General features: G+C 64.1%; 48 protein-coding genes and 1 pseudogene. 32 read left to right on the forward strand and 17 right to left on the reverse strand.

Annotated features, from left to right (window positions below):
- The 4 genes and pseudogenes from CBW50_RS23775 to CBW50_RS23790 all read right to left on the reverse strand — a co-directional run.
- Positions 1-227: pseudogene (locus CBW50_RS23775) on the reverse strand (tetratricopeptide repeat protein); the annotation flags it as partial.
- Positions 224-2,191: a type II secretion system protein GspD gene (locus tag CBW50_RS23780; protein WP_086147811.1), complete on the reverse strand. Its 1,968-nt coding sequence runs from the start codon at positions 2,189-2,191 to the stop codon at positions 224-226. The pseudogene CBW50_RS23775 and the gene CBW50_RS23780, both read right to left, overlap by 4 nt.
- 122 nt (positions 2,192-2,313) lie before the next feature.
- Complete coding sequence (locus CBW50_RS30075; protein WP_226935923.1) at positions 2,314-3,906, reverse strand: AAA family ATPase; 1,593 nt, start codon at positions 3,904-3,906, stop codon at positions 2,314-2,316.
- The gene (locus CBW50_RS23790) at positions 3,903-4,670 is read right to left on the reverse strand and encodes an ABC transporter ATP-binding protein (protein WP_226935925.1); all 768 of its coding nucleotides are present in this window, start codon (positions 4,668-4,670) and stop codon (positions 3,903-3,905) included. The genes CBW50_RS30075 and CBW50_RS23790 overlap by 4 nt, the downstream gene beginning before the upstream one ends.
- 171 nt (positions 4,671-4,841) lie before the next feature.
- Between CBW50_RS23790 and CBW50_RS23795 the strand changes: the two genes are divergently transcribed.
- The 22 genes from CBW50_RS23795 to CBW50_RS23900 all read left to right on the forward strand — a co-directional run bounded on the left by CBW50_RS23795 (position 4,842) and on the right by CBW50_RS23900 (position 26,919).
- Positions 4,842-6,545, forward strand: coding sequence for a GspE/PulE family protein (locus CBW50_RS23795; protein ID WP_086147813.1), 1,704 nt, complete (start codon positions 4,842-4,844; stop codon positions 6,543-6,545).
- A 1-nt stretch (position 6,546) separates the two neighbouring features.
- The gene (locus tag CBW50_RS23800; RefSeq protein WP_086147814.1) at positions 6,547-7,779 is read left to right on the forward strand and encodes a type II secretion system F family protein; all 1,233 of its coding nucleotides are present in this window, start codon (positions 6,547-6,549) and stop codon (positions 7,777-7,779) included.
- A 29-nt stretch (positions 7,780-7,808) separates the two neighbouring features.
- Positions 7,809-8,327: a type IV pilin protein gene (locus CBW50_RS23805; RefSeq protein WP_157792273.1), complete on the forward strand. Its 519-nt coding sequence runs from the start codon at positions 7,809-7,811 to the stop codon at positions 8,325-8,327.
- A 59-nt stretch (positions 8,328-8,386) separates the two neighbouring features.
- The gene (locus tag CBW50_RS30240) at positions 8,387-8,854 is read left to right on the forward strand and encodes a type II secretion system protein (protein WP_086147851.1); all 468 of its coding nucleotides are present in this window, start codon (positions 8,387-8,389) and stop codon (positions 8,852-8,854) included.
- A 126-nt stretch (positions 8,855-8,980) separates the two neighbouring features.
- Positions 8,981-9,559: a Tfp pilus assembly protein FimT/FimU gene (locus CBW50_RS23815; RefSeq protein WP_086147816.1), complete on the forward strand. Its 579-nt coding sequence runs from the start codon at positions 8,981-8,983 to the stop codon at positions 9,557-9,559.
- Positions 9,546-10,166, forward strand: a complete 621-nt coding sequence (locus tag CBW50_RS23820) for a prepilin-type N-terminal cleavage/methylation domain-containing protein (RefSeq protein WP_086147817.1) — start codon at positions 9,546-9,548, stop codon at positions 10,164-10,166. Before CBW50_RS23815 ends, CBW50_RS23820 begins: the two co-directional genes overlap by 14 nt.
- Positions 10,163-11,062 (forward strand): prepilin-type N-terminal cleavage/methylation domain-containing protein, encoded by a 900-nt coding sequence (locus CBW50_RS23825; RefSeq protein ID WP_086147818.1) that lies wholly within the window; start codon positions 10,163-10,165, stop codon positions 11,060-11,062. Before CBW50_RS23820 ends, CBW50_RS23825 begins: the two co-directional genes overlap by 4 nt.
- Positions 11,059-11,514, forward strand: coding sequence for an agglutinin biogenesis protein MshP (locus CBW50_RS23830; RefSeq protein WP_226935927.1), 456 nt, complete (start codon positions 11,059-11,061; stop codon positions 11,512-11,514). The genes CBW50_RS23825 and CBW50_RS23830 overlap by 4 nt, the downstream gene beginning before the upstream one ends.
- Before the next feature lie 23 nt (positions 11,515-11,537).
- The gene (locus CBW50_RS23835) at positions 11,538-15,275 is read left to right on the forward strand and encodes a LamG domain-containing protein (protein ID WP_086147819.1); all 3,738 of its coding nucleotides are present in this window, start codon (positions 11,538-11,540) and stop codon (positions 15,273-15,275) included.
- 168 nt (positions 15,276-15,443) lie between these two features.
- Positions 15,444-16,388: a type IV pilus biogenesis protein PilM gene (gene pilM, locus CBW50_RS23840; protein ID WP_086147820.1), complete on the forward strand. Its 945-nt coding sequence runs from the start codon at positions 15,444-15,446 to the stop codon at positions 16,386-16,388.
- Positions 16,385-17,101, forward strand: coding sequence for an MSHA biogenesis protein MshA (locus tag CBW50_RS23845; protein ID WP_086147821.1), 717 nt, complete (start codon positions 16,385-16,387; stop codon positions 17,099-17,101). Before pilM ends, CBW50_RS23845 begins: the two co-directional genes overlap by 4 nt.
- Positions 17,098-17,832, forward strand: a complete 735-nt coding sequence (locus tag CBW50_RS23850; protein WP_086147822.1) for a hypothetical protein — start codon at positions 17,098-17,100, stop codon at positions 17,830-17,832. The genes CBW50_RS23845 and CBW50_RS23850 overlap by 4 nt, the downstream gene beginning before the upstream one ends.
- On the forward strand, positions 17,817-18,215 hold the full coding sequence (locus tag CBW50_RS23855) for an MSHA biogenesis protein MshK (protein ID WP_226935929.1): 399 nt from the start codon (positions 17,817-17,819) through the stop codon (positions 18,213-18,215). Before CBW50_RS23850 ends, CBW50_RS23855 begins: the two co-directional genes overlap by 16 nt.
- Before the next feature lie 13 nt (positions 18,216-18,228).
- Positions 18,229-20,016, forward strand: a complete 1,788-nt coding sequence (gene mshL / locus CBW50_RS23860) for a pilus (MSHA type) biogenesis protein MshL (protein WP_086147824.1) — start codon at positions 18,229-18,231, stop codon at positions 20,014-20,016.
- Positions 20,017-20,931 carry an AAA family ATPase gene (locus CBW50_RS23865; RefSeq protein ID WP_086147825.1) on the forward strand — a complete coding sequence of 305 codons (915 nt, stop codon included), beginning with the start codon at positions 20,017-20,019 and terminating at the stop codon, positions 20,929-20,931.
- 17 nt (positions 20,932-20,948) lie between these two features.
- Positions 20,949-22,061 carry a tetratricopeptide repeat protein gene (locus CBW50_RS23870; protein WP_086147826.1) on the forward strand — a complete coding sequence of 371 codons (1,113 nt, stop codon included), beginning with the start codon at positions 20,949-20,951 and terminating at the stop codon, positions 22,059-22,061.
- A 134-nt stretch (positions 22,062-22,195) separates the two neighbouring features.
- The gene (locus CBW50_RS23875) at positions 22,196-22,837 is read left to right on the forward strand and encodes a hypothetical protein (RefSeq protein ID WP_086147827.1); all 642 of its coding nucleotides are present in this window, start codon (positions 22,196-22,198) and stop codon (positions 22,835-22,837) included.
- A complete protein-coding gene (locus CBW50_RS23880; RefSeq protein WP_086147828.1) occupies positions 22,827-23,243 on the forward strand; it encodes a hypothetical protein in 417 nt (138 codons plus the stop codon). The genes CBW50_RS23875 and CBW50_RS23880 overlap by 11 nt, the downstream gene beginning before the upstream one ends.
- Positions 23,244-23,346: 103 nt before the next feature.
- The gene (locus CBW50_RS23885) at positions 23,347-24,249 is read left to right on the forward strand and encodes an alpha/beta hydrolase-fold protein (RefSeq protein WP_086147829.1); all 903 of its coding nucleotides are present in this window, start codon (positions 23,347-23,349) and stop codon (positions 24,247-24,249) included.
- A gap of 43 nt (positions 24,250-24,292) precedes the next feature.
- The gene (locus CBW50_RS23890; RefSeq protein WP_216356404.1) at positions 24,293-25,390 is read left to right on the forward strand and encodes a serine hydrolase; all 1,098 of its coding nucleotides are present in this window, start codon (positions 24,293-24,295) and stop codon (positions 25,388-25,390) included.
- Between the two features lie 171 nt (positions 25,391-25,561).
- Positions 25,562-26,233, forward strand: a complete 672-nt coding sequence (locus CBW50_RS23895; RefSeq protein ID WP_086147830.1) for a DUF2625 family protein — start codon at positions 25,562-25,564, stop codon at positions 26,231-26,233.
- Between the two features lie 227 nt (positions 26,234-26,460).
- Positions 26,461-26,919 (forward strand): nuclear transport factor 2 family protein, encoded by a 459-nt coding sequence (locus tag CBW50_RS23900; protein ID WP_086147831.1) that lies wholly within the window; start codon positions 26,461-26,463, stop codon positions 26,917-26,919.
- A 42-nt stretch (positions 26,920-26,961) separates the two neighbouring features.
- Here CBW50_RS23900 and CBW50_RS23905 read toward each other — a convergent pair whose 3' ends face one another.
- From CBW50_RS23905 to CBW50_RS23915, 3 genes are all read right to left on the reverse strand, one after another.
- The gene (locus tag CBW50_RS23905; protein WP_086147832.1) at positions 26,962-28,065 is read right to left on the reverse strand and encodes an HD-GYP domain-containing protein; all 1,104 of its coding nucleotides are present in this window, start codon (positions 28,063-28,065) and stop codon (positions 26,962-26,964) included.
- A 41-nt stretch (positions 28,066-28,106) separates the two neighbouring features.
- Complete coding sequence (locus tag CBW50_RS23910; RefSeq protein ID WP_086147833.1) at positions 28,107-29,285, reverse strand: pyridoxal phosphate-dependent aminotransferase; 1,179 nt, start codon at positions 29,283-29,285, stop codon at positions 28,107-28,109.
- Positions 29,286-29,368: 83 nt separating this feature from the next.
- On the reverse strand, positions 29,369-29,803 hold the full coding sequence (locus CBW50_RS23915; RefSeq protein ID WP_086147834.1) for a putative toxin-antitoxin system toxin component, PIN family: 435 nt from the start codon (positions 29,801-29,803) through the stop codon (positions 29,369-29,371).
- Positions 29,804-29,833: 30 nt separating this feature from the next.
- Between CBW50_RS23915 and yaaA the strand changes: the two genes are divergently transcribed.
- Entirely contained in the window at positions 29,834-30,604 is a 771-nt protein-coding gene (yaaA, locus tag CBW50_RS23920) for a peroxide stress protein YaaA (protein WP_086147835.1), read from the forward strand.
- A gap of 142 nt (positions 30,605-30,746) precedes the next feature.
- Here yaaA and CBW50_RS23925 read toward each other — a convergent pair whose 3' ends face one another.
- A complete protein-coding gene (locus tag CBW50_RS23925) occupies positions 30,747-31,550 on the reverse strand; it encodes an outer membrane protein assembly factor BamD (protein WP_086147836.1) in 804 nt (267 codons plus the stop codon).
- An 89-nt stretch (positions 31,551-31,639) separates the two neighbouring features.
- Between CBW50_RS23925 and CBW50_RS23930 the strand changes: the two genes are divergently transcribed.
- Together CBW50_RS23930 and pgeF are read left to right on the forward strand one after the other, a co-directional pair.
- The gene (locus tag CBW50_RS23930) at positions 31,640-32,665 is read left to right on the forward strand and encodes an RluA family pseudouridine synthase (RefSeq protein WP_034781141.1); all 1,026 of its coding nucleotides are present in this window, start codon (positions 31,640-31,642) and stop codon (positions 32,663-32,665) included.
- The gene (gene pgeF / locus CBW50_RS23935; protein WP_086147837.1) at positions 32,665-33,450 is read left to right on the forward strand and encodes a peptidoglycan editing factor PgeF; all 786 of its coding nucleotides are present in this window, start codon (positions 32,665-32,667) and stop codon (positions 33,448-33,450) included. The genes CBW50_RS23930 and pgeF overlap by 1 nt, the downstream gene beginning before the upstream one ends.
- 16 nt (positions 33,451-33,466) lie before the next feature.
- Here pgeF and CBW50_RS23940 read toward each other — a convergent pair whose 3' ends face one another.
- Complete coding sequence (locus CBW50_RS23940) at positions 33,467-33,700, reverse strand: hypothetical protein (protein WP_319017179.1); 234 nt, start codon at positions 33,698-33,700, stop codon at positions 33,467-33,469.
- A 164-nt stretch (positions 33,701-33,864) separates the two neighbouring features.
- On the opposite strand from CBW50_RS23940, the gene phaC reads away from it, so the two are divergent.
- From phaC to CBW50_RS23960, 4 genes are all read left to right on the forward strand, one after another.
- On the forward strand, positions 33,865-35,589 hold the full coding sequence (phaC, locus tag CBW50_RS23945) for a class I poly(R)-hydroxyalkanoic acid synthase (protein WP_086147838.1): 1,725 nt from the start codon (positions 33,865-33,867) through the stop codon (positions 35,587-35,589).
- 224 nt (positions 35,590-35,813) lie between these two features.
- Complete coding sequence (gene phaR / locus CBW50_RS23950) at positions 35,814-36,377, forward strand: polyhydroxyalkanoate synthesis repressor PhaR (RefSeq protein ID WP_071323205.1); 564 nt, start codon at positions 35,814-35,816, stop codon at positions 36,375-36,377.
- A gap of 212 nt (positions 36,378-36,589) precedes the next feature.
- Entirely contained in the window at positions 36,590-37,945 is a 1,356-nt protein-coding gene (rimO, locus tag CBW50_RS23955) for a 30S ribosomal protein S12 methylthiotransferase RimO (protein ID WP_172404871.1), read from the forward strand.
- A 115-nt stretch (positions 37,946-38,060) separates the two neighbouring features.
- On the forward strand, positions 38,061-39,227 hold the full coding sequence (locus CBW50_RS23960) for a cystathionine beta-lyase (RefSeq protein WP_086147840.1): 1,167 nt from the start codon (positions 38,061-38,063) through the stop codon (positions 39,225-39,227).
- Between the two features lie 33 nt (positions 39,228-39,260).
- On the opposite strand, the gene CBW50_RS23965 is transcribed toward CBW50_RS23960, so the two are convergent.
- A complete protein-coding gene (locus CBW50_RS23965) occupies positions 39,261-39,623 on the reverse strand; it encodes a hypothetical protein (protein ID WP_086147841.1) in 363 nt (120 codons plus the stop codon).
- An 84-nt stretch (positions 39,624-39,707) separates the two neighbouring features.
- Between CBW50_RS23965 and CBW50_RS23970 the strand changes: the two genes are divergently transcribed.
- On the forward strand, positions 39,708-41,579 hold the full coding sequence (locus CBW50_RS23970) for a serine hydrolase (RefSeq protein WP_172404870.1): 1,872 nt from the start codon (positions 39,708-39,710) through the stop codon (positions 41,577-41,579).
- A gap of 10 nt (positions 41,580-41,589) precedes the next feature.
- On the opposite strand, the gene CBW50_RS23975 is transcribed toward CBW50_RS23970, so the two are convergent.
- The 7 genes from CBW50_RS23975 to CBW50_RS24005 form a co-directional block, all read right to left on the reverse strand.
- Positions 41,590-41,847, reverse strand: coding sequence for a hypothetical protein (locus tag CBW50_RS23975; protein WP_086147843.1), 258 nt, complete (start codon positions 41,845-41,847; stop codon positions 41,590-41,592).
- The gene (locus CBW50_RS23980) at positions 41,844-42,686 is read right to left on the reverse strand and encodes a DUF692 family multinuclear iron-containing protein (protein ID WP_157792271.1); all 843 of its coding nucleotides are present in this window, start codon (positions 42,684-42,686) and stop codon (positions 41,844-41,846) included. Before CBW50_RS23980 ends, CBW50_RS23975 begins: the two co-directional genes overlap by 4 nt.
- A gap of 1 nt (position 42,687) precedes the next feature.
- Entirely contained in the window at positions 42,688-43,611 is a 924-nt protein-coding gene (locus tag CBW50_RS29815; protein WP_086147845.1) for a TIGR04222 domain-containing membrane protein, read from the reverse strand.
- Positions 43,608-44,336 carry a nucleotidyltransferase domain-containing protein gene (locus CBW50_RS23990; RefSeq protein WP_139842615.1) on the reverse strand — a complete coding sequence of 243 codons (729 nt, stop codon included), beginning with the start codon at positions 44,334-44,336 and terminating at the stop codon, positions 43,608-43,610. The genes CBW50_RS29815 and CBW50_RS23990 overlap by 4 nt, the downstream gene beginning before the upstream one ends.
- Positions 44,337-44,457: 121 nt before the next feature.
- The gene (gene serB / locus CBW50_RS23995) at positions 44,458-45,300 is read right to left on the reverse strand and encodes a phosphoserine phosphatase SerB (protein ID WP_086147855.1); all 843 of its coding nucleotides are present in this window, start codon (positions 45,298-45,300) and stop codon (positions 44,458-44,460) included.
- A gap of 55 nt (positions 45,301-45,355) precedes the next feature.
- Positions 45,356-48,799 carry a transcription-repair coupling factor gene (gene mfd, locus CBW50_RS24000; RefSeq protein ID WP_086147847.1) on the reverse strand — a complete coding sequence of 1,148 codons (3,444 nt, stop codon included), beginning with the start codon at positions 48,797-48,799 and terminating at the stop codon, positions 45,356-45,358.
- 218 nt (positions 48,800-49,017) lie between these two features.
- Positions 49,018-49,953, reverse strand: coding sequence for a 5'-nucleotidase (locus tag CBW50_RS24005; protein ID WP_086147848.1), 936 nt, complete (start codon positions 49,951-49,953; stop codon positions 49,018-49,020).
- Positions 49,954-50,293: 340 nt separating this feature from the next.
- On the opposite strand from CBW50_RS24005, the gene CBW50_RS24010 reads away from it, so the two are divergent.
- Positions 50,294-52,057 carry a methyl-accepting chemotaxis protein gene (locus tag CBW50_RS24010; protein WP_086147849.1) on the forward strand — a complete coding sequence of 588 codons (1,764 nt, stop codon included), beginning with the start codon at positions 50,294-50,296 and terminating at the stop codon, positions 52,055-52,057.
- 344 nt (positions 52,058-52,401) lie between these two features.
- Positions 52,402-52,623, forward strand: coding sequence for a hypothetical protein (locus CBW50_RS24015; RefSeq protein ID WP_099420110.1), 222 nt, complete (start codon positions 52,402-52,404; stop codon positions 52,621-52,623).
- Positions 52,624-52,654 lie beyond the last annotated feature (31 nt).

Here is a 52,654-nt window from a genome sequence, read left to right on the forward strand (position 1 = left end):
GGCGCTGGCGCTGGCGGCGGTGACGGGGCATCGCCCAGCGGTTCCAGGCTCAGGCCGCTTGCCGGCGGCGCTGGCGCCACCGGTGCGGGGCGCAGCGGCACGGCATCGGCCGGCGCCAGTTCCAGCACCTGGTCGTAGGCCTCGGACGGTTTTTCCAGCTCCTCGTCCGGCAGGCTGTTCTGCTTGGCGCGCTCGGCCTTCTTCAGCGCCTGCATGAGCAAGCTCATGGCAAATCTCCCTGCAGGCGGGCCTGCGGCGCGGCGGCGGGCGCCGGTCCGTCGGCGTAGGGCTGCTTGTTGAGCGGAGCCTGGTCGGGCAGCAGGTAGCGGTAGTCGCGGTAATCGCCGTCGATGCTGGCGTCCTTGACCACTACGGGGCGCATGAAGATCACCAGCTCCGTCTTGCTGCTCGCTTCGTTGCGATAAGTAAATAGATTGCCAACCAGGGGCAGGCTGGACAGGCCGGGCACGCCGTCCTTGGCGTTATCGACGGAATCCTGCATCAGGCCGCCCATCACGGCGATCTGGCCGTTGCCGACCTTCATGATCGACTCCAGTTCGCGCGCCTGGATCACGGGCACGCGGCTCTGCACGCTGGCCGAGGTCAGGGCGGGATTCGGGTCCTGCACGTAGCCGACGATGCGCGTGATGGTGGGGCGCACATTGAGCGTGACCTCGTCGCTGTCGGAAATCTGCGGCGTGACGCTCATGACGAAGCCGACGGGCACGGTTTCCAGTTTCGACTCATAGGTGGCCGGCGTGGTGACGGTGCCTGTCGAACTGATCACGGCGGGCGTCACCTTGATGGTAAAGAAGACATTGTTGTCGACCACTTTCAGCATGGCCGTCTGGTTGTTCAGCACGCTGATCTTGGGACTGGACAGCACTTTTACCTTGCCGAACGATTCGAGCAGCTGGATGGTCGTGCTGAAACTGTCCTTCATGTAGTTGAGCACGAAGATGCCGGGCGAGGTACCCGGCAGGACGCCGCTGGGCAGGGGTTGGGTGCCGACGCGGCTCTGGTTCAGGCTCAGGTTGCCCGTCAGGCGCGACCAGTTGATGCCTTGCTGGTACTCGTTGCTCAGGCGCACCTCGATGATGGTGGCCTCGATCAGCACCTGCCGCTTGGCGCTGTGCAGCACGACGTCGAGGAAAGCGGCGATCTTCTCGTGCTGGCGGCCCGTGGCCCGCACGGCGATCAGCCCCCCTTCGGCATTCACCACCACCGACGAGGGACTGCCCTTGTTGGCCAGTTTTAACAGCGGCATGCCGTTCGCGTCGGTGGGCTGGGCCGGCGACGCATTGCCCTGCTGCTGGCCCGGCGCATACTGGCCGCCCGACGGCATGGGGGGCTGGGCGCCGGGCTGGCCAGCGTATTGGCCGCCATACTGGCCCGCGCCGCCGGCCGCCGGCGCATTGCCGCCCTGGGCCTGTCCTGGCTGGCCCGGCTGGCCCTGGGCACTGCCCTGGGCGTTCGCCAGTTGCTGGTTCAGTTGCGCCAGCGGGTCGACCTGCACATCGTTGAGCGTGGTTTCGCGCAGCAGGTCGCGGATATTCCTTTCCAGGCTGTACCAGAAATTATTTTCTGAACGATTCACCACCAGGGTAGTCGAATTGTTATTGCCGTTGCCGCCGCTGCCTTGCGTGCCGCCGACCGGATTGCTGGCGTTGTTCGAGCCGCCGCCCGCCGTGGAAATCTGCGTGGCGATGTTTACGCTGCTGTTGGTGCTGCGCGCCATGTTGACGTAATCGACCTTGTAGTTGCGCCACACGGGCGCATCCGGCAGCACGAGCAGGTTCTTGCCGTCGATTTCGTAGCGCATATCGACTTGCTTGCTGATACGCGTGAGCAGCTGCGGCAAGGTCTGGTTGAGCGCGTTGAGCGTCACGCTGCCTTCGATCTGCGGGTGGATGTCGACATTCATGCCGGCGTCGCGCGCGAGTGCGAACAGCAGCGACTGCACGGGCACCTTGTGCACGGTGACGCTGTAGGTTTCGGCCTTGGCCGCAGGCAATGGCGCGGCCAGCACGCTGCTTTGCTGCACGGGCTCGGGAATGGCGCCCGCAGGGGGCGGCGGCGCATTCAGATGCCCGGGCGACAGGGGCATCTGATGCGAGGCGCAAGCTGCCAGCATGACGCAGCAGGCAACGGTGACGCAAGAGGCCAGCACAGGAATAGGGTGTTGAGTCATGAAAAGTTCGCCCTTGAAGTCGTGTTGTGCTTTTGTAATTTTAACCACCATGATCCTCTAAAAGCAATCGTATGTGCAGGCCAGGGAGGGAATATGCAGAAATAAAGTTGACCCCCGCCACGTCAAGGTTTTCGCTGGGAAACGGGTTTCATTTCCGTGCGGATACTGTCTATGTTGCTCAGCAATAGTTTCTGCGGCGACGCCGTCGCCAGCCGCGCCCAAACGGCTTCGGCGCTGGCGCGGTCGGCGAAGCTGCCATAGACGATGGTCAGGCGCGGCGCCATCGCTCCGGGCCTGGTTTGCTGAACGCGGAACACGTGGATGTCGCCCAGGCCGATGGCCAGCCGCGCCTGTTGCAGGAACGCTTCCGCCGCCGCCGTGTCCGTGGCAGGGATGCTGGCAATCTGCAGCACCAGTTGCTGCGGCGCCTGGCGCGCCAGCCATGCCTGCGATGCGGCCAGACTGCTGTCGAGCAGCGGCGTGGGCGCCGGCCGTCGCGCGAGTGCCGCTGCCTGGACGTCTGCCCTGGCGTCTATCGGCGCGTCTGCCGGTGCGTCTGCCGGCGCGCGGCTTGCCTCGGGCGCCAGTTCGCCGGCCGCATCGCCCGGCACACCGGCCTGGACGCTTGTCGGGCTGTCCGCCGGCGCCCTGGCTGGCGCTGACGCAGCCAGGGGCGCGGCGGCCGCTGTCATGGCTTGGGCTGGCACATGCGTGGGCGCGGCAGGCCGTGCTGGCGCTGCGGCCGGCGCGGCGCTGCGGGGCGCCAGCCATTGCCACAGCAGTGCGCCGGCCAGCAGCAGCATGACGGCGATCAAGGCGCGCGCCAGCGGCATGCCCGCATGCCAGGGTACGGGGCGAAACGGGCTGTCGGCGATCGCCAGGCGCAGGTGGCGCGCGTCGATGCGTCCGGCGTCGTCGGCATAGGCGGCCAGCAGAGCTTTGTCGGCGAGGATATTGATCCGCCGCACGATGCCCTGCGAGGCGCGGGCCAGCTGGCGCAGCGCCGCCGCTTCAAAGACGAGCGGCGCGGCGCGGCCCGCTGCCGCCAGCCGGCATGCCAGGTAGTCGTCCAGCAGGGCGGGCGGCAGGCGCGGCACCGTGAAACTGTGGGTGATGCGTTCCTTCAATTGCCGCAGCTGCGGCAAATCCAGCGTGCGCTCGAGTTCCGGCTGGCCGAACAGCACGATCTGCAGCAGCTTGTGGCTGGCCGTTTCCAGATTCGTCAGCAGGCGCAGCGCTTCCAGCGTGTCCACCGGCATGGCTTGCGCCTCTTCGGCCAGCAGCAGCACCTGGCGGCCCGCCGCATGCCGGCTGATGAGTTCCTCGTGCAGGGAACGCAGCACTTCGTCGGCGCGGCATGGCGGCAGCTCCAGGCCCAGTTCGGCGGCGATGGCGTGCGCGACTTCATCGGGCGCCAGGCCGGGGTTGGGCAGGTACAGCACGTCGACGTGGGCTGGCAGCCGTTCGGCCAGCATGCGGCACAGCATGGTCTTGCCGCTGCCCACTTCTCCCGTCAGCTTGATGATGCCTTCGCCTTGCGTGACGGCGTACAGCAGCGCGTCGAGCAGGGCGCCGCGCGTATTGCCGGTATAAAAGAAGGCGGGGTCCGGCGTGATGCCGAACGGCGCCGTGCGCAAGCCGAAGTGGCGCAGATACATGCCGTGCGGCGATGGCGCGTAGCGGCTGTCCGCAGCGGTGCGCGCGTCCGCATTCATGCCGCGATGCAATTCAAGAACGCCTGCTCCAGGCTGGCGTCGGCCGTGCCGCCGTGGCGCGCGCGGCATTCGGCCGGCGTGCCCGTAAACAGCATGCGCCCTGCGTGCAGGATGGCCATGCGGTCGCACAGCTCTTCCACGTCGGCCAGCGCATGCGAGGTGAGCAGGGCGCCGCGGCCCTGCGTCCGCGCCTCGCGCAGCACCTGCTTGAACCTGGCCCTGGCTTTCGGGTCGAGTCCGCTCATCGGTTCATCGAGCACCAGTTGTTGCTTGCCCGATAGCAAGCAGGCAGCCAGCCCCAGTTTCTGCATCATGCCCTTCGAATAATCGCGCGCGGGGCGCCGCAAGGCGTCGGGCGCCAGATCCAGCACCGCGATAAGCTGCTGTACCGCCGCTTCGTCATGGCGTACATTGTGCAGGCGCGACAGGTAGCGCAGGAAATCGCCGCCCGTCAGGTAATACGGCGCCTGGAAACGTTCCGGCAGGAAAGACAGCGGCTGGCGCGCCGCACTGTGTCCGTGCGCCTGGCCGAAGATGGCGATGGCGCCCTGGTCCGGCGTGCAGAAATCGAACAGGCATTTGAGCAGGGTGGTCTTGCCCGCGCCGTTCACGCCTACCAGGCCGAACAGCTCGCCCGCGCGCACCTGCAGGTCGACGCCGCGCAGGACGGGGCTGCCGGCCAGCTGTTTGTGCACGTTATGAAACTCGATGGCGCAGGCATTCATGGGGCGTAGGGGGCAGGGCGGACGGTGAATGAATGCCATTATTGCCATGCGTGCCGGCGCCCGGCAAGTGTTTCCTTGCTGAGTGGCGAAATGCGTGAAAATCAAGCCGTGAAATGTATTTTCTTTAAGAAACAACAGGTTCTGGAATAAAATACCAGCGCGCGCCGCGGGCGTGCATCGTCTGTCGAATTTGTTTGTCGAGGAGTAAACATGGCAAGGCCAGAGAAAGTCCGGCTCGGGGAAATCCTGGTGCAGCAGAAATTGCTGACCGAACAACAGTTGGGCGAGGCCTTGACGGAACAGAAGCGCTCGGGGCGCAAGCTGGGCCGCGTTTTTGTCGAGCACGGCTTTGTCACGGAAGAGCAGATTTCCGGCGCGCTGGCGCGTCAGCTCGACATTCCCTACATCAACCTGAAGTTTTTCAACATCAATCCCGAGCTGGTGCGCCTGCTGCCGGAAACCCAGGCGCGCCGCTTCCGCGCGCTGGTGCTGGAAGACCGGCGCGATGGCTTGCTGGTCGGCATGTCGGACCCCACCGACCTGTTTGCCTATGACGAGATTTCGCGCCTGGTCAAGCGCCATATCGAGCTGGCCGTGGTCAATGAAACGGAAGTGCTGGCGGCCATCGACCGCATCTACCGCCGCACGGAAGACATTTCCACGCTGACGCGCGAGCTGGAGCAGGACCTGGGCGACGTCTCCGTCGACTTCGGCGCGCTGGCCGTCAATCCTGGCCTGGAAGAGGCGCCCATCGTCAAGCTGCTGCAATCGGTGTTCGAGGACGCCACGCAGGTGCGCGCCTCCGACATCCACATCGAGCCGCAGGAAGGCCGGCTGCAGATCCGCTTCCGCATCGACGGCGTGCTGCACCTGCAGACGGAAGCGGACAGCAAGATCGCCAGTTCGCTGGCGCTGCGGCTGAAACTGATGTCGGACCTCGATATTTCCGAGAAACGCTTGCCGCAGGATGGCCGCTTCGCCATCCGCGTGAAAAACCAGCGCATCGACGTGCGTATTTCCACCATGCCGACGCAGTACGGCGAATCGGTGGTGATGCGCCTGCTGAACCAGGGCGGCACGACCTTGCGCCTGGACGCCATCGGCATGCCGCCCGCGCTGGTGGAACAGTTCCGCGCCATCGTCAGCCGTCCGAACGGCCTCGTGCTGGTGACGGGGCCGACGGGCAGCGGCAAGACGACGACCCTGTATTGCGCCTTGTCCGAACTCAATTCCGTGGAGAAAAAGCTGATCACGGTGGAAGACCCCGTCGAGTACCGCTTGTCCGGCATCAACCAGGTGCAGGTCAACGACAAGATCGAGCTCAATTTTGCCCGCGTGCTGCGCTCGGCCCTGCGGCAGGATCCCGATATCGTGCTGGTGGGCGAGATGCGCGACCAGGAAACGGCGCAGATCGGCTTGCGCGCCGCCATGACGGGTCACCTGGTGCTGTCGACCCTGCATACGAACGACGCCATCAGCACGCCGCTGCGCCTGATGGACATGGGCGTGCCCCGCTACATGGTGGGCAGCTCGCTGCAAGCCGTGCTGGCGCAGCGCCTGGTGCGCGTGATCTGCGAAAGCTGCAGCACGCCGTACGCGCCCACGCCCAACGAGTACGAATGGCTGCGCCTGGAACTGGGCGAGCTGGTCGAGCGCAACCAGTATTTCCACGGCAAGGGCTGCTCGCATTGCAATGGCATGGGTTACCGGGGCCGCACGGGCGTGTACGAATTGCTGGAAATCACGCGCGCCGTGGCCGACGCGGCCAACCATGCCGACCCTTCCCACTTCATGAAGGTGGCGACGGCGCAGATGGCGGGCGCCACCTTGCGCCGCCATGCCGTGCAGCTGGTGGTTGCCGGCCGTACGACGGTGATGGAAGCGATGCGCATCAGCAACCAGAGCGAGGATTGAGGTGCCATTTTTCTCCTACAAGGCGCGCAACGCCAGCGGCGACCTGCTGACCGGCGTGATGGAAGGCGCCGACAGCGGCGCCGTGGCCGATCAATTGTTTTCCACGGGCGCGACGCCGGTGGAAATCCTGGCGACCCGAAAGGCCGCCACCACCGGCGCCGATATCGGCTGGTGGCAACGACTGACGGAGAAAAAAGTCAGCTCGATGGACGTGCAATTGTTCAGCCGCCAGCTGTACACCCTGCTCAAGGCGGGCGTGCCCATCATGCGCGGCCTGGCCGGCCTGCAGGAGTCCGCCATCAGCCCCGCATTCGGCCGCGTCATCAAGGACGTGCGCGAATCGCTGGACGCGGGCCGCGAACTGTCGGCCGCCATGGCGCGCCACCCCAGCGTATTTACGCCGTTTTACCTGTCGATGGTGCGCGTGGGCGAGATGACGGGGCGCCTCGATGAAGTCTTCCTGCGCCTGTTCGACCACCTGGAATTCGACCGCGACATGCGCGCGCGCGTCAAGTCGGCCACGCGCTACCCCAGTTTCGTGATCGTGGCCATGATCATCGCCATGGTCATTGTGAATATGTTCGTGATTCCGCAGTTCGTGCAAGTGTTCGCCACCTTTAACGCCGAATTGCCCTTGATGACGCGCATCCTGATCGCCACCTCGGCCTTCATGGTGGCGTATTGGCCTTTGCTGCTGCTGCTGACTATCGGCGCGATAGCCGCTTTCCGGGCCTGGCTGCGCACGGTCAGGGGCCGTTATGCGTGGGACCGCTACAAGTTGCGTTTTCCCATTGCAGGGAAGATCATCCTGAAAGGCACCATGGCGCGTTTTGCGCGCAGCTTCGCCTTGTCGAGCACCAGCGGCGTGCCCATCGTGCAGGCGCTGACGGTGGTGTCGCAAACGGTGGACAACGCCTATCTGTGCGCCCGCGTGGAACAGATGCGCGACGGCGTCGAGCGCGGCGACAGCATCCTGCGCACCTCGGTGGCGGCGGGCGTCTTCACGCCGGTGGTGCTGCAGATGATCGCCGTCGGCGAAGAGTCCGGTTCACTCGATGATTTGATGAATGAAATCGCCCAGATGTACGAACGGGAAGTGGATTACGAATTGAAGACCTTGTCCGCGCAGATCGAACCCATCCTGATCGCCTTTCTTGGCGCCATGGTGCTGGTGCTGGCGCTGGGCATCTTCTTGCCGGTGTGGGATCTGGGCAAGGTTGCGCTGCATAAATGAGGTCATGCCTTTCGCCAAAAAACAACAGCGTGGCCGGCAAGGCGGGGCAGGCGGGCTTTACCCTGTTTGAACTGGCCGTTGCCGTGTCTGTCATTGCCGTGCTGGCGACCATGCTGCTGAGCCGGCTGGTGGCATACCAGCACGAAGCGGAGCGGGTCGCCGTGCAGCAAACGGTGCTGGCGCTGCGCGCGGGGCTGCGCATGAAAGTGCTGGAATTGTATGCGGCTGACCGGCAAAATGCGTTGCCTGCGCTGGCCGGACAAAATCCCTTCGATTGGCTGGCCGAGAAGCCGCCCAACTATTTGGGGGAATATGCGGCGCCGGAGCTGGAAAAACTTCCCCAAAGACATTGGTTTTTTGATAGAAGTAATGCAGAATTGATATATGTATTAAATCGAGGCAACACTTTCGGCCTTGGCCGTTCCGAGTTGCTTCAATTCAAGGTAAGCTTGCGGCAAGCCTCCGCTACCCGGGCCCAGCCCTCAACCCCGGTGGATGCGCCCGAAGTGGCGCTGATACAGCTTGGTGATGCGGGCGGGCTGAAATAGTTCTTTTATTCTGCCGGCAAATTTTGCCAGCATTGTTTTTTGATTTTTTGGAGATCAGCATGAAACTGCAGTCAATTCGTCGTTTTCAACAAGGTGGCCAAGCGGGCTTTACGCTGATCGAGTTAGTCGTCGTCATCGTCATCCTGGGCATTCTGGCGGCCACCGCGATTCCCCGCTTTGTCAATCTGTCGGCCGATGCGCGCCTGGCGAAAATCAACGGCGCTCGCGCCACGGTGCAGGCCGCCGCTTCCCTGGCCCATGCGCAATGGCTGGTCAACAATGCTGCCGTCGGAGTAATTCCTCCTGTGGTAATGGAAGGTACGACCATCACCATGGTGAACGGTTATCCTGATGCGGCCGGCATCGTGCTAGCTGCCGGTGGCTTGGGCGACTACAATGTCTCGGGCACGGCGCCGGTATCGATCGCCGCCGATCCCAACCACCTTACCTGCGCGTTTACTTACACTGTCGCTACGGCGACTGCGGCGGCGGCGGTGGGCGTCGCGCCTGTTCTTGCCAGTTGTTAATGACGTGAATCTGCATGCAGCGGCAGGTCGCGCCGCATGCAATCCGCCTGGTTCGCCAGGCGTTTTTCATTCTTCCAGGCATGTTTCAGCCGGCATGCCGCTCATTGCCATAGGTGCGAGTACACGATGCTGTCTCCAGCAGGTTTGATATTTGCCGGGCCTGCCAACCGTGGGCGCCTGCAGCGCGGCTTCACCCTGGTCGAACTGATCGCCGTGCTGGTGGTGGGCGGGCTGCTGGCTGCCGTCGTCGCTCCCCGTTTCTTCCAGCAAGACAGTTTTGATGCGCGCAGCTTTGCCGATCAGAACGTGAGCATGCTGCGCTATGGGCAAAAACTGGCGATCGCGCAAAACCGGCCCGTCTTCGTGCAGCTCGACGGCGCGCGCATCGCCCTGTGTTTCAATACAGCCTGCGACGCGCCCAACCGCGTCTTGCCGCCCGCTGGCGGCAACAGCGGCCGCAAAGCCACCTTGGCCGCCTGCGCCAATAGCGCGGCGTGGCTGTGCGAAGCGGCGCCCGGCAATATCAGCTACAGCGTGCCGGCGGAGGCCGCCTCTTTTTATTTCAACGCCCTGGGGCGTCCTTTCAAGGCGGGCGACGCCGAGCCCGTCTCGACCTTTCCCGCGCGCGTCAGTATCGGCGTCGTCGGCGGCGGCATGACGCGCAACATCATCGTCGAAGGGGAGACGGGCTATGTCCATTACTAGGATAGCCGTCTTGCGCAGGGCAGGGCAGCGCGGCGTGACCCTGATCGAACTGGTCATCTTCATTGTCATCGTCTCCATCGCCGTGCTGGGGTTGCTGCAGATTTTTACCCGCACCACGGCGAGCAGCGCCGACCCGCAATTGCGCAAGCAGGCGCTGGCGCTGGCCGAGGGCATGCTGGAAGAGGTGGCCATGGCGCGCTTCACGTTTTGCAATCCGGCCGCCGATCCGGCCGCAGATGCGGCGACGAATGCCGCGCCGCTCAGTGCCGCCAATCCCACCGGCTGCAACACGCCGCAGAATGTCAGCGCGACGGCGCCCGCCACGGGGCGGCCCTATTACAATGTCAGCGACTACGTGCGCGCGTTCGATACGCCCGTAAACTACACGAGCGATGCGGCCGGCAGCAGCTTTCCTGCGGGCTATGCGGTAAGCGTGACCGTCAGCCCTGATGCGGGATTGGGGCCGGCAGGCGCCACCTTGCCTTCGGACGCCACGCCCGTCAATATGAATGTGCTGCGCATCACGGTCACCGTGACTTACGGCGCGAATCAGCAACTGGTGCTGGCAGGCTACCGCGCGCGCTACGCAGGCAATGCCGTCCCATGATGACTTTTGCACGCCCCCGGCAGCGCGGTTTCACCCTGATCGAACTGATCGTGGTCATCATCATCACGGCCGTCGTGGCCGGCATGGTGACGGTATTCATCCGCGCGCCCGTGCAAGGCTACCTGGACGTGGCCGCCCGGGCCGAACTGGCCGATGCCGCCGATATGGCGTCGCGCCGCATCGCGCGCGACGTGCGCCTGGCGCTGCCCAACAGCGTGCGCGTGACGAGCAACGGGAGCGGCAGCTATCTGGAGCTGCTGCTGACCAAGACGGGCGGCCGCTATCTGTCGGAAGACGACAACCTCAGCTTGACACCGGGCAATGTGCTGGCCTTCGATCCCAGCACGCCGGGCGCCACCGCCAATGTGTTTAGCATCGTCGGCGCCGTGCCTGCCGGCTTGCAGACCATCGTGGCCGGCGACTTTATCGTCGTCAATAATCTGGGCGACCAGCCTCCCGTGGATGCCTATAACTGCAGCGGGCAATGCAACCGCGCCCAGGTCGCCTCCATCAGCGGCAACAATGTCACGCTGGCCAATAACCCCTTTGTCGCGCAAACGCCATCCATGCCTTCCCTCAGCTATCGTTTTCAGGTGGTCAGTACGGTAGTGACCTATCACTGCGCGCCGAATGCGAACGGCACGGGCACGCTGACCCGCTATGCGGGCTATGCGATCCAGCCCGTCCAGCCGGTGAGCGCCACCGCCGCGCCCCTCAATAGCGCGCCGTCGGCGGCGCTGATGGCGATGCAGGTCGCCGGCTGCGGTTTTTCCTTCACGACGCTGCCCAATGTGCAGCGCGGCCTGGTCAGCATCGGCCTGACCCTGGGCGCGCCCGGCGGCAATGCCGGCCAGATCACGCTGGTGCAGCAGGCACAGGTCAATAATTCGCCATGACGAAACCCGCTACCGCCATCCCCATGCCGCGCCGCCGCCCCGCATGCCGCCCGGCGCGCGGCTTCAGCATCATCACCGCCATCTTTCTGCTGCTGGTGCTGTCCGCGCTGGGCGCGGCGCTGGTTTCCATTTCGACCATGCAGCATGCCGAATCGGCGCTCGACGTGCAGGGTGCGCGCGCCTACCAGGCGGCCCGGGCCGGCATGGAGTGGGGGGTGTATCAGCAGCGCGTCAATAACAGTTGCGCCGCCAGCCGCGATTTTGCCTTGCCCGCGGCTGGCGCCTTGAACGGTTTTTCCGTCACCGTGCGCTGTACGCAGACGGCGGGCGCGGTGCCGCGCTACCAGGTGATCGCCACGGGCTGCAATCAGCCCGTTGGCGGCGTTTGCGCCACCGCCAACGCCACCAACCATCCCGATTACGTGCAGCGCGTCGTGCAGGCGGAGTTTTAGGCGAGGCAAACCAAAGGAGCGACATGCAGGCAGTCACGGCAGTATGGATACATGCACTGGGGCGCCTGGCCTTGCTGGCCATGCTGTGCTGCACGCCGGCACACGCGGTGACGTACGCCAATACCAGTTTTGCCTACAACTGGGTCGACGCCAGCAATCATGCCAGGCTCGGCTACAACACCTCGCCATACAAATTCAATGGCGCCACCGGCTGCGGCACCACGCCGCCCATCCTTGACGACACCCTCAGCGACGCCTTGCCCATCGGATTCAGCTTCATGTATTCAGGCGTGGCCTTCAGCAGCTTGCGCGTGATGACGAATGGCCGGGTGCAGTTCAACAACAACGTCACGTGCGGCTACGGCAGCCCCGTCCAGACGCTGCCGTACCCGGACAGCAGCCTGAATTACACCATGCGCATCTATGGCAATGATCTCGACCCCACCTCGAAGCTGGAATTGCCCTCCTACAATACCGCCTGCGCCAGCCGCGCCACCTGCTATGTCAGCTACGCCACCATCGGCACGGCGCCGTACCGCAGTTTTGTCGTGACGTGGAATAATGTGCCGGAGTGGACCACGGGCGCCAATCCGACCGGCTCCTACAGCCTGCAATTGATCCTGCAGGAAAACGGCGAATTCATCTACCAGTACGGCGCGGCAGTGGCGGGGCCTTCCGCCAAGCTGGGACAGATCGGCTGGCAAGCCGACAGCAACGATTACGACACGCCGCAGACAGGCTTTCCCGTCAGTAATTCTGCCATCAAGTTCTATATTCCCCGCCCCGTGATCGAATACCGCATGGAGCAGCCCAGCTGGAACAATACGCCGGGGCAAGTTAGCGATTCCAGCGGCAACGGCCGCGACGGCACGGTGCTGGGCGGCGCGCAGACCATCGCCGCCGGCCGCGTCTGCCGTGCCGCCAGCTTTCCCCTCAATACCAGCGCCGCGGCCATCGACGCCATCGACAGCGCCCTGTCCGTGCCCGGCACCATGGGCGGCGCCGGCACCATCACGTTCTGGTACAAGGCCAATACGGCCTGGTCCGGCAGCGGCGCGCGCGATGCGCAGCTGCTCGACGCGACACAGATGAACAATGAATGGTTTTTCCTTGTGCGGCGCAGCACGGGCGCCTTGCGCTTCGTCGTCACGGATAGCCTGGGCAACCAGCGTGCGGTGGAAACGGCCGCCAACACGGTGGCCGCCGGCACCTGGAAGCATATCGCCGTGAGCTGGAGCTTCAATGCGCTGGCCGCCGCCAACAGCGACCACTTGCGCATATACATCGACGGCGTGCTGCAAAAGGAGACGGCGTTTACCACGGCGGCAGTGGTGTCGCCGCGCATCGGGACGCTGTTTATCGGCGACAACCGCAGCGCATTCACGGGGCAGAACGGCAGCGGCAACTCCAGCGACGGCGCCATCGACGAATTGCGCGCCTATAACTACGAGGGCGGACTGGCGCTGGTGCAGCGCGACCAGAATCTCAGCCAGGCGGGCTGCCTGAACCATTATGCGGTGACGAATACGGGCACCGGCCTGACCTGCCAGCAAAGCACGGTGACGGTCACGGCGCATGACGTCAATCACAATAATATCGTGATGCCGAACAACACCACGCAAATCCAGCTGAGTACCTCGAACGGCATCGGCGACTGGGCCCTGATTTCGGGCTATGGCGTGCTTGCCAACGGCACGCTGAACGACGGCGTGGCGACCTATCTGTTCAACGGCGAGTACCAGGCGGTGTTTGGCCTGAGCAGCGGCACGGCGGCCACCGTCAGCGTGAATGTAACGGATGGGCAGTTCACGGAACAGGAAGACCAGTCGCTGGTGATCAAGGCGTGCGCCGTGGCGCGCTTCAACGCCTGCGAGGCGACGTCGCCCCGTTGCGTGCCCAGCACCAACAGCCTGAGCTATGCGCGGCTCAATACCAAGCTGGCCGACACGGCCTTCAAGCTCGACCTGGTCAAGCTGAAGACCGATGCCAGCCTGGAATCGAATTTTGCGGGCGCGGCGACGGTCGATTTGCTGGCCAATACCGCCACCGGCGTGGCGCTGGGGGCGAATAACTGCCCGCTTACCCAGACGGCGGTGATTCCGCTGGGGCTGGTGGCGTTCACGGCCGGCTATTCGAGCACGAGCGTGAGCATCCCGGCCAGCGCCATCAGCGCCGTGGCGCCCCGGTACAGCGCCTACCGCGACGTGCGCGTGCGCGTCACTTGCACCGCGGCCGTGTGCGGCACCGCCAATGTGGGTTGCTCGACCGATAGTTTTGCAGTGCGGCCACAGCAGTTTACGCTCAGCTCCAATATGAGCAACAGCGGGCTGAGCGGCACACCCAGTCTGGCGGCCGGCGCCCCGTTCACCCTGGGCGCTGCCGCGGCCGCTGGCTATAACGGCACGCCGCTGGTCGACAATTCCGCCGCCGGCCAGAAAATCACCGGTTTCCTCAGTGCCAGCGACTACACCGACCGCCTCGCATCGACGGCCAATGCCAGCCCGTTCCCGCTGGGGCAGGCGGTGCTGGCCAGCGGCCTGGCCAGCAACGGCGGCGTGAGCTACGGCGATGTCGGCACCTTCCGCATGCTGCCCGAGGCGGTGCTCGACAATTCCTACACCAGCGTCGACCAGCCCGGCGACTGCGTGATCGGCAGCAGCAGCAATACGGCCGTCAATGGCAAGTTCGGCTGCAATATCGCCAACCAGGCGCAAACCCCGGTGCCCGTCTTCGGCCGCTTTTTTCCTGACCACTACGCGCTCACGGGCGCCCTGACCGCCGCCTGCGGCGACTTTACCTACATGGGCCAGCGCGAACTGGGCATCGTGCTGGGCGCAACGGCATTGAGCTACAACAACCAGATCCTCGCGCGCTATGGCAGCGGCTATCCCGCACTCGCCAGCGTCAGCGTGGGCGCGGCCAATGCCGGCGCGGCGCTGGCCATCAGCCGCCTGGCGCCGGCCTTGCCCGCCTTCGCGTGGAACCAGGGGCGCAGCGGGCGTTCCTACACGACGGACGGCGCCGCCTATGCGTCCGGCAGCACGCAAGTGGCGGTGACCGGCAGCGGCGGCCTGTCGGCGGGGGAACTGATCAAGTTCGGCGGCGACAGCGCCATCTACACCGTGCAGGCCGGCACTGCCGGCGCCGGCACCATTACGCTGGCCGCGCCTGGCTTGCAGCAGGACATTCCAAGCGGCGCGACCGGCATCACGGTGCTGCACAGCTTTAACCGGCTGGCCAGCGGCCAGGATGGCCCGTATGACGATTTTTCGCTGGTGGTGGGCATCAGCGACAGCGACGGTGCGCTCATTTCCAGCGTGAATGGCCTCGCGGTCGCGCCCGCCGCCAGCGTCGCCGTCGGCGATACCAGCCTGCGTCATGGCCGCTTGCGGATCAACAATATGTATGGCTCGGAACAGCGCGCGCTGCCGGTGCCGCTGGCGGCGCAATACTGGAACGGCAGCGCGTTTGCCATCAATACGCTGGACACATGCACGGCCCTGCTGCGCAAGAATTTCGCCCTGAAGGATTACCTCAACCTGACGGATGCGCAGTTGCCGGCCGCCACCACCTTGCCGCTCGACAGCGGCTTGCTGCAGCAGGGCAGCGGCAGCCTGCTGATGGCCAAGCCCGCCGCGCCGGTGACGAAAAAGGGCACGCTCACGCTGCAGTCGCTGATACCCTACCTGCCGGGACAGGCGCGCCAGACCATCGGCACGTTCAAGAGCGACGTCATGTTGTACATGCGCGAAATTTATTGAAGGGCGCGCGATTTTTCGGCCTGCCGTGACATTCGTGGCGTTTTCCTGAAAATATGTTGTCAATTGTTTCTTTTTTAACCTGTTCATACCTGCTATGAATTAAAATTGATTCAATGCATCATTCGGGCGGCACCGCTGTCGTAGCATTTCATTATCTGGATCGGTGGCATGGGTTTATTCGCAAAAGCAAAAAAACACGAGGGTTGGCTGGCGACATCATTTTCGGCGGAAGGTGTGTGCGCCGCCGTGGTCAAACGGCGGGCGGATGACAAGCCGCTGGTGCAGGCGGCGGTCATGTATGCCGGCCGCAAGCCGCTGCCATCGGCCACCCTGGAAAAATTGAACCGGGATGTGCAGGCCCAGTCTTACCGCAACACCACCTTGCTCGGTGCGGGCGAGTATCAGCTGCTGACGGTCGACGCGCCCAACGTGCCGCCGGAAGAGCTCAGGACGGCCGTCCGCTGGCGCCTGAAGGACATGCTCGACTTTCCCGCGGCGGACGCCACCGTCGATGTCGTCGATATTCCTGGCGACAAGAACGGACCGGGCCGCGCGCAATCGCTGTTCGCCGTCGCGGCGCGCAACGGCGCCGTTGCCCAGCGCCAGGCGCTGTATGGCGCATGCAAGATTGCCCTGTCGGTCATCGATATCCCGGAAATGGCGCAGCGAAATATCGCCGGCTTGATGGAGACGCAGGGCCGCGGCCTGGCCATGCTGTCTTTCGATGGCGAAGGCGGGCTGCTGACCGTGACGTTCGACGGGGAGCTGTACCTGGCGCGCCGCATCGACGTGACCGTGGCGCAGCTGGCCGATGCCGGCGACGCCCAGCGGCAGCAGTATTACGACAAGATCACGCTGGAACTGCAGCGTTCCTTTGACCATTTCGACCGTCAATTCCATTTTATTACCGTTGCCAGGCTGGTACTCGCGCCCACCGGCAGCGATGGCCTGCATGCCTACCTTGCGGACAATCTGTACATGCCGGTCGAGGCGCTGGACCTGGCGGCCCTGTTTGATTTTTCCAGGGTGCCGGAGCTGCTGCCCCCTGCCGGCCAGGCGCGCTTTTTCCTGGCCCTGGGTGCGGCCCTGCGGCAGGAGGAGATGCCCGCGTGAGCCAGCAAATCAATCTGTTCAACCCGGCCTTTGAAAAACAGAAGCAGGCGCTGTCGGCAGCGGGCTTGCTGCGGTGGCTGGGGCTGATCGCCGCCGCCAGTGCCGCGCTGGTCTGGTATGGCGCGCACCAGGTGGCCGCGCTGGAGCAGGCGGCGGCCGACGCCAAGCGCATGCTCGACGCGCGCGAGGCGCGGCGGGCGGACGTGTTTGCACGGTTTCCCGTACCCGGCAAGGACCCGCTGATCGCCGGCGCGCTGCGCCAGGCCGAAGCCGACCGCGGCGCCTTGCTGGAAGCCGGGCAGATTCTGCAGGGCGGCGAACTGGGCAATACAAACGGCTATGCCGACTATTTCCGCGCCTTCGCGCGCGCCAGGGTGACTGGCTTGTGGCTGACGGGCGCGAGCATCGCCGGCGCGGGCAAGGAGATCGGCTTGCAGGGACGGGTGATGCAGCCGGACTTGCTGCCGCAGTACATCCTCGCCTTGTCCCGAGAACCGGTGCTGCGGGGGAAATCGTTTGCGCGCCTGGACATGGCCAGCGCGCAGCTTGCTGCGCAGACTTCCTCGCCGGCGCCGGCGTTGCCGGCCGCTGTGCCGGCGTTGCCGGGCGTTGCGCCGGCCGCTGCCGTGGCGGCATCGGCGCCGCGTTTTATCGAATTCAGTTTGCAATCGTCGGCGGCCCCGGCCAGCGGCGCGGGGACGGTCAAGGAATGAAACAGCAATGGCAAAAATTTGCCCTGAAATTTGATGCGCTCAGCGTGCGCGAACGGGCCATGGTCTTTGGCGCCAGTGCGGCGCTGCTGATTTTCATGGTCGTTTATCTGTTCGTCGATCCACAGTCAGCCCGGCGCAAGGCGCTGGCCGATACGATTGCCCAGCGGCAGCAGGCCGTCGCGGCCACCGATGTTGAGGTGGCGCAAAGGATGGCCGCGCATGCGGTCGACCCGGACCAGCAGGACCGCGTCCGGCTCGAACGGATCCGGCAGGAAGTGCAGCAGAAACGGCATGCCTTGCAGTCGACGCAACATGGCCTGGTGGCGCCGGAGCGCATCGTGCCGATGCTGCAGCAGTTGCTGAAACAGCAGGCCAACCTGCGCCTGGTGTCGCTGACCACGCTGCCTTCCGGCGCCATGGGACAGGGCGGCCATGTGGATGCAAAGGCGCCGTTGCCGGCGGCCGCGTCTGCCGCCACTCCCGCGCCGGCCGGGCCAGCGCCGGCGCAGTCCGAGCCGGCGAAGTCGCCTGCCGTGCTGTACCGTCATGGCGTGGAAATTGTCTTGCGCGGAAATTATCTGGATATGGTGAATTATATGGATGCCGTGGAGGCCATGCCTGCCCATGTGTTTTGGGGCAAGGTCAACATGCAAGTCGAGCAGTACCCGAATGCCACGCTGAGCCTGACCTTGTACACGCTCAGCCTGGACGAGAAATGGATCGCGCTGTGATGCGCGCCCGTTGCCGTATCGCCCTTGCGGGCGCGCTGCTGGCGCTGGCGCCGGGGGCGTTTGCCCAGGCGCTGGCCGACCCCACGCGGCCGCCTGATGCACCGCCCGTCCAGGGCGGCGCGGCGACTGCCGGCGCGGCGCGGCCGCAGCTGCAATCGGTGTTGATTGCCAATCAGCCTGGCGGGCGGCGCCTGGCCGTGATCGACGGGCGCAGCGTGCGCGCGGGCGACAAGCTCGACGGCGCAGTCGTCGTCGGCATCGGCGAGGCGAGCGTGACGTTGCGGCGCGGCAAGACCCTGGAAACGCTGCGGCTGTATCCGAAGGCGGTCGATGCGAATGATGCAATGCATGTGCGAAGGAAACAGGTTCATGTCACCCAATAAACACAAGGCGGGAATGCGGAAGATATTTGAAATAAGCAAGCGGGCGGGCGTCCTGGGACTTGCAGCGGGTTTGTGCGCCTGCAACGTCGCGCCGGTGAAGCGCGACACCTACAATGCGATCAAGGAGCAGGTGGCGGGCGCAGCGGCCACCACCGGCCCGGCGGCGCAGTCGGCGGCCGTGGAAAACGCGCTGCTGCCGCCGGCGTCCGCGCTGGCCGCGCAGCTGCCCAAGGCGCGCGGCGTGCTCGACGAGCGCTTTAACGTCGCTTTCAACAACGTCCCGGCACGCCAGTTCTTTCACTCGCTCGTCAGCGGCACGCGTTACAACATGCTCGTGCATCCTGATGTGCAGGGCACTGTTTCCGCCAACCTGAAAGATGTGACCCTGTTCGAGGCGCTCGACGCCGTGCGCGAGCTGTATGGCTATGACTACAAGGTCGACGGCACGCGCATTACGATACGGCCGCTCACCATGCAAACCCGCATGTTCCAGGTCAACTACCTGACGGGCAACCGCAAGGGCATGTCGAACCTGCGCGTTTCCTCGACGTCGGTAGCGAACGCCGGCACCAGCACCAGCGGCCAGAGCGCGAACAACGGCAACCAGCAGGCGCAGCAGAACCTGCCGCAGCAGCCGGGCCAGTCGGGCCAGCAAGTGGTGCAGGACAGTTCCAATCTGAGCACCACGTCCGAAAGCAATTTCTGGGCCGAACTGAAAGACTCGCTGGGCGCCATCATCGGCGGCACGGCCGATGGCCGCAAGGTGGTGATCAGCCCGCAGTCCGGCGTCGTCGTCGTGCGCGGCATGCCCGATGAGTTGCGCGCCGTGGATCTGTACCTGAAGGCAACGCAGCTGTCGGTGGACCGCCAGGTGATCCTGGAAGCCAAGATTCTCGAAGTGGAATTGAACGATAATTTCCAGACGGGCATCAACTGGGCATCGTTCGCCTCGATCAAGAGCGGCCACACGAACCGCATCTCGACGGGCTTCATCCAGCCGGGCGGCACCCTGGCGCCGCTGCCGTTCAACGGCGGCCAGCCGCCGAACATGACGAATGGCAGCGGCCTGACGGCCAGCAGCGGCTTTGGCCTCAGTTCGGCGGCAAATGCGGCCGGCTCGATGTTCGGCCTGGCATTCCAGACGGCCAATTTCGCCGCCATGATTACGTTCCTGGAGTCGCAGGGGGCCGTGCACGTGCTGTCGAGTCCGCGCATCGCCACCATGAACAACCAGAAGGCCGTGCTGAAGATAGGCACGGACGAATTCTTCGTCACGGGCGTGAGCACCACCGTGACCTCCACCGGCACCACGGGCGGCACCACCTCCAGCCCGAACGTCACCCTGCAGCCTTTCTTTTCCGGCGTGGTGCTGGACGTGACGCCGCAGATTGACGAGCAGGGCAACATCATCCTGCACGTGCATCCATCCGTCAGCCAGGTCACCACCGTCAACAAGCAAATCGACCTGGGCAGCGCCGGTTCGCTGAAACTGCCGCTGGCCGCGTCCAGCACCTCCGAGATGGACAGCATGGTGCGCAGCCAGGATGGGCGCATCGTCGCCATCGGCGGCCTGATGCGCCAGGCCACCACCTCGGACCGTTCGCAAGTGCCGGGCGCGGGCGATATTCCCGTGCTGGGCGCGCTGTTCCGCAACACGGGGCAGGTGATACAGAAGCGCGAACTGGTGGTGCTGATCAAGCCCACCATCGTTGAAGGCGCCAGCAGCTGGAACGAGGACTTGCTCGATGCGGGCAAGCGCATCGAGGCGCTCGACCCGCGCCGGCCGTCGGAGCGGCGCTAAATGTACCAGGCCCATTTCGGCTTGCGCGAGGCGCCGTTCGGCCTCACGCCCGATACCAGTTTCTTCTTCAATGGCCCGCAATCGCAAAAGGCGCTCAACACCTTGCTGGTGGCGGCGCGCAATGGCGAGGGTTTCATCAAGATCACTGGCGAAGTGGGCACCGGTAAAACGTTTCTTTGTCGCAAGTTCATGCAGTCGCTGGGGCCGGAATTCGTCACCGCCTACATCCCGAATCCGAACTTGCCGCCCCGTTCGCTGATCCTGGCCCTTGCCGACGATCTTGAAGTATTGCTGGAGAAAGATGCTGATCAGCATCAATTGCTCAAGTCTCTCAACTTGCGCCTGCTCAACCTGGCGGCGCAGGGCAAGCGCGTGCTGCTGTGCGTGGACGAGGCGCAAGCCATTCCCGTCGACAGCCTGGAAGCGTTGCGCCTGCTGACGAACCTGGAAACGGAAAAGCGCAAGCTGCTGCAGATCGTGCTGTTCGGCCAGCCGGAACTGGACGTCAAGCTGGCCCTGCCGGAAATCCGCCAGCTGGCGCAGCGCATCACTTTTCACTATCACCTGGGACCCTTGTCGCGCGACGACGTGGATTTTTATGTGGCGCACCGTTTGCGCGTGGCCGGTTTCGATGGCGCGCGCCTGTTCAGCCGCGGCGGCGTGAGCAAGCTGTACCAGGCTTCCGGCGGCATTCCGCGCCTGATCAACATCATGGCGCACAAGGCGCTGATGGTGGCGTATGGCGAAGGCCGGCAGCAGGTCAGCGGCCGCCACGTGGCGCTGGCCGCCAGCGACACCCTGGCCAGCAAGCCGCGCTTCTGGCAAGCGCCCTGGCGCCGCCCCTGGCCCTGGCTGGCGGGCACCGGCGTGCTGGCCGCCGCCTGCGGCCTGAGCTGGACTTTATTGAACCGATGACGAAGATGAGCCTGTAGATGAGCCTGATTAACAAGATGTTGCAAGACCTCGACGCCCGCGGCACCCCCGACGGACGCGGCGACGCGGGCGGCATCCGCTCCGTGCCCGAACGCGAGCGGGGCGTGTCGCGCGTGCTGGTGTTCGGCGGCGCGGCCGGCCTGACGGCGGTGGCCANGGCCGGCCGGAGGGCGGTGGCCATCGCCGTGGGCGGGGTCTACCAGAGGCGCCCGGCCGTGCCGCCGGTGCTGGTCAGCGTGGCCAGCACGCCGCCGGCGGCGGCGCCGGTCCCCGCGCCGGTGTCCGCCCCTGCACCTGCCGCTGCGCCAGTCGTGAGCCCTGCGCCTGCGCCGGTTGCCGCGGCGCCGCTGGCACCCGAGCCGGTACTCCAGGCCGGGGAGACGGTTGCGTCCGCCAAGATGCGCGATGCCGAGATCCGCCGCATCACTGGAAAGCCGGCCAGGCCTGCCGAGGCGCCCGTGGCCAAGGTGGCGGTAAGGGCGGCCGCGCCCGCCGCCAGCGAACGCATTATTGACGGAAAACAAGTCACGCCGCAGCAGCGCGTGGAGAATGAATACCGGCGCGCGCTGGCCCAGTTGCAGGACGGCCGCGTGGCCGAAGCATTGCTCGGTTTGCAGCAGACCCTGCAGCTGGACCCGCGCCACCAGGGCGCGCGCGAAACCCTGGTGCGCCTGCTGCTCGAAGCGCAGCGCCCCGATGAAGCGGCGCGCCAGTTGCAGCTGAGCCTGGCACTGGACCCGAAACAGCCGGCGCAGGCCATGATGCTGGCCCGTCTGCAGCTGGACAAGGCCAACGGCGGCGCGGCCGCGCTCGACACCCTGACGCGCAGCCTGCCGTACGCCGCCGACAACGGCGAATACCACGCCTTCCTGGCCGGCGTGCTGCAGCGCGAACAGCGCTACCGCGAAGCGTCCGAGCACTATCAGCAGGCCCTGCAGGCGGCGCCCGACAACAGCGTCTGGTGGATGGGCCTGGGGATAGCATTGCAAGCGGACAACCATCCGGCCCAGGCGCGCCAGGCGTTCGAGCGGGCCAGGGGCTTGCAAACCCTGTCGCCCCAGCTGCAGGCCTTTGTCGAGCGCAAGCTGGTGCAGCTGGCGGCGGCCAGGTAAGTGCGGCCGATTGCGGCGCCGCCGTTGGCAGGCGGGGCGGGCACGATACGAACGCGCGTGCTGTCGGCGGCGTTGCCGGCGTTATGGACTGCCGCTGCCCCAATTGAAACGAATGTATCCGTGGACAGGGCAAGATGAGCTTTGCCTGGACATTCCCCGATGCCCCGAATACGGCCAGCTTCACGACCACGGAGGTCTGGAACGGCGCTCCCATCGTCCTGGTGTCCCATGACTACGAAGGGGATTGGCAATTTCACGCCGCCTCAAATGAAACGCTGTTGAGTTCAGTCAAGATTGTCTGTCTGGCAGACATGCTACGAAGAGATGACTTGCTGGCAGAGTTGCATGACTTGCCCTGTGGCTGGGGCGCGCAGCGGGATGGCGGGGCGGGACACTGGGAGCGTTTCAAGGACAATCCGTTTCCCGCGTTTGCCGAACAGGGCTATTACCCGGAAGACGCCGTCTGGCTTTCCCGCTATTTGACGGATAGCGAGCCGCCGCCGGCCGCGGTACGCGAGGCGCTGCCCGTCGGCGCCTGCGTGAAACGCGTGCTCCGCGTTGCCGCCGGGGATGGCGCGCGCGGCGACGGCCAGTGCGAACGGATGTGGGGGCAGGTGACCGGCATCGATGAAGACGAGGGCTGCTGCCGCGGCACCATCGCGAACCATCCGCGGCATGCGGCGGCCAGCTGCGGCGACCTGCTCGCGTTCCCCCCCCCCTGCATGTGGCGGATATTGCTAGTGAACAAGATTGAAAGGACGCGCCGTGCGCAATGAACGCGAGGGGGCGAAAGAGGCGCGCCGGGAAATCAGGCGCTACCAGGAACATATCAATTCGCCGCGCCTGTGTCCGGACCAGTGTTACCGCTTGGCCAGCCCGACGTATGCGCTGGTGTGCCATGTCAACCAGGTGACGGGCCTGTTCCTGAGCAAGAACTATTACGTGATCCCCATTTTCCTCCAGCGCGCCCATGCCACACTGCTGGAGTTGAAGGCAGAACGCGTCAGCGAGCCGTATCGCAAGCTGGTCGAGCAGTATCTGAGCCATATCGCGCATTTCATCGTCGATTTTTCATGCCTGGCGGAAGACGAACGGCAAGCCGCGCAATATATCCCGCCAGCGCTGCTGGCCCTCATGCCCGAGACCTTGCCGGAAGACTTGCTCATGGCGGGCGAGTTTTGATGTTGTAGCGCGGATGTATTTTTGGCATGATTGGAACAATATCATTTCTGTTTCAGATTGTTGATATCATCGCGCCATCACTGACTACCTCAAGGAACTCCGTTTGAAATCCTTCAGCCTGCTGCTCGCACTCTGCTGCCTGCTCAACAATGCCCTGGCCGCCCCCGCCAGCGCGCCTGCCAGCTACGTTCTTGACAATACCGAGGTGCGCGACATCCGCGCGCAAGGATTGAAGCGCGACTACCAGGTGTACGTGGCCTTGCCCGATTCCTATCGGCAGGGGAATAAACGCTATCCTGTGCTGTTCGTCGTCGATGCCAATTATGCGTTTCCCGTCGTGCGCAATATCGCGCAGCGCCTGAACAAGCATGCGGGCATGGAAGAGGTGGTGGTGGTCGGCCTGTCGTATGCCAACGGCGATGGCGGCGTGTACAGCCGCCGCCGCGATTACACGCCCACCACGCCGCGCAAGCACGATTACCGCTCGGACATGCCGGGGCGCCAGCCGGCGTTCGGCGAAGCGGCGGCCTATGGCCAGTTCGTCTCGGGCGAGGTGTTTCCCTTCATCGCGCAACACTACCGCGTAAACATGCAGCGCAAGGTGTTTATCGGCCACTCGTACGGCAGCCTGCTGGGCCTGCAATTGCTGCTGACGGAACCGCGCACCTTCGAGCACTACATCCTCGGCAGTCCCTCGCTGTGGTACGACGCCGGCGTCATGTTCGACCGCGAGCAGGCGTATGCGGGCAGCCACAAGGACTTGCCCGCGTCCGTGTTCTTCGGCATCGGCGGCCTGGAAAAGTTGGCGGCAGGCAAGAAGCGTTCGCGCTCGGAGGAAGACGCCGACATGGTGGCCGACTTGCGCGAGTTCGACGGCAAGCTGAAATCGCGCAAGTTTCCGAATCTGAAAACGCGCTTGCGCGTATTCGAGGACGAAGACCATGCGAGCGTGTTTCCGTTTGTGCTCACGCATGGCTTGCGGGCCTACCTGAAGTCCTCGAACTGAAACTGGTTTCACTGGAAATAATAAACCAAGCCGGGATATCTCCATGAAAACGACAGATGCTGGCAAAAGAATGACTTCATCACTGATGATGTTGGCGCTTTCCTTCTTGTTGACCATCCCGACGTGCGTGCATGCGCAGCTTGGCAATAATGCGCATGCGGAAAAGACAGATGGCTACGCCGCGGAAATTGATCGCTTGATCCAGGCAACAAGTCCGAGAAGTTTTAATGGCGTCATTCTCATCACGAAAAACGGCAAGACGACATATTCAAAAGCCTTTGGGTATGCGGATGTGGAAAACAAAATACCATTGCGGCTGGAGGATAATTTCAGGATCATGTCGAATAGCAAGCAGGTTACGGCCGTGCTGATCTTGAGGGAAGTTGAAAAAGGCAACATTGATTTGCACCGTCCCGTCAGACGATATTTGCCCGATTTGCCGCAGGCCTGGGCCGACGAAGTGACCGTGCATCAATTGCTGAACTTTTCGGCAGGAATAACCGACGTCGACAAGCCGCTGCGCTTCAAGCCCGGAACGGACTTCCTGTATGGCGTGACGACCTACACCATGCTGGGCACTATTTTTGAAAAAGTCAGCGGGAAAACGTATATCGAGGCGGCCAATGACTTGTTCAAGGAACTGGGGATGCACAACAGTTTTTGCTATGAGGAAGACAAGAATAACAATGTCATCAAGGGCTATGTCAATTCAAACAATGTGTTCGAGTTAAAGGCGCATCCCGTGCAGGGGGCAGGCTGGCTCGGTTTCATGCCAGCCGGAGGCATCGTTTCCAATGCAAAGGACTTGGCTGTCTGGGATGATAAGCTTCACAACGGAAAGATCTTAAAACCGGCCAGCTATAGGCTGATGACTGACTACAGCATATCCAGCCAGCATGTGGCTTTTGGCACTGAAGATGTGGGATATGGCTACGGTGTGTATGTGAGCGATAAAACAGCTGTTCAATACATCGGGCACTCTGGAAAAGGATTGGGGTTTGCTTCGATCAAGGTCTATTTTCCTGAAAAAGATGTCGATGTTGTCGTCCTGGAAAATCAGTTCAGCGAAGATAGCGCGCTGCACTACTATTTTGAAATAAAAATAAGGGAAATAGTGATGAATAGCAATCTTGTGCGATAGTCAGATTGCTCCGGCATCATCAGTGCCGAAGGTTGCGGCTGTGGGCCACGCGGATGCGGCATGTTGTCGCGGCCGGCAGTGTGCGAAAAACAATAGCGCCGAAGCGGCAATGTCCGCAGCGCCCTTGCGCTCCCGGACTGCCGCGAGCGCGCATCGATAAGGTCAGATTACATGCGTACATTGAATGAATTACTCGATAGCGAAGACCCGGCGTTTCCCCTGATCAGGCAATGGGCCGCCGAGGCCGACTTGCCGGTGGAATTGCTGCCGCCCTCGGCCGGCAGGGAGGATGTGCTGCTGAGCTTGCAGGTCACCACGCGTTCTGCCCTGGGGGCGATAGCCTATGAAACGGGGGGCATCCTGGTGGATGACGGCTGGCTGCGCATACTGGGGTCGGGACATGCCAGGCTGGGGCGGGATATTGCCGCCTGGAACAAAGGCAAGGCCGACGGTTTTCTGCTGGTCGCCGATGACGTGCTGGGCGGCTTTTTTGCCATCAACGGCGGCGCGCTCGGGGCTGATCAGGGCAATATGTATTACCTTGCCCCCGAAACGCTGGAGTGGGAAGCGCTGGAGATCGGCTTCACGACGTTTGTCGAGTGGGCCTTTACCAGCCAGCTGCGGCAGTTTTACGGCCGCCAGCCTGGCGACGCGGAGGACTTTGACGAATTGCCCGAATTGCCCTTGGCCGGCGAGCTATGCCTGAATTTTTATCCATTCCTGTGGACGCAAGAGGGTTCCCTCAAGACCAGTTCGCGGCGCGCCATTCCCGTGCAAGAGCAGTGGGCGCTTAACCTTGATCTGCAACAGAAGTTGCTGGATGCGCCTGCGAGCGGGCGCTGAGGCAGGGCTGCGGGCATATCTGAACGCATCGCCATGCGCATCCCGAGCCTGAAAATGGCATTTCAATCCAGCAATCCGGCGTTTTGTCGCAATGGCATGCTATATAAAAGGGCAAGCAGGTACCATGCAGTGGGCCTTCTCGTGATGCGCGGCCCGCAAGCGGGCGTTCGATACTGCCGCAGTCATCACCGGACGCTTCCCAACGACCATGACCAGGATGAACACGCATGAAATTGCCCCTTTCGCATCTTCTTTCCACCTGCCTGCTGGGCGCCTTGGGCGTGATCGGTGGCGCGCAGGCGGCGCCCGCCGACACCGAACTGCTGGCCCTGGTGCAGCGCCATGCGCAGGCCCAGAGCAGCTTCGATCAAGCCGCCTTGAAAGCCATCACGGCCGAGAATTATGTGGAAATATCGCCCGTCGGCGAGGTGGACGGCCGTGAAAAAATGCTGTCCTTCTATGCGCCGGAGCAGAAGCGGCCGGGTCCGCAAGTCCAGGTCGATGAACCGGCGGTGCGCCTCTTGGGCGATACGGCGCTCATCTCGGCCCGGCTGTCCTACCGGCTCGACCAGGAAGGGGCGGCCCGCACCTTCGCCATGCGCGCCGGCTATGTCGCCCGGCTTGTCGACAAGCAATGGCTGCTCGTCAGCGCACAGTACACGGGCATCCGTCCGCCTAAACCGTGAAATAACACTGTGCGGCGCTGGCTCCGGCGGCGTCCAGCCAGGCTAGAGCCGCGCCTCGTCGCCCCACACATTGCGCATGCTGAAATGCACGCCGGCGTCGTCTTCATGCAGCGACGAGACGATGGCGAACTGGCTCTCGCCCGTGTTGCGCGGCGTCATTTGCGACAGGTCGGCGGCGGCCAGGGGCGCACCCAGCGGGTCGCTGAGCGGGTGGACCAGGGCGGCGCCCCGCTGCGTCACCACCCCCAGTTCGCCGTTGCGCAGGCGGACTAATGTGCCGGGCGGATATTTGCCCAGCAGCTTGACGAACTGTTCGCCCAGCAGCGGGTCGATGGGCACGCCCTGGTCGAGGAAGATGTGCTGCAGCGCCTGGTCGGGCACGATGGAGCGCCGGTAGTTGCGCGCCGAGACGCGGGCGCAATAGCGGTCGGCCAGGCCGATCAGCTTGGCGTTTTGCAGGATTTCATCGGCCGTGCGCCCTTGCGGGTAGCCGCTGCCGTCGTCGTTTTCATGGTGCAGCAGCACGCAACTGAGCCATTCCTCGTCATCGACGCCGGCGCAGCGCAGCAATTCCGAGCTTTCCTGCGGGTGCTGGCGCACGATGCGCATTTCCTCGTCATTCAGGGGGCCGCGCCGGTCCTGGAAGCTGTCGTGGTGGCGCAGCATGCCCACGTTCATCGTCAGCGCGGCCGCGCCGATCAGCAATAGCTCATCGTGGGACTTGTGCATGCTGCGGCCCACCAGCATGGCCAGCAGCGCCGTTTCGATGCAGTGGCGCACGGCGTAGCTGCCGGCGATCTGGTTCAGCAGGATGCTGGCCAGGGCAATGTCGGCATCGTGCTCGAGGGCGCGCAGCAGTTCGCGGGCGATGTCGCGCACGTCGCGCTCGGCATTGCTTTCGCCGCGCATGTCCAGCAGCAGCCGTTCCAGGCGCTGCGCCGCTTCATTGAGCAGGCGCAAGACGGATGGCTGGTCGGGCGCGCCCACGTACAGGCCCAGCTGCATCAGCCGGCCCAGCTGGGCGCCGTCCGTGATGATCTGCCCCTTGCGCAGTTGCGGGCCGGCACTATGGTCAGCCAGAAACAAATCCCAGGGCAGGGGTTCGCCCGGAACCAGGTCGGCCGGGCCGATGCGACGCTGTACCATGCTGTCATCCTTTGCTCCGCCGGGGCGGGGCAGTACTGTCGTTAAATGCTGCGCAGGCGCTCCAGCGCCAGGCGCAAGGTCTCGTCTTTCTTGGCAAAACAGAAACGCACGATGCCCGACTCCTTGCCCTGCGCGTAAAACGCGGAGACGGGGATGGCGGCCACCTTGATTTCCGCCGTCAGCCATTCGGCGAACTGCGCTTCAGGCTCTTGCGAAATGGCATCGTAACGCACGCACTGGAAATACGTGCCGTCCGCCGGCAGCAGGGTAAAGCGGCTGCCGGCCAGGCCGTCGCGGAACAAGTCGCGCTTGCGCTGGTAGAACGCGGGCAAGTCCAGGCAGGGCTGCGGATCGGCCATGTAGCCGGCGATGCCGTGCTGCATCGGCGTGTTGACGGTAAACACGTTGTACTGGTGCACCTTGCGAAACTCGGCCGTCAGGGCCGCGGGCGCCGCCACATAGCCGACTTTCCAGCCTGTCACGTGATACGTCTTGCCGAAGCTGGACACGATGAAGCTGCGCGCCGCCAGTTCAGGGTTGCGCGCGAGCGACTCATGGCGCACGCCGTCGTACACCATGTGTTCGTACACCTCGTCGGACAAAATCAAAATTTGCGTGCCGCGCACGATGTCGGCCAGCGCCGCCACGTCGGCGGGGCGCAGGATCGTGCCCGTCGGGTTGTGCGGCGTGTTGATGATGATCAAGCGCGTCTTGCTGCTGACGGCGGCGGCCAGCTTGTCCCACGGCACGCTGTAGCCCTGTTCGCTCACTTCCATGGCCACCAGCACGGGCACGCCGCCGGCCAGCGCGATGGCGGGCAAATAGCTGTCGTAGGCCGGCTCGATGACGATGACTTCGTCGCCCGGGTGCACGCAGCACAAAATCGCCGTGGTCAGCGCCTGCGTGGCGCCGGCCGTGACGGTGATTTCCGCGCCCGCGTCATAGCCGTGGCCGTACAGGCTGGCGATCTTCGCGGCGATGGCCTCGCGCAGGGGCGCGGCGCCCGTCATCAGCGGATACTGATTGTGGCCGGCGCGCATGGCGTTGCTGACGAGATCGACCAGGGCCGGGTCGCAATCGAAGTCGGGAAAGCCCTGGCCCAGGTTGACGGCGCCATGCCGGGCCGCCAGGCCGGACATGCGGGTAAACACGGTGGTGCCCACGGCGGGCAAACGGGTGGTCAGGGCGGGAGTCAGGTGGGGCAGGGACGGGCTGTTCATGAACGGTAGGGGCGCGGTGCGGAAAGTGGAAACGTTTCCCATTCTAGCGCAGCGCGCCTCGTTGCGTGCGGGGCTTTGGCGGCTCAGCCGGGCAATGCCCAGCCTTCCGGCAGCATGATCCTGAACATGCCGGCCTTGGCCGTCTTGCGGGCCAGTTTCAGCAAGGCCTTGTCCTTGGTGATGAGGATGTCGGCGTTGGCGTCGCGCGCCAGTTCGAGGAATTTCTGGTCATCCTTGTCCGTGCAGACGGGCAGGCGCACGCCGGAGACGGGCGGCGCCACGACGCTGATGTGGGCGTCGAAGCGGGCGGCGGCGACAGCGCGGCTGGCTTCATCGAGCGGCAGGTGCTTGTAATGCAATACGACAAGATATTCCGCGCGGCAATCTTCGCGCGTGATGGCGTGCACGGCGCCGCTTTCCATGGCCGCCAGCAGGCCCGCCCAGCGCGGGTCGTTGAAGACGAACAGGTCGAGGCAGACGTTGGTGTCGAGGACGAGTTTTTGTGGAGCAGGTATCATGTCGGCAATTCTATTCTGTAGTGATAATTTATGTTGATCGTGCTTTCGCCCGCCAAGAGTCTCGACCTGGAGACGCCGCCAACGACCACGTTGCACAGCACCCCCGATTTCCTCGACCATTCCGCCCAGCTGATCGCCCGCATGCGCCAGTTTTCGCCCGCCGAAGTGGGCAGCCTGATGGGCATTTCCGACGCCTTGTCCGCGCTCAACGTGGCCCGCTACGCATCCTGGACCCCGCAGCTGGAGGAGGCGCGCCAGGCCATCATGGCCTTCAATGGCGACGTGTATGCCGGTTTCGAGGCGCGCAGCCTGCAGCCGGCCCAGCTCGACTATGCCCAGTCGCGCGTGCGCATTTTATCGGGCCTGTACGGCTTGCTGCGCCCGCTGGACCTGATCCACCCGCACCGCCTGGAAATGGGCACGCGCCTGTCGACCGCGCGCGGCAAGGATTTGTATGCGTTCTGGGGCGACACCATCACCAACGGCCTGAACCGTACAGCGAAGGAGCAGGGCGCGCAAGTGCTGGTCAATCTTGCTTCCGAAGAATATTTCAAATCCGTCAAGCCGCGCCAGCTGGACGTGCCCGTCATCGCGCCCGTGTTCGAGGACTGGAAGAACGGCAAATATAAAATCATCTCGTTCTACGCCAAGCGCGCGCGCGGCATGCTGGCCCGCTATGCGGCCGTCAACAACATCCGCGATCCCGAGCAGCTCAAGCAGTTCGATGTGGATGGCTACGGTTTCGTGCCGGAAGCGTCGAACGACACCAGCTGGGTGTTCCGGCGCAAGGTCGGCGAGTAACCCTGAAGCAAATGCTGGGGTCGTACCCGACGGGGGAATGCGTCCCAGTGGGACGCATTCCAATCGCGCAGCGAACGACCCCGGTCCTTGCTTTTGGGGCTGACGCAAGAAAAAAACCGGAGCAAGCTCCGGTTTTTTCATTTTACTGCCAGAATTTCCACCACTTGCGTTCCTTGTTCACCCCTTCCGGGCTGAGGAATGCCGTGTTCGGGTAGTTCTTGGTCAGCACGCGCAAGGTATCGTCGCGCAGGTCGGTCAAGCCCAGCTTGTCGTACGAGCGGTACATGATGAACAGCGCTTCTTCGATGGCCGGCGAGGCGCGGAAGTCGCTCACCGTCGTTTGCGCGCGGTTGGCGGCGGCCAGGTAGGCGCCGCGGCGGTAGTAATAGCGCGCCACGTGCACTTCATATTTCGCCATGGCATCGATCAGATAGTTCATGCGGGCCAGCGAATCGGGCGCATATTTACTATTTGGAAACTTGTCGACCAGTTGCTTGAAGGCCGCAAACGCTTCGCGCGTCGCTTTCGGGTCGCGCTCGGTCGGATCTTGCTCGTACAGGAAGTTCAGGAAGCTGATCTGGTCGTTAAAGCTGATCAGACCCCGCAAGTAGTACATATAGTCCACATTGGCGTGGTTCGGATGCAACTTGATGAAGCGTTCGACGGCGGCCAGTGCCTGCGCCTGGTCTCCCGACTTATAATACGCGTAAGCGATCTCCATCTGCGCTTGCAGAGCATAGTTGCCGAAAGGATAGTTAGCCTCCAGCTTCTGGAACAGGCCGATTGCAGCTTCATAGTGCTGCCCGGCCATTTCTTCACGCGCCTCCGAGTATAATTTCGTAACGGACCAGTTTTTGGTCTCATCCACTTTTTCAGGCAACAAGCTGCAAGCGGACATGCCGAGCAGAACGACTGAAGCGACTACCAACGATAATTTTTTTTGCATGACGTTTTGCAAGAAGGTTTTAACCAAGATTTTACAATAGGCTGATTATAGCCGATGGGAATGCTGTGATATTAACTCCGAAGCCTAATTTGGCTGACCCCGCGTTTGACTCCCTTTCTGACCATGCCGCCGAAGAGGCGTTTGACGGCGATTTTGCCGCCGACGACGTCTTCGAGGAAATGGCCCCGATTACATTGGAACTGACGCCGGACGCCTGCGGCCACCGCCTCGATAAAGTCATCGCCCAGCTGGTGCCGCAATACTCGCGCAGCCGCTTGCAATTGTGGCTGGAAGCCGGTTTCGTGACCGTCGACGGAAAAGTTGCCAAACGCAACATGACCGCCTATGGCGACGAGAAGATCGTCATTCTGCCGCAAAGCGCGCCGGAAGACGAGGCTTTTAAGCCGGAAGCGATGGAATTGAACATCGTGCACGAAGATGAGCATATCATCGTCATCAACAAACCGGCCGGACTGGTCGTGCATCCGGGCCCCGGCAACTGGTCGGGCACCCTGCTCAACGGCCTGCTGCACCACTGCCCGCAGCTGGCCGGCGTGCCGCGCGCCGGCATCGTGCACCGCCTGGACAAGGATACCAGCGGCCTGATGGTCGTCGGCAAGACCCTGGCCTCGCAAACGGACCTGGTGCGCCAGCTGCAGGCGCGCACCGTCAAGCGCGAGTATTTCGCGCTCGTGTGGGGCACGCCGAAAATGGCGGGCACCATCGACGCGTCCATCGCGCGCCACCCGCGCGACCGGGTCAAGATGGCTGTGTCGGAGAATTTCACCGCCAAGCCCGCCATCACGCACTATGAATTGATCGGCAGCGGCGAACTCGACCGCCGTCCCGTGAGCCTGATGCAATGCCGCCTGGAAACAGGCCGCACGCACCAGATCCGCGTGCACATGCAGCACCTGGGCTTTGCGCTCGTCGGCGATTACGTGTACGGCAAGCAGCACCTGGTGTCCGTCTTCTCGCGCCAGGCCTTGCAGGCGCGCCGCCTGGGCCTCGTGCATCCGGGCACGCTGGAAGCGTGCGAATGGATCGTGCCGCTGGCCGATGATTTCGCGCAACTGATCGCCACGGCCGGCATTCCCGAGCCGGAACAGGTCTGATGACAGCACCGTTGCCTTGCATTATTCCCCATTGGCCGGGCTTGCCCGCCAACGTGGGCGCGCTGGCGACCGTGCGCGCGGGCGGCGTCAGCCAGGAGCCATATGGCGACGGGCAGGGCGGCGGCGGCTTGAACCTCGGCACGCACGTGGGCGACGATCCTGTTCGCGTGGCGGCCAACCGCGCGCGGCTGGCGGCAGTCTTGCCGGCCGAGCCGGCCTGGCTGTCGCAGGTGCATGGCGTGGCCGTTGCCGACGCGGCCAGCCTGCGCGGTTGCGTGCCCGATGCGGACGCCAGCGTCGCCACGCAGGCGGGCGCCGTGTGCGTGGTGATGACGGCCGATTGCCTGCCCGTGCTGTTCAGCTCAAGCGATGGGCTCGTCGTCGGCGCGGCCCACGCGGGCTGGCGCGGCCTGGCCAACGGCGTCTTGCAGCGCACGCTGGACGGCATGCGGGCGCAGGGCGCGACGGAGATCCTCGCCTGGCTGGGGCCGGCCATAGGTCCACAGCAATTCGAAGTGGGGCAGGAGGTGCTGCAGGCATTCCGCGACGGCGCGCGCGACGATGCCGAGCGACAAGTGTTGTCCGCTGCGTTTGCCGCCGTCGCCGGCAAGCCGGGCAAGTACCTGGCCGACATCTATGCGCTGGCGCGCACCATGCTGCTGCGTGACGGCGTGGCGCAGGTGGCCGGCGGCGAGTACTGCACCGTCAGCGATGCGGCGCAGTTTTACTCGTACCGGCGCGACGGCGTCACGGGAAGACAGGCCAGTTTGATCTGGCGCAAATAATCTGCACGGCAGGCACTTATGTGTCTGCCGTTTTTGTTTTATCGTCTGCTGAGGCGAGGGCGCGCGCCTGCCGTTCGGCGGCGTGCTCAGCTTTGCGTTTGCGTCGCCGCGAACCCGTCAGATAGAATAGGATGGACAGCGGGATGACGCAGTACAGCACGAAGGTCATCACCCCGGCGACGATGGAAGGTTCCGTCAGCGCCATGAGGCCGACGACATAGATCCAGGCAACAGCGGTCATGAGCATCATGAGTAGTGGCAGTCAGTAAAGGTTTGCATGCAGTTGATCCGGAAGTGAATATTTATTTTTGACGACGTTTGCGACGCCGGACAAAACCCACGCGCAGCAGGTTTTGTCCGGCGTCCCTCAATTTTGAATGGACTTAACTATCTATGAATATGCCCGATCCTCAAATGATGACCAAGGAATGGATGGCGCAGATCAGCAATCCTGAGCAGTGGAAGACATGGTTCAACATGGTACCGCAGCCGGCCAGCAATCCGATTGCCGGCATTTTGCAGGACGCCGGCGCCAGCATCAAGCCGGAAGTGATCGAGCAACTGAAAAACGCCTACGTGGCCAAGCTGACGGGCTTGTGGGCGGACTTCATGGCCGGCAAGACGCCGGAGCTGAAGGACCGCCGCTTCGCCGCCCCCGCCTGGCATGCGAGTCCCCTGTCGGCCTTCAACGCGGCCGCCTACCTGCTGAACGCGGAATTTCTCACCGCCATGGCCAACGCCGTGGAAGCGACGCCGCACCAGAAGCAAAAGATCGCCTTTGCGGTACAGCAAATCGTCGACGCCATGTCGCCTGCCAACTTTCTCGCCACCAATCCCGACGCCCAGCAGACCCTGATCGAGACCAAGGGCGAAAGCCTGGCCAAGGGCTTGAGCAATATGCTGGCCGACATGCAGAAGGGCCGCATTTCGCAGTCCGACGAATCGGCCTTCGAAGTGGGCCGCAACGTGGCCACCACGCCGGGCACGGTGGTGTTTGAAAACGCGCTGTTCCAGCTGATCCAGTACACCCCAGGCACGCCCACGGTACACCAGCGGCCGCTGTTGCTGGTGCCGCCGTGCATCAATAAATTCTATATCCTTGACTTGCAGCCGGAAAACTCGCTCGTGCGCTACGCGGTGGAGCAGGGCAATACCGTGTTCCTCATGTCCTGGCGCAATCCTGACCTGAGCATGCAGCACCTGACGTGGGACGATTACGTGGAGCAGGGCGTGATCGAAGCCATCCGGGTGGTGCAGGACATCTCCGGCCAGGACAAGCTGAACATGTTCGGCTTCTGCGTGGGCGGCACCATCGTCTCGACGGCGCTGGCCGTGCTCCAGGCGCGCGGCGAGAATCCGGCCGCCAGCCTGACCCTGCTGACCACCTTCCTCGACTTCTGCGACACGGGCGCGCTCGACGTCTTTATTGACGAACCGCAAGTGGCGCTGCGCGAACAGACGCTGGCCAAGGGCGGCCTGATGACCGGACGCGACCTGGGCAGCACCTTTTCCAGCCTGCGCCCGAACGACCTCGTGTGGAATTACGTGCAGTCGAATTACTTGAAGGGCAAGGAGCCGCCCGCTTTCGATCTGCTGTACTGGAACAGCGACGGCACGGGCTTGCCGGGCCCCATGTTCTGCTGGTATCTGCGCAACACCTACCTGGAAAACAGCCTGAAAGTGCCGGGCAAGCTGACGGTGGCCGGCGAAAAGGTCGACCTGAGCAGCATCGACGCGCCCGCCTTCATCTATGGCTCGCGCGAAGACCATATCGTGCCCTGGGGCGCGGCCTACGCCAGCACGGCCCTGCTGAACCCGAAAAAGCCGAAAGCCAACCGTTTTATTCTCGGCGCTTCCGGCCATATCGCCGGCGTGATCAACCCGGCGTCGAAGAAAAAGCGCAGCTACTGGAGCAATGACGCAGGCAAAGGCGCGCGCACGGCAAAGGCCAAGCCCCTGAGCGCCGAGCAATGGATGGCCGGCGCGACCGAGCACGCGGGCAGCTGGTGGCCGGAATGGGCGGCCTTTTTGGCCGAACATGGCGGTGCCGACGTCAAGGCGCCCGGCAAGCCCGGCAACAAGCGCTACGCGCCGATCGAGGCGGCGCCGGGCCGGTATGTTAAAGTCAGGGCGGATTAATTCACAAAGCGTTTTGCCGGACAAGGCCGGCGTAATCTCCGGTCTTGTCAATAATCTACTTTTAGTTGCGTTGCAATAAATGCGGGAATCTACTACCCTGATGTGCAATGGAGCCGTTTTCCACTCTATAATGGAAAACGTAGGCAGGTGCGAAAGCGGACCCACGTTCGCTTTTTTTTCGGATCAACTCAGTATGCGCTGCGGCGCAATAAGTGGAACTTGTGATGAGTAGTGCAAAAAAAAGTATAGACCGCCTGATTAAAAAATACCCGAACCGCCGTCTGTACGACACGCAAACCAGTTCCTACATCACCTTGACGGACGTCAAGCAGCTGGTGTTGGACAATGAGGAATTCACCGTCGTCGATGCCAAGTCCAGCGAAGATCTGACCCGCAGCATCTTGCTGCAGATCATCCTGGAAGAGGAAGCCAGCGGCGTGCCCATGTTTTCCAGTGGCGTGTTGTCGCAGATCATCCGCTACTATGGCCACGCCATGCAGGGCATGATGGGTTCCTACCTGGAAAAGAACGTGCAGGCGTTCACGGACATCCAGCACAAGTTCACGGGCACCTCGGCCGGCAGCTTCGAAGGCAAGCCATTCAGCCCGGAAATGTGGACCCAGTTCATGAACGTCCAGGGCCCGATGATGCAGGGCATGATGAACAACTACATCGACCAGAGCAAGAGCCTGTTCGTGCAGATGCAGGAACAGATGCAGAGCCAGAGCAAGAATCTGTTCGGCACGTTCCCGTTTGTCCCGCCCGTCCCGCCGACGGACAAGAAGTAAGCAGAGGCAAGGCGATGGGCGGCAATGCTGCCCATACGCCTCAACACATCTATTTTTGATATCGAATCTGTGTCATTCGCAGCATAGTTCTGCCGGCAAGGGGCGGCTCGGGGTACAATAGCCGATTCGCCTCACCATTTTACTAGCTGCCAACTATGTCTGAAATTCACCGTATTCCCGTTCCTTCCGCCCAGCCCGAGGCCATGCTGGCCATGCCAGGTGCGGCGCCGAAAGTGGGCTTTGTCTCGCTCGGCTGCCCGAAAGCACTGGTCGATTCCGAACAAATCCTGACCCAGCTGCGCGCCGAAGGCTACGAAACGGCGAAATCCTACGCTGGCGCCGATCTGGTGATCGTCAATACCTGCGGTTTCATCGACGCCGCCGTGCAAGAGTCGCTCGACGCCATCGGCGAAGCGCTGGCCGAAAACGGCAAAGTGATCGTCACCGGCTGCCTGGGCGCCAAGAAAGATGCTGCCGGCGACGACATCATCATGAAGGTGCACCCGAAAGTGCTGTCCGTCACGGGCCCGCACGCGCTGGCCGAGGTGATGGATTCCGTCCATTTGCACCTGCCGAAACCGCATGCGCCTTTCCTCGACCTGGTGCCGCCGCAGGGCGTCAAGCTGACGCCGAAGCACTACGCCTACCTGAAGATTTCCGAAGGCTGCAACCATCGTTGCAGTTTCTGCATCATCCCGTCCATGCGCGGCGACCTCGTTTCGCGCCCGATCGGCGAACTGATGATGGAAGCGGAAAACCTGTTCAAGTCCGGCGTCAAGGAATTGCTGGTCATTTCGCAGGATACCTCGGCCTATGGCGTGGACGTGAAATTCCGCTCCGGCTTCTGGAACGGCCGTCCCGTGAAAACCCACATGACGCAGCTGACGGAAGCGCTGGGCGAACTGGCCAAGTCCTACGGCGCCTGGGTGCGTTTGCACTATGTGTACCCGTACCCGCACGTGGACCAGATCATCCCGATGATGAGCGGCGGCCACATCCTGCCTTACCTCGACATCCCGATGCAGCATGCGCACCCTGACGTATTGAAACGCATGAAGCGCCCGGCCAGCGGCGAGAAAAACCTCGACCGCATCCAGGCCTGGCGCGCCATCAACCCGGACCTGACGATACGCTCGACTTTCATCGCCGGTTTCCCTGGCGAAACGGAAGCGGAATTCGAGTACCTGCTCGACTTCCTCAAGGAAGCGCAGATCGACCGCCTCGGCTGCTTCGCCTATTCCCCGGTGGAAGGCGCGACGGCCAATGAAATCGCCAATCCCGTGCCGGAAGAAGTGCGCGAAGAGCGCCGCGGCCGCGTCATGCTGCTGCAGGAAGAAATTTCCAAGAAACGCCTGCAGGCCAAGGTCGGCAAGACCGTGCGCGTGCTCATCGATGAAGTCACCCGCTCCGGCGGCGTGGGCCGCTCGTCCGCCGACGCGCCCGAAATCGACGGCGTCGTCTACGTCAAACCGCCGTTCGAGCCGCACCGCAAGCTGGCCGTCGGCCAGTTCGTTGATGTGAAAATTACTTCAGCGGACGCGCACGACCTGTGGGGCGCTGCGGAATAAATATTTTTCGCAGGTGTAACACTCTGTCAGACGTACGGCAGGCAAGGGCATAAGCCCTTACAATCAAGGCGGACCAGCACAGGCTGATCCGCCTTTTTTATTTGCCGACGATGCCATGACCACACCCAAATCCCCGCAGACCGCGCTGATCCACAGCGATTACCAGGCGCCGCAAGGTTTTGCCGCCTTTCCCAACGCCATCCATCACGCGTCGACCGTGCTGTTCAAGGACGTGGCGGCCATGCGCTCGGGCGACTGGAAAGAAAAGAACGCCTATACCTATGGCTTGCACGGCACGCCCACCACGTTCACGCTGGAAGCGCGGCTGGCCGGGATCGAAGGGGGAAATCACTGCCTGCTGGCGCCGTCGGGACTGGCGGCCATCGCCATGGCGGACTTTGCCCTGCTGAAAACGGGCGACGATGTATTGCTTCCCGAAAATATCTACAACCCGAACCGCGAACTGGGACGCTGGCTGGCGCAGGATTTCGGCATCACGGCCCGCTATTACGATCCGCTCATCGGCGCCGGCATCGCGGCATTGATCCAGGAGAATACCAAGCTCATCTGGACGGAAGCACCGGGCTCCGTGACCATGGAAGTGCCGGATTTGCCCGCCATCTGCGCGGCCGCCCATGCGCGCGGCGTGCTCGTCGCTTTGGACAATACCTGGTCGGCCGGCCTGGCCCTGCGCGGCTTCGACCTGGGCGTGGACATCATCATGCAGGCGCTGACGAAATACCAGTCGGGCGGCTCCGACGTGCTGATGGGCGCGCTCATCACGCGCGAGCGGGCGCTGCACGAGCGCCTGGCGCAGGCGCACATGCGTCTGGGCATGGGCGTGGGGGCGGACGACGCCTACCTGGTGCTGCGCGGCTTGCCCACGATGAAGCTGCGCTTCGACGCCCACGACAGGGGCGCGCGCACGGTGGCCGCCTGGCTCAAGGGCAGGAGTGAAATTGCCACGGTGCTGCATCCGGCTTTTGCCGATTGCCCGGGCCACGCCATCTGGCAGCGCGATTTCACGGGCGCGGGCGGCCTGTTTTCCGTGCTGTTCGATGCCCGCTACACGGAGCAGCAGACGGACCGCTTCGTCGATGCCCTGCAATTGTTCAAGATAGGCTACAGCTGGGGCGGCGCGAACAGCCTGGTGATGCCGTACCGCATCGCCGCCATGCGCAAGGGCTGGCAGCTGCCGGGCCAGCTGGTGCGCCTGAACGTGGGACTGGAAGAGCCGCAGGATCTGATCGCCGATATCGAACGGGCGTTCGCGGCGATGTAGCGCAAAGGCTTGCCCGAACGGCAAGTGCTGGCTTTACATGGGCACGGGGCTGTTGTTGTTCAGGTCGATGAAGCCGCGCAGCAAACGATACGCTTTCCACAGCCAGGCCACGCCCCAGACGACGAAGGCCAGCGGAATGCCGATGATGGTGACCCACAGCACGGCGCCGAGGACGACCCAGGCCAGATACCACCAGAAGGAACGGATCATCCAGCTGTGATGGCTGTAGACGAAGGTCCCGGCCGCCTCGTCCCGCTTCACGTAATTGATGATGAGCGGAATGAAGGAAAACGCGCCCAGCGAAAACACGAAGCTGGCGCCATGTATCAGGTACAGCCACCAGGCCAGGTTCCTGGTCTGCTGGAGTTGGGTATCCAAAATAATATCTTGTGACATGAAGCCTCCCGTCGTTGCTCAATTTTTAATTGTAACAAGCAAAGCGGCGCGGGAGCGCCGTCCATGGCAAAAAGGCAGAATACATTGTTAAAACGAAATCAATATTCCACCCTGGCCGCGCGCGCCAGGTTTTGGCTGCGCCGCGCCGTGCCGGCCTTGCTGCTGTGCTGCACCACGGCGGCGCATGCCGCCGGCGGCACCCTGGAAGCGGAGTTTGCCGCCGGCTTGAAGGAGGAGGGGCTGGCGGGCGCCGTCTGGAGTGAAGTCTTGCCTGATGGCACAGTCAAAGTCGGCGCCTCCGGCCTGCGCGATGCCGCCAGACAAGTCCCCATGCAGGCGGACACGCGCGTGCAGGTGGGTTCCGTGGGCAAGGTGGCGCTGGCGCTGGGCGTGCTGCGCCTGGTCAGCGAAGACAAGCTCACGCTCGATACGCCCTTGCAGCAGGTGCTGCCGGAACTGGCGCTGAAAAACCCGTGGCTGGCAAGCGACCCCGTGCGCATCCGCCACCTGCTGGCGCATACGTCCGGCCTGGACAACGCCCGCTTCTGGCAGGCGTTCAGCCTGCACCCGGCGCCGGACGCGCCGCTGGCCGCCGCTTTTGACGGCGGCGGCAATCTGCTGCGCGTGCGCACGCGGCCCGGCAGCCGCTATGCCTACTCGAACATGGGCTATGGCTTGCTGGGCATGGTGATCGAAAAAGTCACGGGCCAGCCGTATGAACGCTACCTCGATGCGCAGCTGCTGCAGCCGCTGGGCATGGCGGACAGCACGTTTGGCTTTGTCAGCCAGACAGGCGCGCACGCGGACCCGCGCCTGGCCATGGGCTACTTCGAGCATGGCGCGGCGCAGCCGGCCGTGCCGCAGTATCTGCGCCCGGCCGCGCAGTTCACCACCACGGCGGCCGACATGGGCAAGCTGGCGCAGTTTTTAATGGGCGACGGCAAGCTGCAGGGCGCGCAGTTCATCGACCTGGCCCTGATGGGCGCCTTGTCCGAGCCGGCCGGCACGGATGCGGCGCAGGCGGGCCTGGCGACGGGCCACGGCCTGGCGCTGGCCATGCGCGACCGCCACAACGTGGTGGGCGCCTGCCACCCGGGCACGGCCGTCGGTTTTCGCGCCATGCTGTGCATCTATCCGGAGCAGGACAGCGCGTTTTTCGTGGCCTTCAATACGGATGCCGAGCATGCCGACTATGAACGCTTCAACCGCCTGCTGCTGCGCGACCTGGAGCTGCCGCTGCGCGCGCCGGCCCCGCGCGGCACGCCCGCGCCCACGGTGGAAAACTGGCAGGGCGTCTACGTGCCGTCGCCCGGCGCCATGGCCAGCATGGCCTGGGTCGATGCCGTCTTCGGTTTTACGCGCGTCAAGTGGGATGGCGAAGCGCTGTTCCTGATTCCGTTCCAGGGCGAACCCAGGGAACTGGAACCGGTGGGCGGCCTGCTGTTCCGCGCCAGCGACCGCAGCACGCCGTCGCACGTGCTGATGCAGGAAGATGGCAAGCATATCCTCAGCGACGGCTTGCGCAGCTATGAACGGGCCTCGATGCTGCGCATGCTGGTGCTGTGGGGCAGCCTGGCCCTGGGCGCCGCCGGCTTGCTGTACGTGCTGCTGGTGGGCGCCTGGCGCGCCGCGCGGCGCGGCCTGGGACGGGGCGACCATCTGTTCGCGCCCTTGCTGTCGCTGCTGGCGCTGCTCCTGCCGCTGCCGTTTTTCTATTTCCAGTCCTTCCTGCGCCTGGGCGACGTGACGGTCGCCAGCGTGCTGCTGGCGCTGGCGACGGGCGCGCTGCCGCTGGCCATGGCGTTCGGCCTGGCGCGCTGCTGGCGCAGCCGCGGCGCGGCGGCCGAATCGGGCACATTGGCGACATGGGATTGGCTGGCCTTGCTGGCGGCGCTGCAGCTGCTGCTGGTGCTGGCCTGGTGGGGCTTGCTGCCGCTGCGTTTGTGGCATCTGTAGCCGCGGGCGCTCAGCGCCGCACTGGCAGCAGGCGGCGCCACCAGCGTTGCGCCGGCTTTTCCAGCGTGCCGCGCGCGGCGCGCTTGGCGCCGTAGCTGGCCGCCGCCAGCCGCAGGCCGACGCGGTCCATCGCGGCCAGCGCGTCCGCTTCCTGCGGCGACAAGCCATGCAGCAGCGCTTGCGCACGGGGTTCGAGCAGGAAGGCGTCACGCACGGCGTCGTCCGTGTACAGCCTGGCCAGATAGGTTTCCAGGGCGGGAGAACTCATGCGCTGCGCCCCGCGCGCAAGGCCGCGCGCGCCAGTTCCAGCTGGTCCAGCACATGCTCGAATGACGGGTAATTGCCGTCGCGTTCGACGATCACCGTCAACGGTTGCGGCGCGTGGCGCGCCAGCACGGTCAACAGCTCGAAGACGGCGGGCGGCACATCGTGCAGATGGTCGTCCAGCAGCCGCTGGCCGCCGCCCGGCGCATCGATCCAGTGCCCGCCGCTCAGGTGCACGGCGCCGACCCTGGCCAGGGGCAGGCGCAGCAGCATCTGCTCCGGCTCTTCGCCAAAATTGACGGCGTTCGCATACAGATTATGCAGGTCCAGCAGCAGCGGCACTTGCGCGCCGTCAAGGATGCGCGCCAGCCACTGCGCTTCGTCCAGCGTGCTGGCGGGCGGCTGGACCAGGGTGGCGATGTTTTCCATCAGCGGCGCGCTGCCGACGATGCGCGTGGCCAGCGCGATATTGGCGATGGCGCCGGCCGCGCTGTGCGGCGTGCGCGGCGGCGCGGCCAGGTGGCCGATCTCGACGCCGCCGGCGCGCACGAAGCTCAGGTGCTCGGACCACGACTCTGCCTGCACCATCTTCATCAGGCGCGCCATCGCGTGCAGCCGGCGCGGCTCGGCGGGTATCGTCGAGGCCAGCCCCATGCCGACGCCGTGCAGGCTGAGCGGCACCTGGCGCGCCAGGCTGCCCAGGGCGGCGATGCCGGCGCGCGAGGCGCGGTAATAATCGTCGGCGATCACTTCCAGCACGTCGATCCGCGCCAGGTTGGACAAAATACCGGCAGCCAGTTCGCCGCGCCAGCCCAGGCCGACGCGGTCGCGCGCTGCCCTCAACTCAACTGCCACAGCCGCCGCCACCGCCGCAACCGCCGCAGCCGCTGCCGCCGCCATCGCCGCCGCCATCGCCCGATGAGGAGCCGCCCGAGTCGCCCGAGCCGCCGGACGAGGAGTCGCCGCCGGTGCCTTGCCGCGGTACCGGATACAGCCCGGCGACGTAGGCATACACGGACGGGGGCAGGGCGCCGATGCCGAAGATGGCGGCCAGCAGCGCCATGTCGGCGCTGTTGCTGCCCGCCTGCAGGCGCGACGCGCGCATGTTCAGGCGGCCAAACAGCATGCGCAAGTCGCTCAGCAGCCGCTGCGCGCTCCAGCTGGTCGCCTGGGTGCGCAAGCCGCGCAGCATCAGCAGGAATATCGCCAGCAGCAGCGCCAGGAACAGCAGCTTGTAGTGCTGGCGGCCGATGGCGATGACGGCCTTGGTGACGGCCACCGTCAGCAGCAGCCAGTGCGCGGGCCGGGTGAGGCGTTCGCGCCGGCGCAGCAGCGGCGGGCCGACCAGCAATTCCTGCTGCGTCAGGGTCTCCTGGTAGGCGCGGCACGCGGGCAGCGTCCCGGCCTGCACGGCCAGTTCCCGGCTGTGGCCCTGGCGGCCCAGGTACAGCCGCAGCACGTCGCGTTCGATGTCGTGGCTGGCGAAGCGCAGGCTGTCGGCGCTGGCCGTTTCCAGCAGCGGGCCGTCGGCGCGCAGCAAGCCCCGGTCGACCAGCACGATGGCGGCGATTTTCACGGCTTCGAGCGCGCCGCCGCGCAGGAAGGCGATGCGGTAGGGATCGTCGGCCAGCGCCAGCCGGGCATGCGGATTGCGCAATTCGATGCGGATCAGCAGTTCGCGCACGCCGTAGTACACGAGCAGGCCGAAGATCAGGTAGGCCAGCAGGAACCAGGGCCCGCTCCAGTCGAACGGATTGACGCCGCTCACCGCATGGTCTCCGCGTGTTCGCGCAGGTGTTCGGTAATCGTCATCAGGCCCGTGAAGGCGGGCAGCGCCTGCCCCGGCGCCAGGCGCGCCGTTTCGCGCGCCGTCGACATCGCTTGCAGGGCTGCGTGCAGCGATGGTTCGCCCAGCTGGTCGACAAACGCTTCGAGCGCCTGCTTGCCGGACAGCGCGGGCTTGCCCTCCAGCTGCGCCAGCGAGGCGGCGGCCGAGCGCAAGGGGCCGGCCGCGTCGGCGATGGCGCCGGCCAGCTGTTCTTCGTTCACGCTCAGGAGCAGATAGCGTTCGCGCATGCGCAGTTGCTGGTTCAGCAGCACTTGCCGCAGCCGGCGCAGCACGGCGTCGCGGCTGGTGTGCAGGCTGGCGAAAGGATTATTGCCCAGCAAGACCCGGTGGCGCGCGATGATGTCGGCAAATTTGACGGCGAAGGCGTCGGCGGCGTCGGCCAGTTCGTTTTCTTGCAAGAACATCACCTGCAAATCGATGGCGGCGTGTGCCAGGCGCAAGGGGCTGCGCAGCGCGTCGGCCGCCTGCGGCGTAAAGCGCTTGAGCAGCAACAGCAGGTTGACGTCGGACGTGGCGCGCAGCTGGCCATCGGCGGCCGAGCCAAACAGCACGGCGGCGGCCAGGTTGGCGCCAAAAGCGTTTTGCGCAGCGGCGACGAACACATCCAGGTGGCGTTGTATTTCTTCTGGCAGCGGTGGCGGCATGCGGTGTTCTTTCACGGAGGGCTGGCGCGATGCGCATAAGTTTGCAATATAGCAAACTTATGCCATCGTGCGCGCACCGTCCGTTCCCGCGCCAGAGAGCGCCGGCCCAGGCCAGCCCGGTTTAGCTCAATACGTTGAGCAAGCCGTCAAGGCCCACAAAGTTCAGCGCCACGTCCGCCTGCGAGCGCACCACGGGCTTGGCGCGGAAGGCCACGGACAGGCCGGCGATGCCCATCATTTTCAAATCGTTGGCGCCGTCGCCCATGACGATGGCTTGCGATGGCGCAATACCCATCTCGGCGCATACGCGCTCCACGGTGCGCTGCTTTTCCTCGGCGTCGACGATGCCGCCCAACACCTTGCCCGTCAGCTTGCCGTCGACGATTTCCAGTTCGTTCGCATGCGTGTAATCGAGGCCCAGGCGCTCCTTCAGGCGCTGCGTGAAGAAAGTAAAGCCGCCCGACACCAGCAGCGTCTTCAGGCCTGCCTTTTGCACGGCCGCCAGCATGGTTTCGGCGCCCGGCGACAGCTGCAGGCGTTCATCGTAGACGCGCTGCAGGGCCGACGCGTCCAGGCCTTCGAGCAGGGCCACGCGCTGCTTCAAACTGGCGGCGAAATCGAGTTCGCCCCGCATGGCCGCTTCCGTGATGGCCGCCACCTGCGGTTTGAGGCCCTGCATGTCGGCGATTTCATCGATGCACTCGATGGTGATCAGGGTCGAATCCATGTCCATCGCCACCAGCTTGAATTCACTCAGTTCGCGCTGGCCCATCATGTAGGTGGCGTCCAGCTGCGCCGCCTGCGCCGCCACTTCGATGGTGGGGCGCAGCGCGGGCGAATAGGCGATCTGCTCGCAGCGCACGGCGTTCGGCCCCAGGCGCGTGACGGAGGTCGGCGCGGCCAGGGCCGCGATGCGCTCGAGGCGGGCGCTGTCGCCGTCCAGGCCCTGCAGGATCAGGTTCATGGTGATGGAAGTCGTGTTGGTCATGGGTCAGGCCTGCATAAATGATATGAATGGTCTACACCGTCAATTGCTTGATGGTGGTCTTGATCTGCGTCACGCGCGCGGCCAGGTCCGGCATGGCGGCCGTGATTTTCAGCTTGTCCTGGCCATGCAGCTTGATGTGGCGGTTTTTYTGGATCAGGCCGATGATGCGCATCGGATCGATGGGCGGCTTGGCCATGAATTGCAGGGTGGCCGCCTCGCCATGCACGTCGATCTTGACGATGCCCACGGTTTTCGCCGCGATGCGCAATCGGTGCGTCTCGACCAGCGCCTTGACGGCGTCGGGCAGCTTGCCGAAGCGGTCGATCAGCTCTTCCTGGATATCGTCGATCTTCTCTTGCGTGGCGCAGTTGGCCAGGCGCTTGTAGATCGACAGGCGCTCGTGCACGTCGCCGCAGAAGTCGGCCGGCAGCAGGGCCGGCACGTGCAGGTTGATCTCGGTGGTCGACGCCAGCGGCGCGGCCAGGTCCGGCTCCTTGCCGGCCTTCAGCGAGCGCACGGCTTCGTTGAGCATGTCCGAATACAGCTGGAAGCCGATTTCCGTCATCTCGCCCGACTGGCTCTCGCCCAGCACCTCGCCGGCGCCGCGGATTTCCAGGTCGTGCATGGCCAGGTAAAAGCCGCTGCCCAGTTCTTCCATCTGCTGGATGGCGTCCAGGCGGCGCTGCGCCAGCTTCGACAGGCCCTGCACGTCGTGCACCAGCAGGTAGGCGTAGGCCTGGTGATGCGAGCGGCCCACGCGGCCGCGCAGCTGGTGCAGCTGCGCCAGGCCGAACTTGTCGGCGCGGTGCATGATGATGGTGTTCGCCGTCGGCACGTCGATGCCCGTCTCGATGATCGTCGTGCACAGCAAAATATTGAAGCGCTGGGCGACGAAGTCGCGCATGACCTTTTCCAGGTCGCGCTCGTGCATCTGGCCGTGCGCCACGGCGATGCGCGCCTCGGGCAGCAGTTCGGTCAGCATGGCCAGGCGGTTCTGGATGGTTTCCACCTCGTTGTGCAGGAAGTAGATCTGGCCACCGCGCTTGAGTTCGCGCAAACACGCTTCGCGGATGATGGCTTCGCCCTCGCTGCGGACAAACGTCTTGATGGCCAGGCGCTTTTGCGGCGCCGTGGCGATGATGGAAAAGTCGCGCAAGCCTTCCAGCGCCATGCCCAGGGTGCGCGGGATCGGCGTGGCCGTCAGGGTCAGCACGTCCACTTCCGCGCGCAAGGCCTTCAAGGCTTCCTTCTGGCGCACGCCGAACCTGTGTTCTTCGTCAATGATGACCAGGCCCAGACGGGTAAACTTCACATCATCGGACAGCAGCTTGTGCGTGCCGATGACGATGTCGATGGTGCCGTCGGCCATGCCCTTGAACGCCTGCGTGATCTCCTTGCCGCTGCGAAAGCGCGACAATTCCGCGATGCGCACGGGCCAGTCGGCGAAGCGGTCGGCGAAGGTTTGCGCGTGCTGCTCGGCCAGCAGGGTGGTGGGCGCCAGTATCGCCACCTGCTTGCCGCCCATGACGGCGATGAAGGCGGCGCGCAAGGCTACTTCCGTCTTGCCGAAGCCGACGTCGCCGCATACGAGGCGGTCCATCGGTTTGCCGGAGGTCATGTCCTTGATGACGTTGCGGATGGCTTCGGCCTGGTCCGGCGTTTCGTCGAAGCCGAAGCTGTCGGCGAAGCGCTGGTAGTCGTGCGACGAGAATTCGAACGAGTGGCCCTGGCGCAGCGCGCGGCGCGCATACAGGTTGAGCAGCTCGGCGGCCGTGTCGCGCACCTGTTCGGCCGCGCGTTTCTTGGCTTTTTCCCACTGGCCCGAGCCGAGCGAGTGCAGCGGCGCGTCTTCCGGCGAGGCGCCCGAATAGCGGGAAATGACGTGCAGCTGCGACACGGGCACGTACAGTTTGGTGTCCTTGGCGTATTCGAGGTGCAAAAATTCCGTTTCGCCTTCGCCCAGGTCCATGCTGGTCAGGCCCATGTAGCGCCCGATGCCGTGGTTGATGTGCACGACGGGGTCGCCGATCTTGAGTTCCGACAGGTCGCGCACCATCGACTCGACCTGCGTCACGCCTTCCTGTTTCTTGCTGCCGACGCGGCGGCCGGAACCGGCATACAGCTCCGTCTCCGTGATGAAGGCCAGATTGCCGTCCGGCGTGAACAGTTCAAAGCCGGCATGCAGCGGCGCCACGCCCAGCATCAGCTTGGCGCTTGATTGCAAAAAGCCGTCGCTGCCTTCCACGGGCGCCAGGTGCAGATCGTATTCGCTGAAGTACTGCTGCAGGGTTTCGCGGCGGCCGTTCGATTCGGCGCAGATCATCACGCGGCGGCCCGCTTGCAGCAGGTAGCTGCGCAGGTTGGCCAGCGGGTCGTCGGCGCGGCGGTTGACGGCGATGTTGGGAATCGGCGCCGACAGTTCGGACGCCAGCGCGTCGTTCGATTTCGTGATGGCCAGGCGCGGGTACGGCTTGGCCAGGCCGAAGAACTGCTCGTCGGACAGGAACAGCGCTTCGGGCGGCAAAATCGGCCGCTCGCGGTCGGCTTTTAAAAAGCGGTAGCGCGACTGCGTATCGGTCCAGAAGCGCCCGATGGCGGCGTCGATCTCGCCCACCAGGGCCAGCGAGGCGTCCGGCGGCAGGTAGTCGAACAGGGTGGCCGTCTGCTCGAAGAACAGCGGTAAATAATATTCGATGCCGGCCGAGGCGATGCCGCTGCTGATGTCCTTGTAGACGACCGAGCGCGACGGGTCGCCCTCGAACTGTTCGCGCCAGCGGTTGCGGAAGGTGGTGCGGGCCGCCTCGTCCATGGGAAATTCGCGGCCCGGCAGCAGCCGCACTTCGTGCACGGGATACAGCGAGCGCTGGGTGTCGGCGTCAAACGTGCGGATGGTTTCGATGGTGTCGCCGAACAGGTCGAGCCGGTAGGGCAGGGCGGACCCCATGGGGAACAGGTCGAGCAGGCCGCCGCGCACCGAGTATTCGCCCGGCGACATCACTTGCGACACGTGGCTGTAGCCGGCCAGTGTCAGCTGCGACTTCAGGCGCGCCTCGTCCAGCGTTTCGCCCTTCTTGAAGAAGAAGGTGTAGGCGGCCAAAAAGGACGGCGGCGCCAGGCGCACCAGCGCCGTGGTGGCCGGCACGATCAGCACGTCGCACTGGCGCGTCTGGATTTCGTGCAGGGTGGCCAGGCGTTCGGAGACCAGGTCCTGGTGCGGCGAAAAGGCGTCATAGGGCAGGGTTTCCCAGTCCGGCAGCAGATGGCAGCGCAGCTGCGTGCCGCCAAACCACGGAATTTCATCGAGCAGGCGCTGGCCGTCGCTGGCCTGCGCCACCACCACGGCCAGCATCTGGCCACGCGCTTTCAGTGCCAGCGCGGCCAGCGCCAGGGCATGGGCGTCGGATGAACCATACAGGGCGGGCAGCGCATAGCGGTTGCCGGGCTTGGGGAGGGCTTTTGTTAAGTCTAAGGACATGCAGGCGATGACACTAGTGGCAGAGGCAGTTGAGTGGAACAGCTGTGGTGCGCGCCGCGCCGCCAGTGACGGCGCTGACAGGCGAGATTATAGACCATCGCCCGCACCTCCGCGCTTGAGAAAACCGTCGCGAGCGGCAGCGATTTGTGGTCAAGAAGCGCAGCCGTACGCTAGTACGGTGAGCATCGCAGGCCGCAAGGCGCGACGCGCAGCAGGTTTTATCCTGCGCGGACATTGGCGATGCCGAATGGGACATGCACCATCGGTATCGTGCCGCCCGCCGATTTGAGGTGGCTCAACTGGTCGTCGAAGAAGATATGCGGCTTGAACACGGCCAGCACGCGCGACTTGTCCATGCCGCCGAGGAAAAACGTCTCGTCGGCCGCCACGCCCCAGCTTTTCAGGGTCGTCACGACCCGTTCGTGCGAGGGCGCGTTGCGCGCCGTGATGATGGCGATGCGCAGGATCTTCCTGTAGCCGGGGTCGCGCCGCTGCGCCCTTTCTTCCAGGCGCTGCATGGTGGCCAGCTTCTGGAACAGGTCGGCCAGGGGGCCGGGGCGGTGCGGCGTGCCCACGTTCAGGGTTTCATGGGCGTGGAATTCATCGACGTCATTGTTGCGCTTGAACACGGTTTCCGCTTCGTCGTCGGCGATCACGCCGTCGAAATCGAAGGCCACGCGCAGTTCCTCGTCGTTTTCATCGTCTTCCGTGCGCGACGGCAGCACCAGGCCGGCCGGATAGTTGCAGGCCAGGGCGCTGCGCACGTCGTCCTCATTCGCGCTGAGGAAGAGCGAGGCATTGAAGGCGGGCAGATACGGATACGGCGACTTGCCCGTCATGAAGGCGGCGCGCGAAATGTCCAGGCCGTAGTGCGCGATCGAGTGCATCACGCGCAAGCCCGTTTCCGGTGAATTGCGCGAAAACAGCACCACTTCCACGGGCGACTGGCGCGGATAGTGCTTGTTGATGTTCAGGAAACGGCGGATGAAGGGGAAGGCCACGCCGCGCGGCAAGACCGTGTCGATATGCGTTTCCTGGTACTTGCGGTATTCCTCGGGGCCGCTGTCGAGGTAGACCTGGTGCGATTCGGACAGGTCGAACAGCGCGCTGGACGCGACGCCGATCACCAGTTTGTGTTCGATAGGATAAGCCATGGTCTGCCTGTTGTTTGCTTGTTGCTCATCTTATACGACTATCAACTGCGCAGCCAATAGGGGCGCGCGGCGATTTATTCCTGTTAAAGCATGACATTGCGGCAATCTGGGATGCTTCTGTACAAGGCGCGCCACAGTAAAGAAAGAAATCTTGTCCTGTATCAAGTATGTAGCAGCCAGCGCGCGTATTTTCCACTATGCTTCCAGTTATGAATTCTCGCCAATTGTAACGAAGCGTACGCCCCAACCCCGCCACCTTTATACAAGTGTCAGCCGTTCTACCCGAACATGCCAGCCTCAACCTTGCCAGCAGCCGTTTTGACTAATAAAGGATACCGCGATGTTTAAGAATTTACTGATCAAGTGGAAGTTGGCGACCCTCGTCGCCGTGATGATGGCGGCCCTGCTCGTGGTTGGCGTCTGCGGCTACACGGGCATCGCCACCGTGGGCAACGCCGTCAATGAAATCGGCGTGGTGCGCCTGCCGTCGATCCAGGGCCTGATGATGATGAACGAGGGCCAGACGGCCGTCGCCGCCGCCACCCTGACGGCCGCCATCTATGAAAACAATTACCAGTCGCAAGACAAGTTCGCGGAAGCGCTGCAGCTGCGCACCAAGGCCTGGAGCAATATCGAGGCGGGCCGCAAGCTGTACGAACCGCTGCCGCAAACGCCCGAGGAAGCCGTGCTGTGGAAGCGTTTCCTGGAGGAATGGGCCGCCTGGAAGGGCGAGGACGACAAGGTGCGCGCCATCCTGCGCCAGCTGGCCGATAACCGCGACGAGCAACGGCAGAAAGAGCTGTTCGTGGCCTTCTACAAGACCTACCTGGATTCGCGCGGCCTGTTCGGCAAGGCCGAGGCCTCGCTCAATGAAATCATCAAGCTCAATAACGGCGTGGCCGACGCCAGCGTCAAGGAAGGCAGCGCGGCCGTGATCCGTTCGGAAAGCCTGATGCTGATCCTTGGGCTGCTGGCTTCGGCGCTGGGCATCGGCTGCGCCGCCTACATCACGCGGGCCATCACGCAGCCGATCAATTCGGCCGTGAAAGTGGCGCAGACGGTGGCGTCGGGCGACCTGACGAGCCATATCGAGGTGCACACGACGGAAGAAACGGGCCAGCTGCTGCAGGCGCTGAAAGACATGAACGCCAGCCTGGTGAATATCGTCAGCCAGGTGCGCAGCGGCACGGAGACGATCGCCACGGCGTCGTCGGAAATTGCCAGCGGCAACCTGGACCTGTCCTCGCGCACGGAAGAACAGGCCAGTTCGCTGGAAGAGACGGCGTCGTCGATGGAGGAACTGACCTCCACCGTGCGGCAGAACGCCGATAACGCCCAGCAGGCCAACCAGCTGGCGCGCAGCGCCTCGGGCGTGGCCGTCAAGGGCGGCGAGGTGGTGGGCAAGGTGGTCGACACCATGGACGCCATCAACGATTCCTCGCGCAAGATCGTCGACATCATCTCCGTCATCGACGGCATCGCCTTCCAGACGAACATTTTGGCCCTGAATGCAGCCGTGGAAGCGGCGCGGGCGGGCGAACAGGGGCGCGGCTTTGCCGTCGTGGCCTCCGAAGTGCGTAATCTGGCCCAACGATCCGCTGGCGCGGCGAAAGAAATCAAGACGCTGATCGGCGACTCGGTGGAAGCGGTGGACGCGGGCAGCAAGCTGGTGGCCGAGGCGGGCAGCACGATGGCGGAAATCGTCACCAGCGTGCAGCGCGTGACGGACATCATGGCGGAAATCAGCCTGGCCACGCAGGAGCAGAGCTCGGGCATCGACCAGATTAACCAGGCCATCGGCCAGATGGACCAGGTGACGCAGCAAAATGCGGCCCTGGTGGAAGAGGCGGCGGCGGCCGCTGAATCGCTGCAGGAGCAATCGGGCCAGCTGGCCGGCGTGGTCAGCGTCTTCAAACTCGATGGCGCGCAGGCGCCTGCCGCGCGCGCAAACGCGAATGCCAAGCCGGCCGCGCCGCGCGCCGTGCTGGCCGGCGCGGCGCCGAAGCGTCCGGCATCGCGCCCCCCCGCTGGCCGCCCGGCCCTGCACGCCGTGCCGTCCCAGCGCCAGAGCGCGCCGCGCGACGACGAGTGGGAAGTGTTCTGACGGCTTGACGGCGTCAGCGCACGCTTTCGGACGGCCGCCATGCGCGGTCGTTTTTGCATGTGCGCGCAGGCTCGCACTGCGGCTTATCCTTATTAAAAAAACAGCGTTATATAAATAGCTGTTTTGCCATCTAAGCAAATCTTTTCAAAACTTAACGCGACATTGCTTGTGAGATAACTCACACTGCCTGCCGTACCACCCTTGTTCCCGCCTCGGCCACATCCCGGCTGACCCTTCCGCCTGCTGCGTCCGGCCATTCGTGGCAGGCGGCAGCCATTGCCGTCAGCCTTGCATGCGAGAGCGGCGCGATGGCCGATGCACCACATTGAAGGATGCGAATACAGATGGCAAATATGAAAATCGGCACGCGCCTGCGCTGCTCCTTGTTGACCTTGCTGCTGCTGGCGACCGCCGCACTGGGCATGCGCGACGTGATCGATGATAAACATCCGAAAATCGAGGCGGCGAACCTGCTGCAGGTGGTCAGCGTATTTCGCCTGCGCCAGGGGCCGGCTGACGCCGTGCCGCGCCGGAGCGCGCCGGCCGTGCCGCGCCAGCTGGCCTAGTGGCGCGCCTGGCAAGGTTCTGGCGCGGCCC

The organism is Janthinobacterium sp. GW458P (assembly GCF_002127585.1).
Lineage (GTDB): Bacteria > Pseudomonadota > Gammaproteobacteria > Burkholderiales > Burkholderiaceae_D > Janthinobacterium.

Excerpts from the sequence above, each read along its gene's own strand:
- CBW50_RS23905 (WP_086147832.1), bottom strand. The coding sequence starts at position 28,065 with ATGGTACAGCGTCGCATCGGCCCGGCCGACCTGGTTCCGGGCGAACCC.
- CBW50_RS23895 (WP_086147830.1), top strand. The coding sequence starts at position 25,562 with ATGCGTACATTGAATGAATTACTCGATAGCGAAGACCCGGCGTTTCCC.
- CBW50_RS23865 (WP_086147825.1), top strand. The coding sequence starts at position 20,017 with ATGTACCAGGCCCATTTCGGCTTGCGCGAGGCGCCGTTCGGCCTCACG.
- CBW50_RS23825 (WP_086147818.1), top strand. The coding sequence starts at position 10,163 with ATGATGACTTTTGCACGCCCCCGGCAGCGCGGTTTCACCCTGATCGAA.
- phaC (WP_086147838.1), top strand. The coding sequence starts at position 33,865 with ATGATGACCAAGGAATGGATGGCGCAGATCAGCAATCCTGAGCAGTGG.
- CBW50_RS23855 (WP_226935929.1), top strand. The coding sequence starts at position 17,817 with ATGGATCGCGCTGTGATGCGCGCCCGTTGCCGTATCGCCCTTGCGGGC.
- CBW50_RS23960 (WP_086147840.1), top strand. The coding sequence starts at position 38,061 with ATGACCACACCCAAATCCCCGCAGACCGCGCTGATCCACAGCGATTAC.
- CBW50_RS23850 (WP_086147822.1), top strand. The coding sequence starts at position 17,098 with ATGAAACAGCAATGGCAAAAATTTGCCCTGAAATTTGATGCGCTCAGC.
- serB (WP_086147855.1), bottom strand. The coding sequence starts at position 45,300 with ATGAACCTGATCCTGCAGGGCCTGGACGGCGACAGCGCCCGCCTCGAG.
- CBW50_RS24015 (WP_099420110.1), top strand. The coding sequence starts at position 52,402 with ATGGCAAATATGAAAATCGGCACGCGCCTGCGCTGCTCCTTGTTGACC.
- rimO (WP_172404871.1), top strand. The coding sequence starts at position 36,590 with ATGCCAGGTGCGGCGCCGAAAGTGGGCTTTGTCTCGCTCGGCTGCCCG.
- CBW50_RS23940 (WP_319017179.1), bottom strand. The coding sequence starts at position 33,700 with ATGATGCTCATGACCGCTGTTGCCTGGATCTATGTCGTCGGCCTCATG.
- phaR (WP_071323205.1), top strand. The coding sequence starts at position 35,814 with ATGAGTAGTGCAAAAAAAAGTATAGACCGCCTGATTAAAAAATACCCG.
- CBW50_RS24005 (WP_086147848.1), bottom strand. The coding sequence starts at position 49,953 with ATGGCTTATCCTATCGAACACAAACTGGTGATCGGCGTCGCGTCCAGC.
- CBW50_RS24010 (WP_086147849.1), top strand. The coding sequence starts at position 50,294 with ATGTTTAAGAATTTACTGATCAAGTGGAAGTTGGCGACCCTCGTCGCC.
- CBW50_RS23975 (WP_086147843.1), bottom strand. The coding sequence starts at position 41,847 with ATGAGTTCTCCCGCCCTGGAAACCTATCTGGCCAGGCTGTACACGGAC.
- CBW50_RS23925 (WP_086147836.1), bottom strand. The coding sequence starts at position 31,550 with ATGCAAAAAAAATTATCGTTGGTAGTCGCTTCAGTCGTTCTGCTCGGC.
- CBW50_RS23780 (WP_086147811.1), bottom strand. The coding sequence starts at position 2,191 with ATGACTCAACACCCTATTCCTGTGCTGGCCTCTTGCGTCACCGTTGCC.
- CBW50_RS23890 (WP_216356404.1), top strand. The coding sequence starts at position 24,293 with ATGAAAACGACAGATGCTGGCAAAAGAATGACTTCATCACTGATGATG.
- CBW50_RS23900 (WP_086147831.1), top strand. The coding sequence starts at position 26,461 with ATGAAATTGCCCCTTTCGCATCTTCTTTCCACCTGCCTGCTGGGCGCC.
- CBW50_RS23990 (WP_139842615.1), bottom strand. The coding sequence starts at position 44,336 with ATGCCGCCACCGCTGCCAGAAGAAATACAACGCCACCTGGATGTGTTC.
- yaaA (WP_086147835.1), top strand. The coding sequence starts at position 29,834 with ATGTTGATCGTGCTTTCGCCCGCCAAGAGTCTCGACCTGGAGACGCCG.
- CBW50_RS23915 (WP_086147834.1), bottom strand. The coding sequence starts at position 29,803 with ATGATACCTGCTCCACAAAAACTCGTCCTCGACACCAACGTCTGCCTC.
- CBW50_RS30240 (WP_086147851.1), top strand. The coding sequence starts at position 8,387 with ATGAAACTGCAGTCAATTCGTCGTTTTCAACAAGGTGGCCAAGCGGGC.
- pgeF (WP_086147837.1), top strand. The coding sequence starts at position 32,665 with ATGACAGCACCGTTGCCTTGCATTATTCCCCATTGGCCGGGCTTGCCC.
- pilM (WP_086147820.1), top strand. The coding sequence starts at position 15,444 with ATGGGTTTATTCGCAAAAGCAAAAAAACACGAGGGTTGGCTGGCGACA.
- CBW50_RS23835 (WP_086147819.1), top strand. The coding sequence starts at position 11,538 with ATGCAGGCAGTCACGGCAGTATGGATACATGCACTGGGGCGCCTGGCC.
- CBW50_RS23830 (WP_226935927.1), top strand. The coding sequence starts at position 11,059 with ATGACGAAACCCGCTACCGCCATCCCCATGCCGCGCCGCCGCCCCGCA.
- CBW50_RS23875 (WP_086147827.1), top strand. The coding sequence starts at position 22,196 with ATGAGCTTTGCCTGGACATTCCCCGATGCCCCGAATACGGCCAGCTTC.
- CBW50_RS30075 (WP_226935923.1), bottom strand. The coding sequence starts at position 3,906 with ATGAATGCGGACGCGCGCACCGCTGCGGACAGCCGCTACGCGCCATCG.
- mshL (WP_086147824.1), top strand. The coding sequence starts at position 18,229 with ATGCGGAAGATATTTGAAATAAGCAAGCGGGCGGGCGTCCTGGGACTT.
- CBW50_RS23815 (WP_086147816.1), top strand. The coding sequence starts at position 8,981 with ATGCTGTCTCCAGCAGGTTTGATATTTGCCGGGCCTGCCAACCGTGGG.
- CBW50_RS23820 (WP_086147817.1), top strand. The coding sequence starts at position 9,546 with ATGTCCATTACTAGGATAGCCGTCTTGCGCAGGGCAGGGCAGCGCGGC.
- CBW50_RS23790 (WP_226935925.1), bottom strand. The coding sequence starts at position 4,670 with ATGGCATTCATTCACCGTCCGCCCTGCCCCCTACGCCCCATGAATGCC.
- CBW50_RS23910 (WP_086147833.1), bottom strand. The coding sequence starts at position 29,285 with ATGAACAGCCCGTCCCTGCCCCACCTGACTCCCGCCCTGACCACCCGT.
- CBW50_RS23795 (WP_086147813.1), top strand. The coding sequence starts at position 4,842 with ATGGCAAGGCCAGAGAAAGTCCGGCTCGGGGAAATCCTGGTGCAGCAG.
- CBW50_RS23965 (WP_086147841.1), bottom strand. The coding sequence starts at position 39,623 with ATGTCACAAGATATTATTTTGGATACCCAACTCCAGCAGACCAGGAAC.